Origin of the sequence: Methylobacterium variabile, from assembly GCF_001043975.1 — a bacterium.
Lineage (GTDB): Bacteria > Pseudomonadota > Alphaproteobacteria > Rhizobiales > Beijerinckiaceae > Methylobacterium > Methylobacterium variabile.
On record NZ_LABY01000024.1, the window covers coordinates 1 to 49,072 of the forward strand.

The following is a 49,072-nucleotide window of genomic DNA, read 5'->3' on the forward strand; positions in this document are numbered from 1 at the left end:
GCACAAGGCGGCCGTCACCGAGCGCTTACCGACCAGAAGCGCATCCTGCTCGATCGGAGCCTCCCCCCTCTGAAGCATCGGTGGAACGAGGCACACGAAATCGGGCACGACCTAATCCCATGGCACGCAGGCATGATGCTCGGGGATACCGAGCAGACACTGACCCCAGCCTGCCACGAGATCATGGAGGCCGAGGCGAACTACGCTGCGGGCCGAATACTCTTCCTAGGCGATCGCTTTCGCGCCGAGGCCGAGGCGTCCACTCCGAGCCTTGAACTCGTTCGGACGCTGAGCAAAGGGTTCGGCAACACAATGACCTCGACCCTTTGGCGCTTCGCCGAGCAGGGTCATGGCGGTCGGCCTATGGTCGCGCTGGTGACAGGTCACCCTCACCCCACCAAGCGAAAAGTAGACTTCGATCCAGCTCGCCCATGCCGCTACTGCATCGAGTCTCCGCCATTCCGCGAGCGCTTCGCTAACTTGACTGAGTTGGACTTATTTCAGGTTATCGTTGGCTATTGTGGTGCTCAAACTGGAGGAAGCCTCGGTCAGGCTGAAGTTGCTTTGCGAGATTGCAACGGTGAACCGCATGTATTCGCGTTCGAAACCTTCTTTAATCGATACGAAGCCCTAACGTTGGGCTTTTGGCTTCGACCTCAGCCGACTGTCGCTCCGCGCCGAGCATGATCTGTCGGTAATGCCGCCACTCTGACCGAGCTGCGCTATCACGCGATTGCGGCCCCGTCGCTTGGCCTCGTAAAGCGCGGCATCTGCCGCCGCGAAACACTCCGTCTGCGTCACGCCCGAACCCAGCGTGAGGCAGGCCACGCCGATGCTCACGGTTATGAACCCGCCTTCCTGACCGCTGTGCGGGATCTGAGTGCGGGCAACCGCTTGGCGGATGTGTTCGGCCCGGAACGCCACCTCGCGACCGGCCGGCCCCAGCAACAGGACACCGAACTCCTCGCCGCCGATCCGGCAAGCCACCTCGTCAGGTCCGCTCACCTGCCGCTTGAGACAGCGCGCGATGGTCCGCAGCACCTCGTCGCCGGCAAGATGGCCGTAGGTGTCATTGTAGCGCTTGAACTGATCTGCATCGATCAGCAGCAGCGACAGGTTCTCGCCGGTACGCTCTGCCTGGCGCTGCAACCCGTCGAACACGGCATCGAAGTGGCGCCGGTTCGGCAGGCCGGTGAGGCCGTCGGTCGCCGCGAGTTCGGCAAGCGCCTTGTTCGCATCGAGCGCAGCGCGCTCGGCCTGGGCCCGCCGTTCGAGCTCACGCTGCAGCAGCAGGGTGAGGCTGGTAAGGCCTAGGCACAGGATCAGCACAACGGCCTGATGCCAATCGCCTTCGGTCGCCAGATCGCTCGGATTGCCGCCACGGAGACGTTCACGTTGATGATGAGCGGCCGCAAGCCGACGTGGCTGAAGGTGTAGAACCGCTCGATGTTGTCCAACTTCGCCGTGGCGACGAACTGCCCAGCATCGTGCTCCAGGTAGTGGTGGAAATGCGCTGATCCAGCGATGTTGCGTCCTATAGTTTTCTGGTCGGAGGGGTTGCGGGCAAGCATCACACCATCGGTACGGAACAGCGCGACGCTGCTGCCCTGATCGATGCTGAGACGCCGCAGCAGCCCGTCGAGGTAGGAGACGTCCATCGCGCCGACGACCACACCCGCGAACGTCCCATCCGCGTAGGCCAAACGGCGGCTGAACGGGATAACCAGCCGGCCACCCTTCTGGGTACGGGTGGGCTCGCCGATGTAGAGGCCGACATCCGGCCGCTCTTTGTGCACCCGAAAGAAGTCGCGGTCCTCGAGTTGCAGGCGTCGCGGCACCTGCGAGCCCGAGTCCATGAACACGCTGCCCTGGGCATCTACCGCGAGGATCGAGCCGAGGCCGTTCGCAGTCGAGGAGCGGTCGAACAGGATGAGGTGACGCAGATCGGGCGCGACCCCCTCGATCTTCGGGTTCTGCAGGCCCTCGACCACCGCCTGCAGGGAGAGGTCGTAGAGCTCGATGTTGCGGTCGATCGCGCTCTCGGTGATCTCGAGCAGGTTCTGCGAGGTCCGGGAGACCTGGTCCCAGGCGCTTTGGCGCATCTGCAGCACCATCACGGTCGTGATGGTGCCGAGGGCGAGCGTGGCGACGACGCTCAGAGCTGCGAGCTTTCGCCGGGTGAGATGCTGCAAGGAATAGAAATGGCCGCGCATCGGTGCTCCGCGCACGAGTGGATGCGCCCCTGCTCTAGCGCTATCTAGCATCGCCAATGCTTAAGATGCGGTTGTCTTTATCTCTACTATTTACAGCGCTTTGCAGGCATGGACACGGGGTGCTTCAGGCGCTCTGCATCCCGAACAGGTCGAGCTGCTGAGTGCTCGGCAAGCGCCGCGGCCGCCCGCGCGGCTTTGGGAGAGGTCTGAGCTGAGGCAGCTCCTGGCGCGGCTTTCCGTGCAGCACGGCTCCGACGATCCGACAGCCGTCACCATAATGGAGGAGGTACAGGCTGTGGGTGCCGGCCCGCAGGATCTCCTGGCACAGCGGCTCGCTGGTCGGCAGGCGTGCCAAGGCCGCGAGGAGGCAGGACAACCCTGCCGCAGCAATATCCATGGCGCGGAACTCGATCTCGCGCATCCCCCAGCGTTGGCGAGCAGCGCCGGCGGTTGTCGACGGGAACGGGTTGGCGGCGAACGCCGTCATCTCGTCACCGATGAATGCCGCCAGCCGGTCGCGCTCGGCGATGTGACTGGCCGTTAAAAGGGCACCGGCAAGCTGGCGCTTGTTCACGGGCATTGTCTCGTTGGCTCTCACTGCGTCCCGATCATGCGACCAGGATGTCGCTGAGATCGGCATCTCGGGTTCGGCTCGGCCATGCGAGATCCCGCTCCTCGGCCATTATCGACGGGTGCACTGACGAGGTCAGCTCGATGGTCGTGGTCCAGAGCCGCCAGGGAGCAGGCACCGGCAGGAGCTCCGCCTCGTCCAACAGAAGTTGAGCTTGCCCGCCCCGCTCTGCCATCAGCCGGAACGGGTGCTCCGCGGCAAGTCCAATCAGCACGACGGTCACGACATTGCGGCCGGGCTGCAGCCAGGGTGTTACATCGTAGCTGAAGCCGTCCTCAGAGGGGTCGAGGCCCTCGACCGCCGCTTGCGTGACCGCGTAAGTGTTCAGACTGACCACAGCGCGGCACCCTGCGCCCGACAACGTCAGGCGCAGCCGCTCTCCCGCTCGTACTTGCATGGTTGGCCTCGCTCCAAGCGTAGCAGTGGCTGCTTCGCGGGTTTTCCACAATGGGAACGGGCCGTGAACGACAATGAAGCGTTAACCATGTGGCGGCGACGCCTGCAGCGACCGGATCACGGGCCCACTGGCTCGCAGCAGCGGACCGCGATGAGGTGGGGCAGGCCCCATCAATGGGAGATCCTGATGCCCTATACGCTCGTGCGTCTCGCCTCCGGGAGCTATGACGTCGACCTGGATGGCAGCATCGTCGCCAGCCTGGTGCTCGAGCCCAGGCGAGGCCGCTCACCCTTGAGGTGGCACGTCGAGTTGCTTGAAGCGACCCCGCGTGCGAAGCGGCCGGCCCCGTTCACGGATCAGACCCATACGTTTCTGAGCTTTGAGGAGGCCGTGAGCTGGCTCGGCGTGAAGGAAGTTACGTTGAGTGAATAAGGATGCTCAACCGCAACGGCGCCGTAATCGAGGCGCACCGAACCCGCAGATCGGCACGAAGCCTGCAAAATTTGCCGACTGACAGTGCCGCGAGCGTGCTGATCGACATTCGATTTAATCGCAAGTGCATCGCTTACGATATTGACGCTGTTCAAGATCTCTGATCCCAATCGGGCTTCTCGAGCGGGAGAAGGCAAATGAGCGAAACCGACATCCCCGCGGTGGATCCAGTCGAGCGCACCAGTGACATCATCTCGGCCTACGTGGCTCACAACGTGGTTCAGCCCTCAGCCCTGCCCGAGTTGATTGCGTCGGTGCATGCTGCCCTGCAGAGCCTCAACAACCCGACTCCTGCCGAGCCCGAAAAGCCGACGCCGCCAATTCCCATTCGCAGGACAGTGACGCCGGACCACATCATCTCGCTGGAGGACGGCAAGCCGTACAAGACGCTCAAGCGTCACCTCTCCGGGCGAGGCCTCACCCCAGAGCAGTACCGCGAGAAATGGGGCTTGCCTCGCGACTACCCGATGGTAGCGGCTAACTACGCCAGCCAGCGATCCGTGCTCGCGAAGAACTCTGGGCTCGGCCAGCACAGGGCGGGTCGTTCCGCTCTCAGCAAGGCTGCCGCGCCTGACGCGAAGGTCACTGACAAGGCGGCGAGCCGTGGGCGGTCACGCAGGACGAAGGCGCCGGTCGAGGCTTAATCGTCTGCATCGCGACGGGCTGAATGCCTGAAGGGGTACGATCAGAAGTCTGGATCGGGAGTGGATCCCGCTGCGCTGAGCGCTTCGGCCCACCTCTCGTCAAGCCAAGCGTGGATGGCGCTGATCCCGCGATGATCGAGCTGGTAGATCCGGCGTGTTCCCTCTGCGGTCTCGATCACCAGACCAGCCTCTTTGAGGATGCGCAGGTGCTGGGAGACGGCGGGCCGAGTGACCGCCATAGTGTTGGCGAGCTCGCCGACAGGGCTGGGACCGCGTGCGAGACGCTCGAAGATCTGCCGCCGAGTCGGATCGCCGAGCGCTGCGATCGCGAGAGAGGCCTGTGTGTTAGCCATGGCTTACTGTAAGCCGTGGCTAACCCAATGGCTATAACCTGATCATCGCGGTGCCGGGCGCTCGTTGTTCCTTGCAGCTTCATGAACGGGCCATAAGCGAGCCTGGGAGAATAGGATGGCAGATCGGGTGCTGGACGGCATGAGCGCGCCGGAGATCGTGTTGGTCTCCCCGAGCATCTGCGCCGTCGAATGGGCAGAGGTGGCCTTCGCCGCCATCCCGCAGTTCCAGCGCGAGGCTCGCGCGCGTGTCAATGCGGCGCTCGCGGCTCAGGGCGTCGTGAAGGTTGGCCCTGAGGTGACGTTCTCCCTCTCGCCCTCCGGCGGCCACATTCGCATCGCTGCGGGTTCGACCATTGCCGGAGGCTTCAAGGCCGTCGGCGGCGTGACCGTGCAGGAGATCCCCGCTGGTCGTGCGGCGCACCTGCGCCTGGAAGGGTCCTATGCGCTGCTCCCCGACGCCTGGCGAGCGCTGGCAGCCTGGGTCGTGGAAGACGACCATGAACCCGCTGGCCTGAGCTGGGAGACATACGGCGACCCGTCTGTGCCGGTCACCAATCTCTACACGTTGCTCACGGCGCGCTGACGATGGCGGGTAACTGAGGCTGCCGAGAGATCACGCCTGCTTGGGGGTTGCGATCGCGAGCAGCGAGGGTCGGAAGCACCTCCCGCTACGACCTTCCTTCTCCCGAACAACCAGCTTTCAGCATGATATAACCTGCATCTAGCGTGCGGCAGAACCATCTTGCTTGACGCACATAGCCGTCCGGGCAAATGCTTCGCGCAAAGAAAAGGGCCGCCCTAGCGAGCGGCCCGAAGTCTAGGGAGGAAACGCCCAAAGAGGGCTGCACGACCGCGACCTCGTCGCGGCCGTGCATCTGCGTTCTACGCTGCACTGCAGCATCTGCCAAGCGCAAATCTGCGACACAGTCCGGTGCCGGATGCACGTTTTGTGTGCTTGCAGGCGTTCCTGCGATCCAGCCTGCTGGGTAGAGCGCGAGCGCGGCAGTTCACGAATTTTCCCTCTGCTCACGCTCCGCCAACTGTCGGCAGCGCAGTTGCGCCTGTCGCCTCAGTGCGTCTGCGAAGGTGAAATCGGCCACAAGGCCGCGAGCACCACCCTGATCGAGCCGCGCCAGAACGCGCAGTGTCCAGCCCTGGATAGGATGGCGTTGCCTCTCTGAAGGATCTTTTTGGAAATTGAAAGATGTCTTCTACCATCCGGAAAAGTATTTTTATCTTTCCAGACCCATGAGGAAATCAAATCGGCGCACTACGTAGCGAGGCGTCGTTATGTTACACACGAAGAAAATCGTCTCAGCTTTATAAAATTGTGCGAGTATTTTCGATGGTGCTGCAGGAGGGACATTTGTGCGCCGCTGTCCCTCTCTGATGCGATCGTCGAAAGCTCGACGACCTTCAGGCCCAGTCACGTGAGCTAATCAGGTATCGGGGGCTTGGAGGCGACCGCCGAACGGGCCTCTTGGAAATGAAGCAGAAAGGTTTTCGAGCGTGTCTCCCTTGATCCAGGCCCCGTAAGCTTGGCAGTATGCCTCGGGGATCGGCCGAGATCTCGTGATGCGGAGGATTGCTTTGAGCACGCCGACGAGCCGCCCGCCGAGCCAGGTACGAACTGTCCTCAGCATCTCCCGCCATTTTGGACGGATGCTTGCCTGCGCAGCCTACCTCGCGGTTGGGGCAAGCTCCGCGGTCTATGCCCAGACCAGTAGTGGTACGCGCCAGGCGACGAGCGTCCGCTCGTCACCCGGAACCCTCCTCGATTGGCAGCCGATCCCAGGAGCGCCAGACGGAGCGGCAGCCTACCGCGTGCTCTACCGCTCCACCGGCATGCGCGGTGAGCCAATCGCGGTCTCAGGAGCCGTCATTGTGCCCGCTGGTCCTGTCCCGCTCGGCGGGCGGCCGATCGTTGCTTGGGCACACCCAACCACGGGTGTAGTCGACAAGTGTGCTCCTTCGCTCGCCCGCGGCCTGTTCCGCTCCATCCAGGGCCTGCGCGAGATGCTGGAGGGCGGGTACGTCGTCGCCGCCACGGATTACCCCGGGCTAGGCACGCCCGGTGCTCACCCCTACCTCGTAGGCGACAGTGAAGGACGGGCGGTCCTTGACTCGGTGCGCGCGGCGCGCCAACTCGCGGGTCCAGGTGGAACCACGCGCGCCTTCGCGGTGTGGGGCCACTCGCAGGGCGGCCAGGCGGCGCTGTTCACTGGCCTTCTGGCCCGGCGCTACGCGCCCGACCTGACGCTGGTCGGCGTCGCAGCGGCTGCCCCAGCGACGGAACTCGCCACGCTGATGATGGCCGACCTCGACACTTCGGGCGGCAAGAACCTCACGGCCATGACCCTGTGGTCGTGGTCACGTGTCTACGGTGCTTCGATCACCAAGGTGGTCACACCCGCCGCGCTGCCGGTGATCAACGAGCTCGCCAACGACTGCATCGAGACCATCTTCGACGTGCTGGAGCGCCGTAGACCTTCACGGGAGCTCGACCGCAGCTTCCTGGCCGTCAACAACCTCGCCGACCGGCAGCCGTGGCGCGGTCTCCTGGCCCGCAACACGCCCGGCACACTCCCGCGCGACATCCCGATCTTCCTGGCCCAGGGCAGCACCGACACCCTCGTGCTGCCGCGTGTGACTCAGGACTACCGGGCGCGTCTCTGCCAGGCAGGTAGCCGGGTCGAGTTCGACCTCGTGCCGGGTGTTGGACACCTGTTCGTGGCGCGTGACGCCGCCCCTGCCGCGATCGAGTGGATCGGTGAGCGCTTCGCGGGTGCGCCTGCCCCGAGCAATTGCGGGCAGGAGTGACCCACTTGGTGAGTGGTGACTTCCTGCTGAGGCGCGTGATCGAACGGCCGAAGGAGAAGTTTCATGTCGCATCACAGGTCGTTGGCCCCTCTTCGGCCATTGGTGTTCTGCTCGCCGCCCTCCTCAGCTCCGGCTCCGCCGAGGCGGGCGAGAGGACGCAGGTTGCACAGGCACAAGCGGCGCGACGACGGGTCGTGTTCGCCTGCCCTGGTGGTGTGCAGCTTCGTGTCGAGTTCGCGGTCACGGATCCCGGTCAGCCGGTGATCGTCCACCCTGCTCAAGGCCCAGCCATCACCCTCCCCGCCCAACTGAGCGGATCCGGCTTCCGGTATGGGGATGACCAGCACGAGCTGCAGGGCAAAGGGCGCGAGGTTACTTGGACGGATCGTAACCAGCCTCCACCCACCTGCACCGAGCAGGGTTCCAAATCTGGCAAGTAATTATCGAACACAGTGGCTCTGACATGGTCAGAACATGAGCCGAGCATTGCAGAAATGTAACGCAGCCAAGATTGGAGTTGCGGCGTTCTATAACTGTTCTCGAAGCTGATGAAGTGCTTCGACACAGGGGGACGCTTCCATGACACGGTTCACCTCCATGCTCGCGGCCAGCGTCGCGCTCGCCGTCCTGCCCCTCGCCAGCGCGCAAGCCATGCCGATTGCGCAAGATCTTGCGGTTTCGCCGCAGATCACGCTCGTTGCCGACGGATGCGGTCCGGGTGCGTGGCGCGGTCCCTGGGGACACTGCCGCACGACGCCGTATGTTGGCCCACTGCCGGTGAACCCGGGCAACGGCTGCCCTGCAGGCTCCTGGCGCGGTCCCTGGGGTCATTGTCGTGACACGCCCTACCATGGCCGCCTACCGGACGGTCTGTGGCAGTAAGCGGGATCACCGGCTCGGGTCGGTGAAGGCAGCACTCACCCGAGCATTTTCTCGCTTAGCAATTCGTGGCAAGCTTGGCTTAACTATTTGTTCGGCTACTCTCCGGCTCGACTGCAGCGCTCTGGCCGAGGAGCAGGGATGCCGATCCGGCGGGAGCACCGCTTCTTCTATCCTATCGACTGGCCCCAGCTCTCGGCGGTCATCCGCTTCCGCCGAGCGTAGGGCCGGTGTGATGAGTGCGGCCGGCCACATCTTCAGCGGGTCTTTCACCTCGGTGACGGTCGCTGGTGGGATCCTGAGATTGCGAGTTGGCGTGACGGCCAGGGTCGCAAGCTCCGGCAGCGGCTGCGCAACGAGGACCTGCTCGGCCACGTTCGCATTACCAAGGTGGTGCTGGCCGCTGCCCATCGCGACCACGACACCACGAACAACGAGGACGCCAACCTCGCGGCCTTCTGCCAGCGCTGTCACATGCTCCACGATCGCGACGAGCATCAACGGCGGCGCTGGCGCACTCTGTTTCGGCGTAAGGCGATGGGAGATCTCTTTCACGGGCCGTATCCCGCGAACTGAGGTGCGTCGTGGCACACCTGTCCCGAGTTAAGAGGCTGCCCTACGCTCGTGGTAGGCGATCTAGGACGCGTCCCCGTTCAAGGCTGCCAATGCCGAAGGACGGCGGATTCGTGGCGATTTGACAGGGCGGCCGCATCGTTTGGCAGGGCAACAAGAAAGACACGCCGACCCACCCCCTCCAGAGGGGCGTCCCCTCCGGACACCATCCGGTATTATGGTCCATACTTTCCATGATATATGGATTTCAGGGATCAGGAGGCAATCACATGCGTTCGTTCACGACCGCGGATCTCAATAAGCAGGTGGGCGAAGTCACTGACGCCGCTCAGCGCGCACCCGTAGTCATCACTCGGCGCAGCAAGCCCCGGTTCGTGCTGATGAGCCTGGAGCATTACGAGGCCCTGCGTGGCCCGAGCGACCCGCGCCGCGCCTTCACCCTCGCTACCATGCCCGATGACCTTCGCGACGGCCTCTTGCAAGCTGCGGAGGCCTACGAGCGGGAGCACGGCGGCGACGACTGAACCTCCGGAAACCGGACTCGTCGTCCGCTACAGCTTCCTCTGACCCCGCGAGCACGACCGCGGCGAGCGGGAGGGGCGCAAGGACCGGCCCGTCTGCCTCGTTGTGCCGGTCAATGTCGGCCCCGGGGCCGCGGTGGTCTTCCCGACTACCACCCAGAAGCCCACGCCTGTCGGACCGCGGTCGCGGTGCCGGAGATCGAGCGACGCCGGCTTAAGCTTACGGGCGATCGTCCCTGCTGGATCATGCTCGACGAGGCCAACAGCGACGTCATGCCGGGCTCGTTCCACCTCGTGCCGCTGGAGACATATCCCCTGCGCTATGCCTACGGCCGGTTCAGCCCAGCCTTCATGCGGGTGGTGCTGCAGACCATGGCCGAGCTGATCCGTGCCCGCCAAGTGCGAATGGTTCAGCGCGAGCGCTGAAGCCTCAGGCTCTGCCAGGATCGAAGCTCTGTCCTGCGATCTGCCCGCCGTCAGTGGCAGTGCAGGACCGAAGCGGCCGGACCATGCGACCGCAGATCGCTCTGAAATTGATATTCTACCGATATGTGCCCGGCCGGTGGTGGACGACCCGCTCTCCCGCAGCAACCCCGATAGTGGTCAGCCTCAGCTCTCGCTACCAGATCCGGGTCGGTCGGACGAACACGCCAGGCGCGGCGGTGAGCGCGTGGAGGAGGTAGGCCGGGATCGCGAGCTCGACCCGCTGGCGATCGGGCAGAGTTGGCATCCCGGGAGCACCACGCTGAGGGGACCCATGGCATGCGCTACCGATAGACGGCCCTTGTGTAGCTCTAAGATGCGACTGCATCGAAACTTCTCGGGACGAAGCGGGCTACACTGCCGAAGACGTTGCGTCGTCGGGCTCATAGAGTTTTGAGTTCCAGAAGGGCGTCCCCTACGGGCCGCGCCCTACTCGCCGCCTGCGGCAGCTCCCCGAACCCGCTGCGCGGTTTCGTCCCTTTGGGTAACGGTCGCTGACGCGATGCACGGTCGCCTGCAGTCAAGATGACTTGGTGGCCCGCCGTAAAAACCGGACTCAAGGCAGCAAGGCCTTAGCTTCAACCCGATCGTCTGGCGCTGGGCTGCCGGTGGCCTCAACGCTTCAAAGGGCGTTTGCGCCGCCAGTTTGGATTGAGTTCACCAAGCTTGGACCATAGAATTAGATACACGAGATCTGATCATCTTCCACTAAAGTGGATCATTGTCGAGGTTAGTGGATCCAATAGGGTGAGGGCGAGCATCTGCTCGATGCCTGTGCAGATCCGTTGATCAGAGTGCGACACGGTTTCGATTTCTGATATTAATAATATGACTTTGTAACATTATTAAATATTCCGACGACCTAAAATTCCCCTCACCTGTTCTGAACGTGAGCGATTTGGCGGTTGTGTCTCCAACACTCTGCCTCAGCATATCCGAGCGGGGATCGAGAGGCAGAAAAGGCCGGCAGGGATTGAGCCGGCGCGAGCGCGAGAGAGAGCCTTGCGGTCCGGCGTGAGCCCGACAGGCCGTCCCGTGGACGTCTCGATCATCACCAAGCACTTCATCGCCCTCGATCCTATCCCGGGCCCGGCCGCGATCCTCCAGGCCGGGATGCATCTCGCCGAGCTTCTCGCGGAAGGCCGTGCGATTGAGGCGACTGCCTTGCGCCAGGCCATGACGGCGGCCTGCGGCGGCAGCGACGCCGACGGCCTCTGGCTGTGAAGGACGCCTACGAGGCCTGCGAGATCGCCCAGATACTGTTTCTACGCCGGTTCTGGCCAGCGGTCCGCGCCAAGGCCGTGATCCCGGCCGCCCGCCCTGCCATACTCGGCCGGATCGCCGGCCTGTGCCGACCCACACTCCAGAGGGCTAGACCCCCTGGGCCGCTTAACTGGCGGCCTTCAACTCGTCGGTCGAGGCTAAGCATCACCCTGGTTCGTGCCGCGCGTGAAAAAGCCTTCGTCAGCCCCCATGCGAGCGGCCGCCGAACCGTCCGCGCGGACGGGTTTCACCGCAGCTCGCGCTGCTGCGAGCGGCCATCAGGCTGCTTCCCTTTCCTCCAGCCCAATCTCGCTTTCGGCATCAGTTTCGTCCTGCGCGTCGCGAGTATGGAAGCGGTTCGCACCAACCAGCTTCCTCATGTCGGCGCGCCGGAAGTAAATCGCTCGCCCGCACCGGATCGGCTCAACGCCACCGACGAGCAGGATCTGCTCGTCGCGCCGCATCGTGATGATCTCGTCGGGCATGATGAGCGCCCGCTTCTGGAGCGACGTCGATGCCGACAGGCTCATCCCACCCGAGCCCTTGCCGCCGGTGCGCGCCTGCTGGCTGTAGGAGATGAGCTCCTGGGTGTAATACCCGCAGCGCTCGGATAGCCATTTGGCGGTGTCGATGTCGGTGATCGCGGAGAAGCTCTGCCACGCGGTCGACTCGAACCAGGCGGACACGGCGTCCTTGTCGCCCCCCCATTGCTGCCGCAGCTGGCCGAGCGATTGGTACACCATCACGAGCGTGATGCCGTACTTGCGGCCAGCGTCGCGGGCGACCTCGATCAGGCTCATGTTCCCGAGCCGTGCCGCCTCGTCGAGGAGGAAGGCGACCCGGTCCTTGATCTCGCCATTGGCGTGATAGAGCGCGTTCATCAGCCCGCCGATGATGACCCGCGCCAAGCCCGCAAAATTCTGCAGCGTCTGGAGGTCGATCGCGATGAAAACGTCGATATCGTCGTCGACGAGATCGAGGCTGGAGAACTCCCCGTCCGATACGATCGCGGCATATTCCTTGAAGCTAAGCCAGTTCGTCAGGTCGGCTGCCGTGGCATAGACACCCGAGAACGTCTGCGGCGTCATGCTCTTGAAAGGCCCGAGCGCCAGCTTGGCGAACGAGCCGTCGTCCTCGGCCCGCAAGATCTTGCTCAACCGCTCCAGGAAGTCCGGTTCGGGCTCGGAGATCAGCTCGCGCAGGGTGCGCAGCGTGCGTGGCTTTTCGTTGAACGATCGGTTGAGGCAGATGTAGGCGAGGACTCCGCGTAGGAGCTGCAAGGCCGAGTTGCGGAAGAAGTCCTTCGGATCGTCCCGTTTGACCGGTCCGGTGGCGATCCAGCCGACCACGGCTGAGATGTCGTTCTCGGCCGAGGTCTCGCCCCGGCCGATCCAGTCGAGCACGTTAAAGCCGCTCATCGGGTTCTTGGGCGTGATGCAATGAACGCGGCGTTCGACGCCCGCACCACGGAAATTTCCCCGGTATTCCGCGAGCATCGGGTGCAGCTCGGTCGAGGGGTCGAGCACCACCGCATTTCCCGGCCACGACAGCAGCATCGGAATGACCGTGCCGGTGGTTTTGAACCCGCCCGATCCGGAGAACACGAGACCGTGGGTCGAGCCGATATCGCAGTTGAAGCCCATCATCGGCATCCTGCCCCCCGAGCCCCAGGTCTTAGGGTCGTTCGGCTTGAACACCCGAGACGTGCTCTTCTGGTCAAGATCGGGGCGATAGCGCTCGCCGAGCACCAGGTCGCCGTCCTCGGGAAACAGCTCGCCGGCGAGCTTCATCGTCGCCCATTCCGCGTCGCCGTAGGCAGCGGATTTCGAGCGGATCGGCTTGTTGTAGCCGCGCGTGGTTTTCTTGACCCGGACCAGGGACACGAGCGGCGTGATGAAGGCGACAAAGCCCGCGAACATGACAGCGCAGAACAACGGAACGTCGGCTCGACGCATCAAGGCGCGGGCATCTGCGCCGGGGTTGAGAGCGGTCAGCCGGGCGATCTCCTCGCGTACCGTCCAGGCGCACAAGCCGATCAGGAACAGGGACACGCACGCGGCAACGACGCGCCCACTATCGCCCGGTCGGGTAAGGCCGGCGGCGGCGAACAGGACGAGTGCGGGCAACGCCACCGCGGCCACGCGCATGGCATGGAGCATCATCGAGTGCCCCGGCTCCACCACGTAGATCGCCCCTACGAGCGGCGCGAGGAACAGGCTGATCCCGATATGCAGCGCGAGCCCGATCGCGACGATGAGGGTGGCGTAAACCCACTTCATTTCTTGAACTCCTTGTCCCCTCGCTGAGCGAATTGCTCGACGACGTCGGGGTCGCGCGTGCGCTCACGACCCTCGATCAGGAGGCCGAGCAGGACGTTGCTCGGCAGGTCAGCGAGACCGGCTTTGATGACGAGGCCGCCGAGCAGGATCTTGCGGTAGGCGTCAGCCTTCCGCTCGTCATGCCGCTTGGTCATCAGCTCCCTCTTCAGTGTGTCCAGAGCCTCGACGTCCCTTTGCCTTTGGCTGCGCCACCTCCGGGTTTGCCGCACGAAATCGGGTGACGATGGTTTGGAACTCCTGTGTCAGGGCCTCGTCCGAGATGTCGATCGAGCCGATGCCGGCCTTGATCGCCAGCTGTCCGATCCGCTCGCACTCGGCCTTGTCGTGAGCTTTGAGTTTGGCTTGAAGCGCCGCAATCTCGTTGACGATCGTCTCGCGCGACTTGGATCGAGCCATGGATACACTCTTCCCTCTCGGTTGAAGAGGTGACGGTTAACACCGGCACGCAGATCAGCAACCGCAACGTGAAAGGATGCGATACCATCCGAGGTTGTGAGACACTACCCGTGGTTCTGGTATCACACCAACGAGCGCGCTCCTCGTGGCAAAGGCTGGGCTCTCAGTCGACCATCAAGCCCCTGCCTTCCGGCGCCGGCCCGCTGATATCCGTCGCCTCGCCCGTGGTCGGAGGAGCACTTGGGCCAGCTGCAGAGCCCGGCGTTCTGATGGAAATCGATCCTTTCGCACCCTCACCGCCGCACATCCCATCTCCCCGAGGCAGGTCCGGTAAGACAGCCGCACTGCTCGGCTTCGCCGGTCGGATGGACTGGCCCCAAAGGGGCCTCTTTGAGCCGGAGCTGCGGCGCGCAGCGCCTCCGCAAAGTCGCCTGAGTTTTACGAAGGGGCGCACTTATGGGGAAATTTGCATTTCCCCTCGCAAGCTGCTAATGGCCAAGCTCAGGAAATCCGCACTTGGCCATCTATCACCTCTCGGCTCAGGTCATCAGCAGTGGCGCCGGCAAGAGCGCCGTCGCCTCAGCCGCCTACCGGCGCGCCGCGACCATGACCCGCGAGAGCGACGGCAAGGTCATCTCCTACGAGGGCAAGCAGCACGTCACCCACACCGAATTGAGCTTGCCGGCCCGGGTTCCGGCTTGGTTTCAAACAGCCATTGACGGGCGCAGCGAGAACGGTGCCTCGGCCTTTCTGTGGAACGCCGTCGAGCGGAAGGAGGGGCAGAAGGGCACCGGCTTCGCGATGGAGATGAACATCGCGCTGCCACTCGAGCTGACGGTCGAGCAGAACGTGGCACTCGCCCGCGACTGGATCGAGAACGCGATCACCCAGAACGGCATGGTCGCCGATTGGGCCCTGCACGATGCACCGGACAACCCGCACATCCACGTCATGGTCCCGCTCAGGAAGCTGACCGATGACGGCTTCGCGGCTAAGTTTGACTTCGCCCGTGACCGCGACGGCAACGTCCTCTACCGCGAGGACGGCAAGCCCCGCTACGAACGGCTGGCCGGGCCGATGAAGCACCTCGTCGACTGGCGCCGATCGTGGGCGGAGACGACGAACCTGCACCTTGCGGCCGCCGGGCTTGATCGGCGCATCGACCACCGCTCGCACGTCGAGGCCGGGATCCGCATCGAGCCGACCGAGCACATCGGCGTCCACGCGGTGAACATGGCCGCGCTCGGCAAGGTCTCCGACCGTGTCGAGGCGGAGAAGCAGAAGCGCCGCCGCAATGCGCAGGCCATCATCGAGGATCCCTCGACCCTGCTGCCGATCCTGACTCGCGAGAAGAGTGTGTTCGATGAACGCGATCTCGCGCGGGCAGTGTTCCGCTACATCGACGATCCGGTGGCGTTCGATGCGGTCCGCCTCAGGCTCGGTCAATCGTCTGAACTCGTTGCGGTGGCAGAGGAGGTGTTCGATCCCGAGAGCGGCCGGGTGGTGTCGCCGGCCCGCTGGACCACGCGGGCGCTCCTGCGTGCCGAGGTCCTGATGCAGGCCGCGACCGGCCGGCTCTACGCCGACCAGGGCCATCACGTGGCCCAGCCCGCACTGGCGCGTGCCTTCGCCACCCGCCCGGAGCTGTCCGAGGAGCAGCGCGAGGCGGTCCGCCACGTCACGACGCCGGACCGGATCGCGGCGGTGGTGGGTTTTGCCGGCGCGGGCAAGTCGACCATGCTCGGCGTCGCACGCGCCGCCTGGATCGGTGCCGGCTACCGCGTCATCGGTGGGGCTCTTGCCGGCAAGGCAGCGGAGGGTTTGGAGCGCAGCGCCGGTATCGCGAGCCGCACGCTCGCCTCGTGGGAGCTCGCCTGGAAGAACGACCGTGACCTGCTGAGACCCGGTGACGTCTTCGTGCTCGACGAGGCCGGCATGGTCGCCTCCGAGCAGCTCTCGCGGATCGTCCAGGAGGTCGAGCGGCGCGGGGCCAAACTGGTGCTGGTGGGCGACGCCATGCAGCTCCAGCCGATCGAGGCCGGCGCCGGGTTTAGGGCGATCACGGAGACGATCGGCTACGCCGAGCTGTCCGAGATCTGGCGCCAGGTGTCTCCGGCCATGCGGCGCGCAAGCGTGGCCTTCGCCCGCGGCGAGGCGGCAGCAGCGCTCGGCGTCTATCGCGAGGCTGGGATGATCCGGTTCTCGCCCAATCGCGAGGGTGCGCGCGAGGCCCTGATCGCGGCCTGGAAACCGGACTACCTCGGCCGGAAGCCGGACGGAGGAACGAGCGAAACGCTGATCCTGGCCCAGACCAACGCCGACGTCCTCGCCCTCAACACCATGGCCCGATCGGCCCTCAAAGCCGACGGGATGCTGGCCGACGAGGCCCGGTTCGTCACGGCGCGCGGCGAGCGGATGTTCGCTCCCGGCGACCGGGTGCTGTTCTTGGAGAACGACCGCTCGCTCGGCGTGAAGAACGGCATGCTGGCCACCGTCGAGACGGCGTCGAGCGGCCGGCTGGTGGTCAAGCTCGATCGGAATGGGACTGGCGACGGTGAGCGGATCGAGGTGCGGGCTGAGGCCTATCGCAACCTCGACCACGGCTACGCTGCGACCGTGCATAAATCCCAGGGCGCGACGCTCGACCGGGTGCATGTGCTCGTCACCCCCGGCATGGATCGGCACCTCGGCTACGTCGCGATGACGCGCCACCGCCACAGCGTGGTCCTGCACGGCGCGCACGCCGACTTCGTGCCGGACTGGCGTCGTGCCAAGTTCGGCGTCGCACCGTCAACGGACGTTCTCGACGCGGCTGCCCTCGACGGCTTGGCGCGACGGCTGTCGCGGGACGGCTCGAAAGCCTCGACACTGGATCACGCCAGCGAGGCCGCGTTCCGCGAGGCTGCGGTGTCGTTGACCCAGCCGCCGGAAGCGATGGACGGCGAGACCGTCCGAGATCGCGAGCGGGCAGCGCCGGTGCTCGATGCCGGCCGGATGGCGGCTGGGATCGCGGCGCTGGCAAACCGGCTCGAAGCCGAGGCGCTGACCAGAGAGAGTTCGGGATCTGCGGTCGTCGAGGTCGGAGCTGCTCCGCACGCGGCCGAGCGCGACGCGTCGGCAAAACAGCCCACCATCGACGTGTCCGTGTCCCCGGCACTGGCAGCGATCGAGGTCGCCCTGAGGCGACTGGAGCGGTCTGAGACCGAGACCGCCGATCGGGTCCGTCCGCAGGATCTGCGGGCTCTGGCATCGGCTTTCGCCGAGCGGCGCGGCCTCAATGGTCACGCCGCCCTCACGCCTGCTCTGGTGAAGCGTGCCCGAGAGATGGTGCGCAAGGCCGAGACACAGTGGCGCCGGCTCTACGGCCTCGCGACACGCCTTACTGCGGCCTGGAATACCTTGGCCGCCGCTCGTCCGTCCGCCGCCGTCAAGGCCGCATCGGAGGCTGTCGCTGCTGCGGTGAATGCTGCACCGGAAGCCCCCTCAAGAACGGGCCTACCGGCATCACTCAAGCCGTTCCTCGCCGCCGTTTCCTTCGACGAGAAGACCATCCGGCAGGCCCTCTACGACCGTGTCGATCCAAACACGCATCTGAAGCTGACGCTGGATGCGCTGCAACGCCGCCTGAAGATGGCGGTCGTGAACCCTGGTCCGCTCTACAAGGCGATCGTCGCCGAGCTGCGCCAGCCCTGGGAGGTCTATTCCGCACGGGTCGAGGCCCTGCTGTCCGACCCCGAACCGCATGGGGGCTTACGCGGGCGAAAGGGCTGGTTCATTCCGAAGGCGGACAAGGAGGAACGGGCGAAAGCCGAGGCCGCCTTCGCGCAAGCCCTGACGGCAGCCAACAACCTCAAGGGGCAGTTCGAGACTTCGGCCGAGAAGGGCCGTGCGGCGGAGATGCAGTACCGCAAACGCCTGCTGATCGAGGTGCCGGGCGTGTCTCCGATCGCGGCCGCCGCGCTGGCCAAGGTCAGTCGCATGCCGGCGACGAAAGCGCTCGACGATGCGGTCGTGGAAGCGGTCGCGACCCCCGAGCTGCGGGCCGAGGTGCTCGCCTTCGCCGAGGCAGTCGGGCGCCGCTTCGGCGCGAATGGCGCGATCGGCCATTCGCCGGCGGAGGGACTTGGCCCGGATCAGTGGCTCACGCCCGAGGAGCGCGAGATCCTCAGCGGCGGCGGATACGTCGCCAGCTACGTCAAGGACGGCACCCTGGATGAACTCGTGCTTCGAGCGCAGCTCCAGCAGCAGACCCAGGACCTGCAGCAGGCCGAGAGCCAGCGTCAGGATCTTGACAGGGGACAGGACCTCGGCCTGTCGCTGTGATGCGGACGCCACGGTGGTCGTATTGGCGCCGGAGCAACGATGGGTAAGGGTAGGCAGGAGGACATCCGAGTTTTGGGCCGTCGGAAGCTGGATCGAGAGGCCTTGCCCGAAGCCGGATGCGGCCGGGCTGTTTTTGAAGGAACGACACCATGCGCTTATCCGACCTGCCGGCGCTCGTGACCCAGCGCGAGGACGCCGTGACCCTGCTTCAGGCCATCGCCGCGGGCGTCGACGAGCGTGAGCTTAGCCCCTTCGTCACCGCTCTCACCACCGCCGAGGACGAGCAGGCTGTCGCGATCATGCGTGGCTCGGGCAACGAGATGCCCTTGCGCGTGCAGCTCGGAGCCCTGCTGGCGGAGGCTGGGCTGGTGACTGGGGACGAGGCGTTCCAAGCCCTCGACGCGCGTCGCACTCGCGGAGCGGCCGCATGAGCGCCGATCCCTACGTCTACGACGGCACCAACGTCCTGCGTAACCGGGCCGAGATCCGGGATCCGGAGGCCCTGGCCGAGCGCGAGCAGTTCGTCTCGTTCCGGGCGCTGCGCCAGATGCAGAAGGAGCCCGCCCTGGGCAACTTCGACCAGGCGCACTTCGCGGCCGTTCACAAGCGGCTATTTGGCGAGATCTATCCTTGGGCGGGCGAGACTCGCATGGTCGAGCTGCGAGAGCCGGAGGCCGCTCTCAACGGCCGCAGCGTCGCCTACAGTCCGCCGGCCGCGATCGAGCAGCATATGACGGTTGCCCTGGCCAGCCTGAAGCGGGAGGAGCCGGGGAACCTCAAGGAGAGCCGGCCGGCGATCCGCTTCGCCCAGACCATGGCGGCGCTCTGGCAAGCTCACCCCTTCCGTAAGGGCAATACTCGCACCCTGCTGGCGTTCATGGAGCAGTACGCCCGGCACCACAATCAGCCTCTCGACCAAGCCCTCATCAATCGGGTGCCGCGCGAGACCCGCGACGCCCTGGTGCTCGCCACCCGCGGCCAGATCCGGACCTTCTCCGAGATGGTCCGCAATGCGAGGTATTCGGAGGAGCAGCGCGCCCACCCGGTGCTCGGGCGCCTCTCCGCCGAGGCGTTCGAGGCAACGCGCCTGATGGGCGCTCCGCGCATCGTCCTGCCCGAGCCCGGTACCCAGGTCCGCGGACAGGTGGTTGGGACGAGCTACCGCCACGCCCTCGTGCGCGAGGCACGCCAGATCTCGGCGGTGCCGCTGCACTCCTTCCACACGATGCCGGAGAACAACCAGCGCGTCGACGTACGCGTACTCGCCGAAGGCGAGCGCCTTGATCGCACCCAGTCGCGCGAGGAGGCAGTGCGAATTCAGGTCACCAGCCGCGTCCTGATACCGGCGACCTACCTGCTGCTCGCCGGTCAGGGACCGGAGGATGCGGCACGCAACCGGATCGAGATCCCCGGTCCGAGCGACACCCTGGCGGAGGCCTTGCAGACCCGTGCGCCCAGGGAGATCGCCGCCGAGCCACAGCTGGTCGCCGAGGTGCGCCGGATCGACCAGAGCCTGATCGAGCGGTTCGGCCACCAGGGCTCGGCCCTGCTGGTCGAGGGCAGTGTTGGCGAAGCCAGGAGCCTGCTGCCTCCCAACCAGGACCTGGCGGAAATCCGCGCCGTGCTCCAACCGCTGTTCAAGGCCGTGGTCGCGGACGACCGGCTGCAGATGGCGCTCGCCCAGCAGGAGACGCTCGGCCGCGACGAGCCGCAGCTCGGACGCTCGGTATGACCGCGCTGCATCGCAAGCCAGCGGCGACTGGAAGCGCCGGCAGGATCGTCGGTGCCGGCGTGCTCGGCATGGCCACACTGGCCATGCTCGGCCTCGTCTGGTGGAGCCTCTCGCCGATCCTCGGGCGCGTCTACGCCGGCATTCGCCTTGCCGAGACGGCCACCCTGTGGCGGTTCACGGAATGGGGTCGGTACTTCACCACCATGCCGGCCGGCCAGCCCTTCGCATTCGTGTCGATCTACAAATCGAGCGTCAGCTTCGGCTTGGTGGCGTCCCTGCTCACGGCGCTCATCGGCTATCTCGCCTGGCGCAAGCGCAGCCGGGAGCACATCGAGGTCATCATCATGGCGCCCCGCGACGGCTTCGCGCACGACGCGATCAGCCAGCGGTTCGTTCCGGCCGATCGCCTGGTGAGGCCACCCGTCGCGGAACGGGAGCCGGTCAACTCGGTCCTCGCGCCGGCGGCCAATCCATTCACGGCGCTGCGCGACCTACGCGACGCCCGAGCGGTGGAAACGATCGTTGATGACGTCCCCTGGCATCTGGCTGCCGTGCTCTTCCTGACGATCGACGCGGCGGCGCCACTCAGGGACCGCGAGGTCCGTAACGCCGTCCTCAAAGCCGCCAGGATCGCAGCTAACGGCTATGCTGGAGATCCGAAAGCCGAGGTGCCGGCAAGCATCGTGTCGGTTCTGCACGGCCATATGCTGGTCGCGCTCACCGATCAGGCCGGACGGGACATGCGAGCGCTCAACCAGGTCCATGGGATGCTCGGCAGCACCGAAGACCTGGCGGATGCCATTGCGGCACTGGCCGCCATGGCGCTTGCGGTAAACCGCTTGTTCTTCCCGGATTATGCTTGGCTTCGTCACGTCGACCCGAGCCTGCAGTCACGGATTACCGACTACGGGTGAAGCTCACGACGGCCGGATTGGCATAAATACAGCGCCATAATCGTGTGGATTGCCGAGCAGAGGGTTCGTCACGCAGCCTCTGCTTGGCGTCGGTTCTCCGTGTCAGGTATTACCGGTCATGTAAGTCGTCACGACCCCGATGATCACGCCCAGGATGGTGATGCCTGAGCCGACGATAAGCCCCATCAGCGACCGGCCGACGTCCTCGCGAGCGTTGTCGTCCTGCGAACTCTTGTAAAGCTTCACGCCGGAAATGCCGGCAAGCCCGATGCCGACCACCGCAAACAGGATCGTGAAGACGATGCCGGCGTTGTTGCCGCCCTGCGCGATGCTGGACGCGTTGAGCTGAGACGATTGTGCCTTCTGCCGCGCCGTCTTGAGAATATCCAGCGGTGCCGATGGATCGCCGGTGGTGCCCTGACCCAAAGCCGACATCGCGCTCATGGTCAGCATGGTAGCGCTCGCGAGCACCCGATACTGGACATGCTTGTAATTCACAAAAAGCCTCCATTGTCATGAAGCGGTTCTGGATCTGTCGATCGGGGTCTGAGCCTCGCTCATGATCTCCCCCAGCACTTGATCGACGATCGTCTTGGCGATCCGGTCCTCACCGAACCGCGCCAACGCGGCCACCCGGCCCCATGTCTCGATGGCGGTACCATCAGGAAAACGGACAGCCAGGATGCGCAGCGCCTCGTTGACCGCCATCCGACGGTACAGTTCGTCTCGCACCAAGCGATCCTCTGCCTTGGTGGTCAGGGCCCACAGCATTCGGGGCCCGAGCGAATTGTTGAGTACAATCCAGCGCTCCTCCTCGCGGAGCTTGAACCGAGCGAGCAGATTGGCGCCGCGCCGGCCCTGCGGGCCGTGCACCTGACGCTCAAGCGCGGATTTCACCGCCACATCGAAGCCGAAGGTCTTGCGAGCCTGCTCGCGGATCTCGTTCGAGTCGGCGTTAAGCACCAAGACCGTTGAGGCCATGTCTGCGAGCGTGTCGAAATCCGCCAGGAGTTGGCTGACCAAGATCAGTTCCAGACCCCATTTGCGGCCCTCGCGGGCGTCGGACTTCACCTGCTTGGCGATCGTCTCGACCCCACCAGTCAGGTGGTACTCGTCCATGCACAGGCGCTTAGGCGTCTCGGCCACCTGATGGTAGCGCGCTTCCCAGTACCGTACGTATTCCGCGCGGATCGCATCATCCGCGGGAAAATCCATCTTCGGGATCTCGTCGGCAAATCCGGAAATCTTCGACAGATAGACGTGCCGCGCGATCATGAACATCAGCGCGTTGTTGCGCTCGGCCTCGAGCGATTTGTGGCGCAGGGCAACGTCCTGAAGGTCGATCGATACCACCCTGGCTTCGCCGAGGTCGAGCCGGGTCGGGCGGGCGAAGATCGGGAACTTCTCGATTGCCGCCTCGAGAGAGCGCTGCACCGAGCGGATCAGCTCGGGCGTGAAGTCCTGCGCCATGATCGGCTCGCCGAGCACCCGAGCGAGATCCTCCAGCACCGGCATCGCATGACGCTGCGCGCGCTGGGCTGCCGCGTAGAGTCGGCGCTCCATCAGGGCGTCGACGACGCGCCACCAGCGCGTCCGTCCGCTCACCTCGATCCGGTCGTGCGCGATGATGCGGTCGAGCTCCGGATCGACGTTCGGCTGGTAGACCGAAGGGGAGGACGAGAATTCGAGGTCGCTCTTGAGCTGGTAGAGGCGCGAAATGAGGCGCGGGATCAGGAGTGCAACTTCCGCGCTCGACACATTGAGGAGCGTCGCCAGGAAGTTCTCGATGAAGGTCCGCTCGCGCTCGAGCGGCGTGCGCCGGCCGAGACCGAGGTCGAACGGGTTGACGGCGTAGTCCGCGGTGTTGAGGAGGCGCACGTAGTACGCCTCGTGTCGCCGCTCGGGCGGCAGCGCGTTGCGCACCAGCTCGATGAAACCGCTGGAGCTGACGCCAACGTCGATCACGGCGAGGTACGGCAGCGCGGCGCCGGCGCTGAAGGCCGTGAACTCGACGTTGAGCCGGTTCATCAACACCGACTTGCCCGAACCCGGCGTGGCGTAGATGAGGGTGAGCCAGAACAGCTGCTCGGCCGAGAGCGCCTCGTAGGGCACCGGCTTGCCGTCGGGCGTCAGCAGCATGCTCTGGCCCTGCTTGAACACCCCCGCGGTGCGGTGGAACGGCAGCATGGCGGCAAGATCACCCAGCGGCGCGATCGAGCCCGGCGGCACCTCGGCCTTCACCGTCATGCCCGGGACAGTCTCGCAGAGCGCGCGTAATGGATTGTGGGGGGCGTCGGAGATCACGGCCTCGCCCCAAGTCATCATCCCGCTCATCAAGTAGGAGCGCCGCCGTTCCAGGAGCCCCGGATCCTCGCCCGGCTCGGTCCAGGTCGTAGCGATGACGCGGCCCTTAACGATGGCCTCGCCATCCTTGTCGACGACGTCTTCGAGTTCGCGCAGCGCTCGGAACAGGTTCTTGTTGGTGGGAGATGCGAAAGCGAGGAGCCCCGCCACCACCTTCTTGAGCCGGAAACCGATATCGGCGTCGCGCAGCGCCTCGAGGTGGAAGCACACCCTGAACGGCATGTCGGCTGTTTTCGATGCGCTCTCCAGCAGCGTCTCGAGCAGCCGGTTGAACGGCAGGATGGTCGAGGGGAACATCCGCATGACCGCGAGCGCATAGCGGCGTCCGCCCATGTCGAGGGCGCGCATGTTGTTGGTGGCCTCGGCGTTCGACGTCATGATCTGCCGGGCGACCGTCGGGGTGAAGAACTCCGAGACGTCGTCGTCGTGCTGCTCCTTTGCTCCTGGATAACGTCGTGTCCCCGGTCCGTAGGGGGTCCAGCCGTCCGGGGTCTCGTGGTAGAGCACCGCCGCCCGGATCTGCTCCAGATCGCGCCGGCGCCGCTGGCCATCGGGCGAGAGGATGCGTCCTTGCAGGCGCGCCTCGCCCAGCGCCTCCATGATCCGGCGCACGAAGGCGCCATGCGGCCCCGCGATCGAGCCGAGATGCAGGTAGGGGTTCTGGGCGTCCCGGGCCGGGGGCAGTGCCTGCCAGGCCCGGCGGTTCTCGCGCTGCTCCTTTCGGACCTCGTCGGGCGTCCCGGCGGTCGGCCGGGTCCAGGCGGCGAGCAGGATCGTCTCGGCCCGCGCCCGGCCCTCGAGCACCGTGCGGCCCTCCTCGATTAGGGCCTCGACCGACAGGCCCTTCTGGCGGGCGCGCCGGCCCTGCTGCGCGACGAAGGGGTCGAGGATCCGGGCGGTGTTGAGCGAGGACTCGTAGGAGATCGTGATCTGGTGGCCCGGTCGCTTCAGGATCTGGGCGACCCCGCCGGCGAAGCGCTCGACCACGTTGATGAGGTAGTCCTCGCCCGAGATGATCGAGCGGGTGCCGTCGATCTCGATCAGGGTGAGCTGCGAGCCGTCATGGGCGTAGACGACCGCTTCCTCGCGCTCCGGATCGAAGCCTGCGAGATCGCAGAACTTGTCGGCCGTCCTCATCGATTAAGTCCCAGGATAACGGCAAACTGGTAAACCGGCACCGACAGGGCGAAGAGCCAGGCGCCGAGCAGACCTGGAATGGCGGCGCGCAGCAGAGGAGTCGGACGGACGTGCAGCGCACAGAAGAGCTGGAACCCGGCAAACACCATCGCGCCGCACGACAGCATCATGCAGGCCGGATAGTAGACGTACATCAGCGGACGAGACGTGATCGCACCGCCGAGCCCTCTAAGAAGACTGTCGTAAAACAGGCCGGTCAGGATGAGGCATCCGCCCGCACTTAACCCGCTGACATGCAGCACCCGGCGCAAGCTCGGATCGGTGCAGACGAGGCGGGCCCAACCCGGCGCCGCAAAGACGACGAAGCAGCCGATGGCGAGCGTGAGAGCGATTGCCGCCTGGCTCACCACGGGGTGATCGACAAGATAGAGGGCGGCGTTGGCCGTGAGCCTGTCGAGCAGGTGCCGAATTCCGTCTTTCATCGCGCTGAGTTCCGAGGTCAAGGCTGCGCAATCAGTCGGTGAAGTAAAAGGAAAGCTGGGCGATCACGACTGTGACGCAGGTCATCGCGCTGCCGATGATCGCCGCAACGATCCAGTTTCCTGCCGTGCCGTCGGCCGACGTGTTCGCTTGGTAGACCCGCACCAGGGCGTATCCGGAGAGGAAGATGCCGGTGATGGCAGCCAGGACGATCAGGAGCCAGGCCAGGACCGGCATGAGCTCGATCAGCCCGCGCAGCACGTCGGCGATACCCTTGGATCCGCCCATCACGGCCTCCTAACGTTGGAGACCGACAGGCTCTCCGGCCGATAGCCTGCGCTGAGGGCGGGTTCGGACCCGAACCCGCTGCCGGCCGCGACCCGGGCAGCATCGAGCGGCACCACAACCGGCTGCAAGAACACGATGCCTACGGGGAAGTTGATTGGTGAGGACAGGGTTGGGGGACGGCTGAACGACCGCGCTGCGGCGGAGGTCATGGCTTGTCCCACCGGCAAGGCCGCGCCCATGCCGGCGGTCAGCCAGTCGATGTTGCGGCCCGACTGAACGGCAAAGCCGTTGCCCACCACCGTCTGGGTGTTGAGCTGGGTGAGCTGCTGGCCGACCTGGCCCACGCCCTGAAGCAGACCAGCGATGACGAGGCCGCCGTAGCGCTCAAGAACGTGAGTGTCGACGTCCTCTGCCACGCCGGTGCGCGCCTGGTCGACGGTGATCGCGATCGCCTGCATCGGCCCCTGGCGGCCGTCCTGCAGGATCATGGTGGTGAAGCGGATCGCGGCCTGCGTCTGCGAGTAGACGATCTGACCCATCAGCCTGATGCCGTTGAGGGGCCCAGGCTGCTGACGCTCGTCGAGATCGACGATGGTGGCAAAGATCGGCGCGCCCGGATCGTCGCTGTTGAAGCCTCTATCGAGCACCGCGTAGGCGACGTCGCCGGCGCGCGCCACGGTCGCATGCCGGATGCCAGACCCGAACGGGCCGGTCACCACCGGCGCCGCGGCAGCCCGCGGCTCAGGGGGCTTGGGCCGCTCGCCCTTGGCGAAGCTCCGCACCAGGAACCCACCCGGGCTCGGCTTTAAGAGCGCCTGGATTTGCTCGTTGATCGCCGCGACCTGCGCAGGGTCGGCTGTCGCCTGAACCGGCGCATCCTTGTAGACGGTGTGAACCACGTCGCGGTCGACGTAGACGATCTGGGGCTGTGGTGGGGGCGGGGACGGCTCGGCGGGTTTCGGTTCCGGGTTCGCGTCCGGCATCTCGCCGAGCTGCGCGCCCCGGCTCTCGGCGACCACGGCCGGGGCCACGTAGTGCTTGCCGGCGCTGGCCTTGTCGTCGGCCGCCTGCCGGTTGACGCCGGCGCGGCGGTCGGCTTCGGCCTTGCCGACAGGCTTCATCATGTCGTTCTGAGGGGTTGGGGTCTGGCCCCGGATTTCGGAGGCGCCGCCGGCACCCCGGTCGATCCCCGGCGCGTCGGAGAGGATGAACGCCGCCGACCCGAGTGCCACCACCAGGACGACGCCACCGAGCGCAGCTGACGTCTTCATATCGAGCAAGGCCACCTCCTAGAACTCGATGCTGATGGCGGTCTCGGCGCCGTCGCCCCGCTCGGCGACGAGGCGCGAGGCCGGACGCAGGAACTCGTAGACGCGGAACCCCGCTGCAGCCTCGGCCGAGGCGACCGGCTGCGGGCTCACCAGCGTGCCCTGGACGCGCACGTACATCCGCTCGCGGTAGAGCCAGGCCTGGGCCCCGTTGGCCACGAGAGCCTGCGCCCCGGCCGGGGGCGTGCCGGCGCCGAACAGGTGCAGCAACGCCGTCGTGTCGGGTGGTCCGGCGGCCGGACCCGCAGGCCGCCCTCCGCCCTTGCGGGCCTGGCCGGGGCTGGCAGACGCCACCTTGACCAGCACAAGCGGTGAGGTGCCGGCGACCCGCACGGTGACGGGGATGTCCACCGTCTCGCTCGACCCGGAGAGGATCATCAGGGGGATCGGATATGAGATGTTCTCCAGCCGGATCAGGATGTTGCCCCAGGTGTCGAACCGGCACGGCATCAGGTTGATCGAGGTGGGCCGGTCCGCGCCCGCCGCGGGCGCGACCTGCGTCGCGCCCATCGCGGTATCCTGGCCGCACCCGGTCCCGTCCTGCGCGAACAGGCGTGGATCGTAGGCGACCGACGCGATCGGCCAGGGCGCGCCCTTGGTGTCGACGAAGGTGATCGGCGAGACTACCCCGTAGGCGAGGTGCAGCGTCTCCGGCGCCGCCCGGCTGACCTCCTGCGTCACGTTCAGCAGCCGGGGCTCGGGCCGCGGCATCCGCCCGTCGCGGCCCGGGAAGGTCCCGGCTCCCTGCGCGTCCTGCACCGCGCGGCGGATCTCCGAGATTTCGCCGGGTTTCAGGATCACGCCCTTCGTGCTGCCCAGCATGCGCTGGCGCAACTCTTCGAGTTCGGCTGGCGTCAATGGCCGAGGGGCAGGAGGGGGCGCCTGCGCCGTCGCCGCTCCCACGGGCGGAGCGCTGGCTGGCGAAAGACCTGCCGGAGGCACGCCGGCCGGGCGCCGCACACCGGGTCCTCCGGCCGACCCCGCCGGCGGTCCGACTTCCTGCGCGTGTGCGGCGGGAACCGCCCAGACGGCAGCCGCGACCAGGCAGCCCGAGGCCCACACTCGCATCATGGCCCTACCTGGTTGGTCAGTTGCTGTGTCGAGATCACCGAGTCGACCGCGATGCCGTTCGGGTTGATTGGCGAGGGATCGATCCGCACGATCGTCATCTCGAGCACACGCCGCTCGACCTTGGTCTCGACGTTGGTACGATAGAATATTTGCAGTGGAACCTCGACGCGCCAGTAGTAACGACCGGATGTTTTGCCTTCTTCGGCGATGTTGGCCGGATCCGTGGTGACGGCCGACACGGTTTGGTAGCCGAGAACGACCTTCTGAATGATCCCGCTCTCTTGGAGGGCGGCGCGGTAGCGGTCGCGTCCTTTGGGGGTGAACGATTGGCTGAGAGCGTTGTTGATGAGCGCGCGCCAGTTGGCATAGTCGTAGGAGTTCAGCTCGACGGCCGAGGAGACCGCGAATTCCTTCAGCCGTGCCTGGCTGATGTTGGGCTCGGAGAGCGGGATCGCTTCGCAGACGGCTTGGGCGTCAGACGTCCAAATGAACTGCTTGATCGGGTAGCGGTAGAACGCGTTGTAGAACAGCAGCAGATTAACGACGAGGGACAGGCACAGGAACATGGAGAGCAGCAGGATCCAGTACCACTGATTCCGCAGCATCATCCGGCCGGCATCGACCTCGCGGGAGATACGCTCGGCCGACTTCATGGCTCGGACTGTCCAGTTTGCTCCAGCAAAAGAGGTCGAGGAGCGACCACGGTCCTCACCTCGCAGCCGAAAACCCCGCCGTCGGCGACGTAGGGGATCACGTCGGCCCGTTTGAGACACACGTAGGTCAGCCACATCATCGCCATCAGCGAGGCGAACACGGCACCCGCGAGGAACGCCGAGGCACGCGCGTAGCTGGTCAGACGGTCGGCCAACGCCGAGGGCGACAAGCATCCTTGGGCCGAGGGCAAGCTGAATGCCCCGATCGATGCGCGGCGGGCCATCGGCTCAGCTTCCGGTCAGGACCGAGCGCAGCTTGGCATCGTCGCCCGCCTCGTACCCCACCATGATCGCGAGCCGCCCGTCCGGCCGTGGCACGAACATGGTTGGAACTCCGGGTCGCAACTGCGGCGCCGCGGCAAAGATCGCCGCGAAGGCCTCCTTGTTCTCGGCGAGCTTAGCGGTGGTCTCGGGGCTGGCTGCCTCGGCCGGCGCGATCTTGGTGGCAAAGGCGTTCTTGAGCGCCGCCACCCGATCAGGGCTGGAGAGGATCGCAGCCGCCATGCGGTTGCCGGCCTCGGGCTCGCCCAAGACGACGATCGGCACCCACCGCGCCGCGATCCGCCCGTGCAGGGCGGTGAACGCGGCATGGCAGTACGGGCAGCGGGGATCGAAGAAGATCGTCGCGACCTGTCCCACCGGCGTCCCGGCCGGGATGTCCGTGACGGCGTCGAGCTTGCCCAGTGACTCCATCACCTGCCGGGCGACCTTCGCGTCCTCAATCGTGGCGTAGGCCGCGTTCACGGCAGACTGATTGGAGGGCTGCACAGCCTGCGGGGAGGCAGAGCCCACCGCCGGCGAGGCAAGAACTAACTGACCAGTCGGCAAGGTTGCAGGGAGCGCCGCAGGGACTGCGGGTGCAGGTCCTGCCACAGGTTGATTAGGCGCATTTGCAGAGATCTGGATCTGGACCGGAACCCAGTTATGGCTTGTGGCAAGATAGACACATGCAACCAACGATCCGGCCCATGCCAAGTGTTTTGCAGCGGTCTCCATGCTGTGGATGCCTTATGAGAGTCGATGAACTCGTACGCAAGGCACTTATTGCGAAAATGCGCGCGGCATGTCAATGAGTGCTGGAATCATCGACTTTAAGCGGCGAAAATCGGAGTCATTATGACGTCAAATACGCGTCACACTATGGAATATATATTTAATCAAGTCGGCAAATACGCGCTTATATGTCGTGTATTAGACGATATACGATCAAACATGTTAGAGAAAATGTCATGAAATGTGGGCAGCAGTGTGAGCGGGAGATAGTAGAAACGAATCAGAAAAGAGAATTCAATCGTTGGTTGGCAAGCACAACCGTTGCGCTGCTGCTTGAGTTGGGGCTTCTTTTTGCGCCGCAACAAGCTGCCTCTCAGCCGGCAGCGCCTGAACATCAGAAGAAGAGCAGATCGAAATTCGAGTATCATGATGGGAGAGCTGATGAGAGACGTCCTTATCGACATCCGGATCTCGATATCGATCCTACAAATCTGAAAATGGAGGAGTTGAGGGAGCGTTTGAACGCCTTGGAAGAACGGTTGGAGCGGTTGGAATATCTATCGAACGGTTCTAAAAAGGTGCATTAATGAACATTCCAGATCTCGGCAGTTTGCTTGTTTCGTTGAGCGAGGTGTTCCCCCTCGTTGTCAACCTAATATTCCTGAGCATCTCCCTGCTCGGTATCTGGTATGGCACGTCCGGTCTCTACGCCCTCTACAATGTGGCAGCCGGCGAATACAAATTCTCCAACCGGCCGGTGACGGTTGACGCGGCCGTTGGCAAGCTCGCGCTGGGAAGCGCGATGATCGTCGCGCCGGTTCTGCTCTGGAAGTTCGCTAATAGCTTCGTTCTGGGCGGCGATGTCACTTTCAGCATGTTCAATTACGGCGCGTCGCCGCGCGGCCCGATCTGCGAGCAGATCAAGCTCGCCATTACCTACTTCTTCATGTGCCTCGGCGCGCTCGCCTGGCTCATCGCCGGCTTAAAGCTCTACCACGCTACGAGTGGCCAGCACGGCGGCCCGGACTCGGCGTTCCTCTATCTCGTCGGAGGCACGCTGGCATTTTTCGTGAACGACGTAGCGCAGCTCGTGAGCAACACGATCAAGATGGACGTGTCGTTCTCGAACGTCTGCACGATGATCAGGGGCTGAGGATGCCCCTGCTCCCTGCTCTGCTGATGCTGGTACCAGACCACTTGGTCCGGGTCTCAACGGCTGCGGCGAAAACGGCCGCCGAGTTCGGCGGCCAGAAAGGCGCCAAGCGGGGCCCGCGCTTCGAACATCCTTCCCTGCTCGAGCTGCCAGGCCCGGTAGCGCGATACCATCGCTGCGGCGCAGATCACGATACACAGGAGCAGCGCACCAAGCAGCGTAAGCCAGGAATGCGCGTAGACCGCCCAGGCGGCTGCCGCCACGCCGATAACTTCGGCTCCCACGAACAGCGTGAAGGCCTGCTGGCGCTCATGAGCCGCCAACTCGCGCATGTCGGCGCCCTCCAGGGCGAAGGTACGGCCGAGCTCGGCCAGCGAGTATTCGGCGCCGCATTTCGGGTTGTCGCATCTGCGCAGGTCGAGCCCGTCGGGAACGCCCACGAGCTGGCCGCGCCGGCAGTCCGGGCAGATGGCGCGGGTGCCGCCGAGGACCATTCCGGTGATGCTCGCGAAGCTTCGGTGCTCCGGCCCGACCCTGCGCGCGAGCCGTTCACTCATAAACGACCTGATCCCCATGGCTCCCACTCGTCCAGGATGTTTCTGCGTCCTGTCTTGCGGGACAATACGGGCCGCTGCGGCAGAATCAACATAAATAAAAACATTATGGGTGCTATTATGGATCGTTATCGCATCATATCTCTTGTTCGATTGATTATAATGCTGGTAGGAATGTCAGCTACACTTCAAGCGTGCGTCAGTGCGGGCAACAGTACCTCGGACCATGTCGATGCCAAGCTACGCGAGCACGAGATCTAACGCCATGCGCCTGAAGGGATGGTTCCTCTCCACCGCCCTGTGCCTCGCAGCTCAACCGGCCGCGGCCCAAATCGCCAACACGTTCTGTGCCCAGAACCCGGCCGCCTGCGCTCCGGTCGTGACCGGCTACGGTGCGGGGTACGGGGGTGCCTATGGCGGCTACGCGGCCCCGGTCTACGGCGGCTACGGGCCCGGCTACTCTGCTCCTGGATATGGCGGTTACGGGGGCTATGGAGCTTCTGGCTATGGCGGCTACGCTGCTCCCGGCTACGGTGGGTATCCGCCCCTGGGCTACTACGGCCCCGCCGGCATCGCCCAGGCCAACGCCCTCAGCGCCATTGCCAATGGTCCGCGGTACCTGCCCGGGGGGGACAGCCAGCCCTTCCCGTCCAACGTCGGCGACAACCAGCCGGCGCCCGCGCCGCCACACCCGGCCAATTCCGACTTCAGCCGCTACTCGGCCGGAGTCTTCGGCGACGCCAACCGCCCGACCAAGGTGGTCCAGCGCACGGCACGCACGGCCGGGATCCAGGACGGCTACCGCGACGAGTCAAGGCGCATCGCCGCCTACCTCGACACGCCCGAGATCTCCGCCCGCCTCGACGCCCGCTACCCCTTCCCGACGGTGATGGTCGGGCCCGACATCGTCGCTCCGGTGATGTCGGAGTTGCGCGAGGCGCGCCAGACCCTGACCCGCTCCCTCCTCGTCACCACGCTCGGGAGCTTCGAGATCCTGCGCGACGCGCGGGTCACGGTGCAGCCGCCGAACTGGCGCGACTACCTCACCGTGACACCGCCTCCGGAGGCCAAGACTACCTGGACGCCACCCAGAGGGGATGTGGAGCAGGCTAATTGGGACGTCGGCTACAAGGGCGGGCTAGAGGTCGGCGTAGCGCAGGCCCGGGCCGCCTTCGACGACGGCTTGGCGCGGCTCGAGCGGGATTTCTCCGGCATGCGCCGCTACCACGATCTCGCCGCGCAGGGCGCGGTCAGCCTGCCGATCCTCAAAGCCCGCGCCACCTCCCTCAAGGTCGGCCGAGACGGCCGGTCGGCCGCAGTCGAGCCGCGGCTCCTAAAGATTGTCGTCGCCCCAAAATTCCAGCGCACCGCGGCCGCCGCGGCCGCTTCTGCTGCTGAGTGAGCCATGCTCTGGACTGGCGCCACCCGCTACCCTGAGGACAACATCATCGTGCACGGCCGAGATGATGTGTGCCGCCTCCTCGTCCATGCCGTCGCGATCGACGCCAGCGACGTGATTTTCCAGTCCGGCCGGCCAGCGCTGGCGTCCGTCCACGGCCACCTCTGCGCGTTGACCCGGGTCTGGCTCCAGCCGTCGACGCTGGCGCGGATCGCGACCGAGCTGACCTCGACCGACTCGATCATGTCGAAGCTTTACTCGGGCCAGGACTTCGATCGCGCCATCACCATTGAGGACCGGGCTGGCGCCGGCCGAGACGGCGAGCCGATCCGGCACCGGTTCCGCATCAACGTGACTGCCGGCTACTACGAAGGCGACGTCGGCGTGCAGATCGTGTGCCGCCACATCCCGGCCGAGCCGCCGACCGTTGCCGGTCTCGAGATCGACGGCGACGTCGTCGCCGAGTCGACGCCTGCCCAAGGCGCCGTGATCGTCGCCGGCGAGACCGGCTCGGGGAAGACCACGACCCTTGCCGCCCTGTTGCGACGGATCCTCGAGGAGGAGACGCCGATCCACGGCAACGTGCTGACTTATGAAGCCCCGGTCGAGTTCGTGTTCGAAAACGTGCCGTCGGCGACCTGCACCGTCATGCAGCACGAGATCGGCCTGCACCTGCCCTCGTTCGCCGCCGGCGTGCGCAACTCGCTGCGCCGCAAGCCCGCCCTCATCATGGTGGGCGAGCTGCGCGACATGGACACGATCCTGGCCAGCGTCGAGGCGGCCCAGACCGGCCACCCGATCTATACCACCACCCATGCCAACGATGTCGCCCACATCCTGAGGCGCTTGACGTTGAAGTTCCCAGCCGACCTCCAGGTCCAGGCTTTCCACGACGTCCTGGCCAGCACCCACCTCCTCGTTTCGCAACTCCTGGTCCCGCGGGTCGGCGGCGGCCGTGTCTGCCTGCGCGAATGGCAGGTTCTCACCGACCGGGTCCGCCGCGAGGTGGCGCGCGGCGGTATGGCCGACGCCGTCGATACCTTGCGCACGATCATCGGGCGCGGCGAGGACGGCCGCTCGATGCGGGTCACCGTCATGGCAGCCGTCGAGCAGGGCGCGATCGATGTCAAGACCGCCCGCCGCGTTCTCGACCGCTACGGATACCGCGATGCCCGTCTCGCGGCGTAGCCTCCTTACCGGCCTCGCGGCACTCGCTGCCCTGCCCGCCTGCGGGCTCGACCGGGCCTACGCCTCAGCGCTTGTCGGTTCGGCCGCATTCCCGCTGCCCGTGCGGCTGTGGCTGCGGCGCGAGGGAACCGGCGAGGAAGTGAGCGCAATCGTCCGGACGCCAGATGGCTACAACGCGCGCGACCTCCTGCTGCTGTCCTGGCTCCTGCGCGATGTCCGGGACGCCAGCGCGGCGGTCTGGATCGACCCGCGCCTGTTCGACCTCCTCGCTGCGGTCCAGGGCGCGATGAGCGCGGTCCACGGCGCCGTGGTGCCGCTGATCGTCACCTCGGGCTATCGCACGCCCCAGCACAACGCCGGCCTCGAGGGCGCCGCCCGAGGCTCGCTGCATCTGGCCGGCCGTGCGGTCGACCTGAAAGCGCCTGGCTACGGCCCGGACGCGGTCGCCCTCGCCGGCGCGCTGTGCGGTCGCGGCGGCGTCGGGATCTACCCCTCGTTCTGCCACCTCGACATCGGCCAGGCGCGCGCTTGGGCCGGCGGACGCAAGGCGCCGCCAGCCGCGCAGGCGGTGCCAGGCACGCCGATCACCAAGCCTGAGGAGCCCGCATGAGTGATCGCCATCTCCCGTGGCGGTGGTCAGCCGTGCCGCTGCGGTTCTTTGGAATGCACGGCAGCATCGCGGCTTTCTTCCCCCTGCTGATCGTAACGGGCTTGAGCCGCTACACGTTCATCGCCATGGCTTTGTACGCCGCGTTCCTTGCGTATTGCAATCATCGCAAGATGGGGCCGATGCGGTTCCTCAAGTATATCTGGTCGAAATTTATCGAGGGTGGCAAATGGCCCGCTTTCTAGAACCGACCCCGCTCCGGATCCGGATGCGGACCTCGCTGCGCCTCGCCGTCCTCCTCGGCGGGCTCGCGCTCGCCGGTGCTGCCCCGGCCGCAGCTCAGTCAACCGGCAATAATTGCCTGGTGCGGCAGGCGGCCGACGCCGCCGTACAGCGCCAGATCGCCCTGATCGACGCCGCCAAGGTCAATCCGTCGAGCTTCTTCAACGGCCCGAACAGCTGTATCGCCGGGGACCTGCTCAAGCGGTTCGACCTGTCGAACCTGATCCCCGACCTGTCGGGGTTCCTCACCTCGGCGGCGACGAGCCTGATCTCGTCCGTGATCGACGCGGCCAAGCGGCAGGTGTGCCAGATCCTCGACGATCAACTCCGGGACACGATCCGCAGCATTAACCAACAGATGACGAGCTTCCAGAGCTCGATCACCGGCGACTTGTTCCGGCAGCTCAACGGCTCGATCTCGCCGATCGCCATTCCGAACATCAGCGGCATCGGGTCGTACAATCTCATTCAGAACTCGGCGTTCGGCTCGGCGCTCAACTTGAGCCAGACACCGCAGAGTGCGTCTCCCGTCGTAGTGCAGCAAGGCGCTTCAGTTCCGGCTGCCGCTCCGGTCATCTCGGCCCCGGCGCCGTCTAGGGACAATTTCGGAGGCATGTTCCAATGATCCGTGCGGCTTTCCTCTCCGCAACCCTGTTCCTGACTGCCGTTGGCTCTGCGCGGGCCGAGAAACTCTCTCTTCCAGTCGGCGACTGGGCATACTCACCTGTCTCTCCAACGGGCTGCAAGAGGCCGTCGCTTACAATCGAGAAAGATCGGCTGATCCAACGCATCGACCAAGAGGCTATTCGCGGCGAAGCCAGATGCAAAATTCTCAAAATCAGACGACAGGGCAGGGGTATAGTTTTTATCGACACCAAATGCGACTGGGATGCTCACATTCCTCAAGGAATGCGCGAGAGTCCAGATAACGAAAATGATGATTCATTTTCTCTCAAATTCATCAGCCCGAAGAAGATACTGTTCAACAACAGCGAACACGAGCTTTGCGCGCGTAAGTCGGAGGGTGGTCGATGATCCGCGCTGCCGCACTAGCTTTCGCGTTGATCGCGCTTGGCCTCTCGCAGGGTACGGCATGGGCCGGCACCTGCCTCTCGGCCGACATCATGAAGCCGTCAGGTCAGCGGGTTTCTTCGCCTTACGGGGTCAATAGATCCGGCCGGCCAGGTGCTTCGGCCGGTTATCACCAAGGTATGGACATCGTAAACAGTGAAGGTGCGGGGACCCCAATTCATTCCGGATCGGCCGGAAGTATTTTGTACCATCATTTCGGAGGCGGCGGCATCATCGCTGATGTTGTTTCTGGAGATACGCGGTTTCTTTATTTACATATGAACACGACAACGCTTAAAGAAGGACAATCTGGTCAGGTTGCCGCCGGCGATCAGGTCGGCACGATGGGGTGCAAGGGCATGAAGCAATGTGCCCCCCATCTCCATCTCGGCACGCTCCTCAAGGGTAGCGCCATCTCAACAACCAGTACCAACGGTCGCGTCTGGAAGATGTATTCTGGCAAGGGCGCCAGTCCTCTCACCGCCGATGCGATAAAATCTGCTGTCCCGGATGCTTGGTACTACGTCAATCCTGAGCCATTCCTGCCCCGCCAGCTCCCAATCTCCAACAAATACCCAGACATGGCGGGCGGGCCACGCGACACGACTCTGCCCAAGACCTGCTCGCCCGGCGCCAACGAGGGCGCCGTCAGCGAGACCGTGTCGCGGTCCGACACCCAATCTCAGCAGAAAGCTATCGCCAGCGCGGCCGAGAAGGCCAGTGGATCCGAGGACCACGCGGTCAAAGTCGCCAACCAGCCGAACCGCAGCCTCTACATCGAACTCGCCCGGATCAACGCGGTCGAGCTGACCGCCAATACCCTCGACTACGATGCGCAGATGGATGCCGCGCTCGCCCAGCTCGTCGCTCTCTACGCCCTGGATGCCCGGTCCATGGAGAGCAAACCGTGACGCGGCTGCACCTCCTCCTTCCGGCGAGCGCCGTCCTCGCCGCTGCCCTCGCGTCCCCGGTCCAGGCACAGGGGATTCTCCCGCAATGGGAGATCTCCCTGCAGCGCCTTTTGTCCGGCATGAAGGTGTCCGGCGTGCAATCGAGCGCCACTGCGCTCCAGACCACCAACGGCCACAAGGCGGCAGCCGAGGCCACTGCCTCGACCCTGGTGAGCCAGGACAACGCCCTGCGCCTTGCCCGGGCCCAGCACCAGTACGGCTACGATACCGGCACGGGCTATGCCGCCTGCACGCTCGCTCTCGGTCTCTCGCAGGAGCGTGATAGCGCTGCTTCCGCGACGAAGGTCCGCCAAGCCTTCCGCTCGGCCGACCAGCGCTGGATGACCAACGGCGGTGACGCCGCCGAGCGCACGGGCGCCACCCTCGAGCAGCGCCGCACCTTCTACTGTTCGCCCTCCGAGCAGGACACCGGCTGGTGCACCGGCGCCAAGCCAGGAGGCTTTGGCGCCGGCGACTCGGACGCCGCGCCCTGGCTGTTCAATCGCGACTACGGCGGCGAGGAGGTGATGACCGCGGCCGACTACCTCGATGTCGTCGCCCCCCTGCCCACGGTAAAGCCCAACCCTGCCACCGCTGAGGAGGATGCCGCCCTCGTCCGTGCTCTTCGCCATGGCGCGATCATGAGTAGCGCCCGGGCCAGCCTCGTTGGCGTGATCGTAGGCGGCATGGGCGGTGACAGCCGCCAGGGAGGCACGCCATGACCCGGTTTCGCCTGCCTGCGGTCGGGGGCTTAAACGCCGTCATTGTGGCGATCAGTGTCGTCGCCCCGGCCAAGGCTCAGACCTGCTTCGGGGTCGAAGCGCGCGTCAACGTTGCCACCTCGGCCCTCACCACAGCCATCACCGGCGCGATCACCACTACCGAGGCCGCCCTGGTCGCCCAAGAGATCGCTGAGCGGGCTCGCCTTCTGTCCGCCGTCAAGGTCCTGACTGCGCAGTCGGCGGCCGGATCCGACCAGGTCTCGAATGGCTTCCGGGCATCCAGCGAGGCGCTCGCCACTACCGTTGTCACTCAGGAGCAGCGCCAGGCCGTAGCGTTCGCCGCCCACCGCTACGGCTCCATCGGCTACGATCCGTGCGGGTCGAATATTAAGGCCCAGGCCCTCTTTACAGCGATGATGGGTTCCACGGCCATCCGCCAGCAGATCGTCGCGCCGGTCCGGTCCCAGCCCGGCCGTTACGCCGATCCGAAGGACTGGGTCGCCGACGTGAAGAGCGGCGACGCCCCCGACGGTGCCTCCCTCTACAGTGGCGACACCGCGGCAGCCTCGCGGTTCATCAACGCGATCGTCGGCCCGCCCGACCCGCAGCCGCGCAACTCCGGCGCGAGCGCCACCAACGACCTTGCCCGGCTGGAGAAGACCGGCCGCGATACCTATCGCTCGATGACGGCCAGCGTGCTCGCCGACATTGCCGCCGATTACCGGACCGACGGCCCGATCGCGCAGGCCCGGACCCTCTCGAGCCACTGGCAGGGCAACGACGGCGGTGCGGCGTGGGCGGCGGGTGTGGCCGGCCAGCACGACCGCGGCATCATCCAGGACGCGGTGCGGATGGAGGCGGCCAACCTCGCCCTCGTCGCCCACCAGATCAAGCGTGGGATGCGCACCGAGGCCACCGCCGCAGCGCTGCTGCTCGCCATGGTCAACGCCCGCATCTCGAACAGCGTCGCCGCGCCTGGCCGCGGGTCCGCCAGCCCAGCGAGCTTCCAGACGCCATGAAGCAGCTTCTCATCGCCGCGTCCGTCGCCGCCCTCACTTGCGCCCTCGCCGCGTCGGCAACGGCGCAGACCTGCTTTGTGGCCGACCCGATCTGGATCGCGGGCCACAACAGCGCCACCGCCACCCTGACCACCCGAGTGGCCACGATGGGCACCAACATCGCCACGCAACGCAGCCTCACCCTCGAAATGCTTCTCTCGGCCATGAAGGTCCAGACGGCGCAGACCTCAACCAACGGCGAGCGCGAGGTGAACCTCGTCAGCAACACCCAGCAGGCCGTCGCCGCCAGCCTGTCCCAGGTCGCCCAACGCCGCGCCCTGGTGGATGCCCGCGAGCAATACTCGATCGATACCGGTCAGGGCGTGAACGCCTGCGGCTCGATCGACCTGATGAACTCGACCAACCGCGCCATGGGCAACGTCATCATGATTGGCCGAGAGACCTACCGCGGCCTCGACGTGGCGCCGGGCAAGAACGTTCCGGTCCAGCAGGCGACCCGCGACCGCTTACAGGATCCGACCAAGACCGACGCCACCGTGCTCCTCGATCCCTCCGCCAGCGACGACGACCGCAAGAGCGTCATCCAGGCGATGGCCGGCCTGCCGATGCCCAAGCCCACCGCCGCGATGCCGGGCTCCGAGGCCGACCTGATGATGCTGCGCGCGCGCCGGGTCGAGGCCCTGCGCTCGCCCGCCCTCGTCTCGCTCAGTGCCGTGCGGGCGATGTCGATCGCCGAGGGTCACGAAGTCGGCAGTGCCACCCCCTCCCCCCTCGCGCAGCTCGACATGCTCATTAGCCAGTACGGCGGCGGGCCTCAGTACGAGGCGTGGTCGGCCGGGCTCGCCGGCCAGTCCGAACATGGGCTCCTGATCGAGCTCACGCGCATGCGTTCGATGTCGCTGGCGCTGCGCCAGCAGCTCATCGAGCAGCAGGCCCGCACCTCGGCGGTGTTTGGCACCATCCTGGCCACTCAAGCAGGCGGCAACCTGTAGGGAACTCCCATGCTTCGCAGGACCGCCACCGCCACCAGCGCTGGCAGCTTCGGCCTTCTTGCGGCCGCGACGGCCGCCCAGAGCCAGACAACGGGCAAGGAGATGTTCACGCCGGTCCAGAACGACCTGGCGCTCATCAACCTGCGCAAGCTCCTTGGCTGCGTGGTCGATGGCGTGTGGACCGCCGCCACCTGCACCGACGACCGGCCGCTCACCGTCGCCTTGGGGTACTTCAACGTTGGCTGCCTGATCCTCTCGACGATCCTTGGCTGCTACCTGCTCTACTCGATGGTCGCCGACACGGCAAACGACGGCCAGGCATTCGGGCGGCAATCGAGCACCAAGTACACCCTCCTGCGGGTTATGACCGGCGCGATCCTCAGCCTGCCGATCAAGTCCGGATTGTCACTCGTACAGATCTTGGTAGTGCAGATCGCGGTCTGGGGCTCGGGCTTTGGCGACACCCTCTGGACCCGAGTCGCTGGGACCCAGCTCACCGGCATGTACGGCACGCTCACCCAGCCGGCCCAGGCGCTCGGCGACTTCGCTCTGCGCGGCAACCTCGCCAAGGTGCTGGAAGGACGCCTCTATGGCCACGTCTGTGCCCAATCGTTGCAGCAATATGCCAACAACGTCTCAGGTCGGAACAATGCCGCGTCGATCGTCTCCCGAACCATCGTCGATAGAGGAAGTTTCGGATCGTGGAGCCCGCAAACGACAACCTACTATTTTGCTGATTCTAACGGGTATTTCCGCAGATCAAACAACCTCTGTGGGTCTGTGATCTACGAGCACCAGAAGATCAGTGTGAACTTCGACGACGCTAATGACGCCAGCACGACAGCAACCCTGATCGCTCTGGCTGAGCAACAGAGTCAGCGCGCGTTTCAGGCGGCGATCGGCGGCCTCGACAGGGCCGCGAGCGGGATCGCCACGACCATCATGTCCGGCAGCCGCGACGACGAGTCAATCAAAAACCGTATCAAGGAGGCGGTCGACTCAGCATATAGCAGCGTCAACCAAATCTTGACTCAGAGTAGCAACAATCAACTAAACCAAGCGCTTCGCAACTACCTTTCGAACTCCACAGAGAACGGCTGGCTCTCTGCCGCAATGTGGCAGCGCTCGATGAGCCTCGTTCAAGCCAAGCTCTTGGCCGCCTCCGCCGGTCCGAGCGCCTCCGTAAGGGCAGTGCCCCCGGCCAGTATCACCACCTACATGCCCTCTCTCGGCCACAGCGCCTACTGGCCGCTCGTCGAGGAGGCGCAGCGCAACGTCACTTACGTCGGGACGTTCAGCGGTTACATCGCCGCGCAGGGCTCAGGCAGCGTCGCGCGCATCACCAGCGATGATCCGGCCGCGCAAGCAGACCCGCCCAGCCAGTTCGCGAGGGCACTCTCGGCCATCTACTCGGGCGTGCTCAGCGTCATCAGCAGGCCCGAGAGCGGGTCGTGGAAAGATCCAATCCTCGAGGTGCAGGAGATCGGCCAGAGCATTGCGAATTGGGGTCTCGCAGCGACGGGGGCAGGTGCCGGATCCGACTTTGTCGGGTGGGGTTTGGGGTTACTGAAACACCCGGTTGCACACGTAACGCAACAAGGACTCGAGAGGGCTTCTGGCTTCTTATATTTTCTAGCTACTATCCTGTTCGCGGCCGCTTTCATGCTGGTCGGCCTCGTACCATTCGTCGTCATCGTCCATTTTCTAATGGCGACCTTCAACTGGTTTCTCGTTGTTGCTGAGGCGATGATCGCCGTACCGATCTGGCTCCTCACCAAGTTCATGCCGGCCCGCTCCGATAGCTTCGTCGGCAACAGCGGTCAGGGCTACATATTCTTCCTCGGCATCCTGCTCCGTCCACCCCTCATTGTGATCGGTCTGCTCGTTTCACTCCTGCTGATGCGGGTAGGCATCGACATCACCAACATCTTCTTCCGAGGGGCGCTCGCGATGATCTCGCCCGACGGCACTATCGCCTACGCGATGGTCGGGACCGCTGGGCTGTTCGTCTACGCCGTCATCCTGTTCTCAATTGTAATGCTGTCCGCCGGCCAGATCAGCGCGTTGCCTGAGACCGTGTTGTCATGGGTCGGTGCGCAGATCGAACGCCGCACAGGGAACACGACTGCGATGGCCGCGGCCGGCATCTTCATGCCGACCTCGCCCAACCAGATCCTAAGCAGAAACGCGAGCAGAACAGCTGGCGCCTTGGTCTCTGGCACAATGTTAGGCTCGCGCCAGTCCGGCAAGACCATGCTTTCGCTGATACGCGGCCAGGACAAGGGTAAGGGATTGTAATCGATGAACGATGCTACACCTAAAGAAGTCGCGACGCATTTCGGGATTGCGACTGCCCTCTCCCTGTCGGCGATCGCCGCCCCGTTCGTGCCCGAAGTGATCCTGGCCTACGCCGGATACCGCTTCTTGCACCACTTCACCTATGGCTGGCGCACTTGGCGGGCGCCGGCACGCGTGCCTCTCCATCTTGGACGACGTGGCTACCGCGACGACACCACGCGTCTGCGCGGCGACGCCACCTGGCCGATTGGCCTTGCTGCCACGGGCCAGGTTTGGCTTCGACGCCAAGACCTCGTTCAGGGCCTGTCCTTAGAAGGCAATACCCCGACTTGGCACAAGATGGCGATCAGCAGCCTCGTCTTCGGCGCCTGTGCCAATTGCATTGGCGCCATCATCATTCAGCATGACACCGAGGACGAGGAGATGCTATCTGGCCAACTTGCCGACGTGGCAAGACCCTTCGGGCGGGACAACGAGATCTACTCCATCGACTTCAAGGTCGTGCCAACCCCACCGCTGCGGATCGCGCCCTCGACCCTGGCTGCAGCCGTCGCGGATCTGCGCCTGGTGCCCGAGGCCAGCGCTCTGCACGCGGCGCTCATGCCGATCCTCATAATGCTCGGCGCCCGCCACAAGAAGAACCCGTTTGAGCTCTACCCAGCCTTCGTCGACGAAGCCGCACTCGATCGTCTAGTTAGAGGTGAGTACGAAATCGGCCGAGGGGAGGCCAGCGCTGCGCAGCTCTCGTCCGCCGACGGTGCCGCCCTCAAGGCGGCGATCAAACCGCTCCGTGACATCGTGAAGGAGAAGCGTGAGGTCGGGCGCAAAGCCCTCGCAGCTCACGCGGTGGAGATTGCCAGCCTCAAAAGCGTTTCGCTCTCTGATGGCTTCGAGCTGCGCTCGGCTATCTCGGCCGGCGGGTTGGTCTGCATCCGCCCTTCCTCCCCCCTCACCACTGCGCTCGTGATCGCGCGCTGCATTGAAGCTCTTGCGGAGGACCGACCAGGCCACGGCGCGAACAGCCTCATTCACGTGGTCTATCCTGAGACCTTGTCGGGTGGTTCAGCAAGGCGCTTTCGGGCCGCTGCCATGAAGGCGGGCGCGATCAGCAGCCTCTCCCTCCCAGCGAGACCGGTCAGTCACATTGACAAGGCGACCCGGAAAATCGGTGCTCTGCGCATCCAGGAGAGACCGACTGCGCTCGCTACCAAGCCCAGCACCGGTAAGATCATCTCTACAATTAAGGATTGTCCATTTGTGTTGGACATCACGCTTCCAGCAGGAACCAATCTCTAATTTGCCAATTTATAAAAAACGATGATCTATGCACAGTGTACGAATATATTTAAAAATTTGATAAAATCAAAATAATGAAATGTTAGATATATACAGTTAAATCTAAGATATTGTCATCTCAAATTGATCAAAGATGCGTGAACATGTTAATTTTCGAGCAAGGCATGTTTGTAGCGGCCGAATATGTACCGTTTCATCGGCTTTGAATGGGTAATCTGGCCTTCAGTCTACCTATTCGATACTGCTTCGGCAGCGTCGCGACAACCGCAGCCCTGTACAGCCGCATGCAAGCCTAACTGAGGTAGGAACTACCCGCGGAGCAACCAAACCGAGTCCGGCTCATGGTCGGAAGTACGACACCTCGAAGGGCGGGGCGCTCTTAGGCCGCGCTGGCGGGCGCCCACTTACAAAAATCAGCGCGGTTGAGCCAGCGATGAAAATATTCAGCGGAGCGCCGGCCGCGTCCGGAGGCCTACCGTCGCGGCGATCTTGCGGGGGCTTACAAAAATCAGCGTGCAGGAGCGATTGTCCTGTGATCGGGCGGGATCCGGAGCCCATTTGAGGAGCGATATGGCGCGGATCCCGCTGAGTTTTGCCAAATGGGCTCCCCGAGGCGCTGATTTTTTACACCTTCGGCACGAAGGACGGATGCCGGCGAGGCCTGACAGGCTCCGGGAATGGCGCTCCTGCGCTGAGTTTTGTAAAAATTCCCGTTCGCCACATCAAAATTCGGAAAACCGAAGATTGCGTATGGGCGGCGACTCCCGCCTGATAAGCTCCAGGTTGCCGTTCGATTGGCACGAGGAGATCGAGGCCGGCCATGAATGCCGCAGAAGCCCGCCAGTTGAGCCTGTGGGAGCAGAGCCTGCTACACCCTGAGAGTGTGACGACTGGGTCGCGGCAGAGCGTCGGCCCAGCCGTCGAAGGCCGCATGGATGTGTCTTTCCTCCACAAGGGCTTCTGCATCGCCGGGCTTCCGCTCCGCCGCCCAAAGAACACGATGGAACCGTGGAGCCGGCGTGACGGCCGGTTCTCACTGACCGTCGAGCCAGCCCGCTTCGTTCTGCCCAACGGGTGTCAGATCGAGGTTGGGGTGCCTTTCGGGCCCAAAGCCCGCCTCCTCTCGATGTGGTTGGCCACCGAGGCGCGTGATCCGCGGCGCAGCGCCGGCGATCGCTGGATGGAGATGGGCCGGATCACAGAGTGGCTGCAAGCGGTTGGACTGCCTGTCACAGGCGGAGAGCGGGGATCGATTGGTCCGACTAAGGACCAGCTGGTCCGTCTCAGCTTTCCTATCTTCACGATGATCCTAAATGGAGATGAGGGTGGACACGTCTTCAAGCGCGAGAGCTTGATCGAAGGGGGCGCCTTTAAGGACGATGATCTTGAGGTCTGGGCGTCGGGCGGTCACAGCGCTATGCGCTGGCCGGAAGCCTTGATGCTCAGCCAGAACGCCTACGATCGCTTCACGCGGCATTCGATCCCTGTGCCGACAGCGCGTTTAAAGCAAGTCGCACACAACGCTATGGCAATCGATATTCTGGTCTATCTTTGTTACCGCTTGCCTCTTCTATCCCACGGTGAGAGCGAACTGCTGACCTGGCGCGATCTGATGGCCCAGTTCGGCTCCTCTGAGTTCGCCTCACGCTTCAAGCAAGCCTTCTCGGAGTCGATCAAGAGAACGCTCGACGCTTATCCTGAGGCGAATGTCGCGATGACGGGAGAAGGACTTGTGCTGCGACACTCGGAGCCCGCCGAGCTGCGTCGTGCCTTCGTCGCGATGGCCAAAAGCGCAGCCCGTCGCACCTCTACGAAGTCGCGATCTCGCAAAGCCGCACGTGTCGTGGATCAGACCGGCGGCTGCGAGAGCGAAGTGGGTCTGCTAGTTCCGGTAGAGGCTGCGCTGACGCGCCAGTCTCCCACCAACGATTCCGTTGCCAACCGCGCTCACCGCGTCGCGTTGGCAGTCGATTAGCCTTCAACCCCGAACGGAGCAATCTGGCAAAAGAAAAGGCCCCCGAGACAATCGCCCCGGAAGCCCTCTCTGTCGTCTGGACAACCTCAGAGAATCATTCCCGGACATCGCTGTCAAGCATGTACGACGTGGCTTCGCCTCGGCGGACGCTGTTCTCTTGCCTCAACCCAGGCGAGGACGATGCATCCTGGATCTCAACCCACGACGCCCTTCGGACGGCGGCCACTCTCGCTCGCCATGATGGCTGCGCAGTCAACGGCTAAGGCCTGCCCTGAAGACGCCGTCGCGCACAAATGGCGCATTTTCCGCGACATCACCGAGGCGAAGAACCGTCTCGCTGTATCGGACCGTGCTCTCGCGGTTCTCAGCGCACTGCTCACATTCCATCCAGAAACGGCGCTAGCACCGGGCACGGAACTCGTGGTCTTTCCCTCGAACCGCGAGCTATTAATGCGGTCGCATGGCCCCTCCCCAGCGACGCTGCGGCGGGCCTTGTCCCAGCTCGTCGACGCTGGTCTGGTAATTCGGCGCGATAGCCCGAACGGTAAGCGGTACGCACGCCGTGATACCGATGGGGCAATCACACAAGCCTTTGGATTCGATCTGACGCCGCTGCTTGCACGGGCTTCGGAGTTCGCAGATCTCGCACAGGAGGTTCGGATGGCAGCACGAGCGTGTGTGCTCCTGCGCGAGCAGATCGCCCTACATCGCCGCGATATCATCAAGACCCTCGCCATGGCCGCGGAAGTACGTTGGCCAGGTCCGTGGTCGACGCTGACGGATCGGTTCATGGAACTCGGCGGCATGCCCAGGCGTAGCGCTGCCAAGCCCCTTCTTCAAGCAGCAGCCGAGGCGCTGCGGGCGCTGCGTGAAGAGGTGGATAAGTGGCTGTCTGAGGCACTGGAAACTACGAAAATGAGCACCAATGAGTCTCAGAGTGAGCGCCACTATCAGAGTTCAAAAACAGATCCTGCTAAAGAATCTGAACAGCGCTTCCGAGGAAGCCTGGCCGGTACCGCACAGCTCGATCCGGAAGCGACGCGGACCGCGCCTCGTTCATTCCCGTTGCCAATGGTGCTCCAAGCCTGTCCTGAAGTGGTTCTGTACGCACGCAGTGGTATCAGGGATTGGTCTGATTTATTGACTGCTGTCCAAGTCGTTCGTCCATCACTTGGAATCAGTCCGAGTGCCTGGAGCGAGGCTGTCGCTGCTATGGGACAGGAACAGGCCCTAGTCGTGTTGTCCGTAATCCTTCAACGCGCTGCGGTGATTCACGCGCCGGGAGGTTACCTGCGGGCTTTAACGCGTAAAGCACGATCTGAGGGATTCTCGGCTTGGCCGATGCTTCTCGCCCTGTGGCGGCTGCAGAACGCGTCCGTCGGAGCCAAAGCCAATGGCGATCTCCCTCGGCAGACCGGTTGACCGCGGTCAACTCGGCCGCGGTCGTGACGCGCATATGCCGTGGAAGGTGTGGTGTAATGAAAGGCATGGCCGTTAACATTTTGTTAACCTTTCCTATGCAGGTCTCACGGCAGGGCGGCGATAGCCGCCGCAAAAACCGTGACAGGAGTTCGGAACCGTGACCAACTCCGCGGCGCTCGCCGCCTCACCTTCCTCACTCTCAGCCGCGCTGGCGATGCATGATTTGATCGCCAGCGACGCGCAGGCATTGTCGGCGAAACTTCAGTCGCATCGGCAGCGCCTGTTCCCGCCCAAGGCCCGAAAACAGCTGAGACGCTTCTCATCCGGGGAAGCGGCTCGCCTCATTGGCGTTGATGATGGTTACCTGCGGCGCCTGTCTCTCGACGGAAAGGGGCCTGCTCCCGAGATAGGACCGTCCGGTAGGCGTTCATACTCAAGCGAAGATATTCAGGCGTTGCGTGGGGTGCTCGATGAGAGTGCAAAAACCGGGCGGCGTTACCGGAAGGATCGCCGAGCCAATGAACATCTGCAAGTCATTGCTGTCGTAAACTTCAAAGGGGGGTCAGGTAAAACAACGACCGCGGCACATCTTGCTCAACATATGGCCCTTCAAGGATATCGGGTCCTTGCAGTCGATCTTGATCCCCAGGCAAGTTTATCTGCCTTGCATGGGATACAACCTGAGTTTGATGTGCGAGATAACGAAACTCTCTACGCGGCAATTCGATACGATGACGCACGTCTTCCTTTGACAGATGTCATTCAAGAGACCTATTTTCCCGGTCTTGATCTAGTACCAGGTAACCTCGAGTTGATGGAGTTCGAGCACGAGACTCCGCGCGCGCTCCTCACTCGGCAAAGCGATGAGGACTCCTTGTTCTTCACACGCTTTGCACAGGCACTCGCACCAGTAGGCTCGCGCTACGATGTCGTCGTAGTCGACTGCCCACCTCAGCTTGGCTACCTAACACTCTCGGCGTTGTGTGCGGCCACTAGCGTACTTGTCACTGTGCATCCGCAGATGCTCGATGTTATGTCGATGTGCCAGTTCTTGTTGATGACTTCCGAGATGCTCGGGGTGGTCGCTAAAGCGGGCGGTGACATGAACTACGATTGGATGCGTTATCTCATCACGCGTTACGAACCAACTGATAGTCCTCAGACGCAGATGGTTGCTTTCATGCGAACATTGTTCGGGGAACGCGTGCTCACGAACGCGATGCTGAAAAGCACGGCCGTGTCCGATGCTGGCATTACCAAACAAACCCTGTTTGAAGTCAGCCGTGACCAGTTCACCCGTGCGACCTATGACCGAGCCGTGGAGAGCCTGAACGCGGTCAATGGTGAGATCGAATCGCTGATTCGCACGGCGTGGGGACGCTGACCGGATGTCCCGCAAGCATCTTCTCGCCGGTCTTTTCGACTCTACCGAGGCGGCCGAGTTGACCGCGGTCAACTCACCTGCGGCTGCTTCGGAGCCTGAGCACTCGAAAGGGGGAACCTCTCCGCTCCTTCCCAGCTTCGCGGGCCGAGGCGCCGTCGGTGCAATGAGTCGTTCGCTCGAACGTTTGACTGCTCAGGCCGGGTCTGCGCGCCTCGTAGAGGACCAGCTCAAGTCTGGGAGTGTCGCCGTCGATCTCGATCCCAAGCTCGTTGATCCTTCACCAGCCCCAGATCGACTGCCGGTGGTCGATAGCACAGTCGAGACCGCCTTTATCGAGGTTATCCGCGCGCAAGGGCAGCAAACACCCATTTTGGTGAGGCCACATCCCTCGATTAACGGACGCTACCAGGTTGCGTTCGGTCATCGTCGGCTCCGCGCCGCTGCTGCTCTGGGCCGACCCGTCCGCGCGTTGGTCAAAACGCTCACAGACGCCGAACTCGTCGTCACCCAGGGACAAGAGAACAACGCTCGGGAGGACCTCAGCTTCATCGAGCGGGCCGCGTTCGCCCTGACGCTGGAACGACTCGGGCACGGACGGGACGTGATCATGGCTGCCCTACTCGTCGACAAGACCGAGTTGTCGCGCCTGATCGCGGTGCGGCGTGCAGTGCCGGACTTTGTGGTTGCGGCGGTGGGCCCCGCACCGAAAACAGGTCGACGTCGGTGGATGCGTCTGGCGGATCTGCTCGCCAGTCCGGACATGCAGGCGCGCACGCACGAGATCATCGCTGAAGAGACCTTCACGATCCTCTCCTCCGATATGCGCTTTCAGCGGATATTCGAAGCTGTAAAACCTGCACCACCTCCAGAATCATCCTTTGCGACGATTAAGGGGCTGACGGGGGAGGGGAGCCACTTAGCCCGGATTGAGCGAACGCCCACGACCGTGGGTCTGATCATCGATGAGACGCTTCATCCAGAGTTCGGCGATTTCTTGATCCAACGCCTACCTGAGTTCTTCGCGGCTTTCCAACGCGAACGTTCTCAAAAGCCCTGTAGTCCTGCGTGAACCCCGGCGCGATCTTCCTCAAGCATCGAACGAACTCCCCCTTATGCTAGGATCAATTGGATGCTTCCACCGTCCGCTGGAAGCTTGCCTCGACGGCATTAGCGGCCTTCGACGGGTACAAACCGTGAGCGGGCCCGGGAACTTGCCCCGATGCGGCCACCTCACCGCCTGGGACGGTGTGGACTACCAGGCGATCGTCGACAGCGCTCTCGACTTCGCAATCATCACCATCGTCCATGAGGGACAAATTACTGCCTGAATCTGGGCGCCGAGCGCATCCTGTAATGGTCGGTCGAGGTGATGGTCGGAGTAAGCGCTCGGTGACGCTTCCTTTTACCCACATC

50 protein-coding genes and 1 pseudogene are annotated in these 49,072 nt (G+C 64.4%); 33 read left to right on the forward strand and 18 right to left on the reverse strand.

Annotated elements, in window-relative coordinates; genetic code table 11:
* A partial coding sequence (locus VQ02_RS35310; RefSeq protein ID WP_157080481.1) for an ImmA/IrrE family metallo-endopeptidase occupies window positions 1-687 on the forward strand: 687 nt, incomplete at its 5' end.
* Here VQ02_RS35310 and VQ02_RS34570 read toward each other — a convergent pair.
* The 4 genes from VQ02_RS34570 to VQ02_RS03960 all read right to left on the reverse strand — a co-directional run bounded on the left by VQ02_RS34570 (window position 631) and on the right by VQ02_RS03960 (window position 3,241).
* Window positions 631-1,329, reverse strand: a complete 699-nt coding sequence (locus VQ02_RS34570; protein ID WP_053080205.1) for a GGDEF domain-containing protein — start codon at window positions 1,327-1,329, stop codon at window positions 631-633. The two genes, VQ02_RS35310 and VQ02_RS34570, sit on opposite strands and share 57 nt — an antisense overlap.
* Window positions 1,323-2,213, reverse strand: a complete 891-nt coding sequence (locus VQ02_RS34575) for a PDC sensor domain-containing protein (RefSeq protein ID WP_053080208.1) — start codon at window positions 2,211-2,213, stop codon at window positions 1,323-1,325. Before VQ02_RS34575 ends, VQ02_RS34570 begins: the two co-directional genes overlap by 7 nt.
* Before the next feature lie 124 nt (window positions 2,214-2,337).
* Window positions 2,338-2,793: a hypothetical protein gene (locus VQ02_RS03955; protein WP_048442862.1), complete on the reverse strand. Its 456-nt coding sequence runs from the start codon at window positions 2,791-2,793 to the stop codon at window positions 2,338-2,340.
* Between the two features lie 28 nt (window positions 2,794-2,821).
* Complete coding sequence (locus VQ02_RS03960) at window positions 2,822-3,241, reverse strand: hypothetical protein (protein WP_063838464.1); 420 nt, start codon at window positions 3,239-3,241, stop codon at window positions 2,822-2,824.
* A gap of 186 nt (window positions 3,242-3,427) precedes the next feature.
* Here VQ02_RS03960 and VQ02_RS03965 point away from each other — a divergent pair, with 186 nt between their 5' ends.
* Window positions 3,428-3,673, forward strand: a complete 246-nt coding sequence (locus VQ02_RS03965) for a hypothetical protein (protein ID WP_048442898.1) — start codon at window positions 3,428-3,430, stop codon at window positions 3,671-3,673.
* Between the two features lie 197 nt (window positions 3,674-3,870).
* Window positions 3,871-4,377 (forward strand): Ros/MucR family transcriptional regulator, encoded by a 507-nt coding sequence (locus tag VQ02_RS03970; RefSeq protein ID WP_048442863.1) that lies wholly within the window; start codon window positions 3,871-3,873, stop codon window positions 4,375-4,377.
* Between the two features lie 41 nt (window positions 4,378-4,418).
* On the opposite strand, the gene VQ02_RS03975 is transcribed toward VQ02_RS03970, so the two are convergent.
* Window positions 4,419-4,730 (reverse strand): ArsR/SmtB family transcription factor, encoded by a 312-nt coding sequence (locus tag VQ02_RS03975; protein ID WP_048442864.1) that lies wholly within the window; start codon window positions 4,728-4,730, stop codon window positions 4,419-4,421.
* Between the two features lie 115 nt (window positions 4,731-4,845).
* Here VQ02_RS03975 and VQ02_RS34580 point away from each other — a divergent pair, with 115 nt between their 5' ends.
* From VQ02_RS34580 to VQ02_RS04005, 8 genes and pseudogenes are all read left to right on the forward strand, one after another.
* Window positions 4,846-5,313: a GyrI-like domain-containing protein gene (locus VQ02_RS34580; protein ID WP_053080210.1), complete on the forward strand. Its 468-nt coding sequence runs from the start codon at window positions 4,846-4,848 to the stop codon at window positions 5,311-5,313.
* 1,301 nt (window positions 5,314-6,614) lie between these two features.
* On the forward strand, window positions 6,615-7,550 hold the full coding sequence (locus VQ02_RS35075) for an alpha/beta fold hydrolase (protein ID WP_245239618.1): 936 nt from the start codon (window positions 6,615-6,617) through the stop codon (window positions 7,548-7,550).
* An 8-nt stretch (window positions 7,551-7,558) separates the two neighbouring features.
* Window positions 7,559-7,990: an MliC family protein gene (locus VQ02_RS35315; RefSeq protein WP_232389521.1), complete on the forward strand. Its 432-nt coding sequence runs from the start codon at window positions 7,559-7,561 to the stop codon at window positions 7,988-7,990.
* A gap of 139 nt (window positions 7,991-8,129) precedes the next feature.
* Complete coding sequence (locus VQ02_RS39980) at window positions 8,130-8,432, forward strand: GCG_CRPN prefix-to-repeats domain-containing protein (RefSeq protein WP_409513829.1); 303 nt, start codon at window positions 8,130-8,132, stop codon at window positions 8,430-8,432.
* A 138-nt stretch (window positions 8,433-8,570) separates the two neighbouring features.
* Window positions 8,571-9,005, forward strand: a pseudogene (locus tag VQ02_RS38960) (hypothetical protein).
* Window positions 9,006-9,271: 266 nt separating this feature from the next.
* Complete coding sequence (locus tag VQ02_RS03995) at window positions 9,272-9,526, forward strand: type II toxin-antitoxin system Phd/YefM family antitoxin (RefSeq protein ID WP_048442866.1); 255 nt, start codon at window positions 9,272-9,274, stop codon at window positions 9,524-9,526.
* 243 nt (window positions 9,527-9,769) lie between these two features.
* Window positions 9,770-9,949 carry a hypothetical protein gene (locus VQ02_RS04000; protein WP_048442867.1) on the forward strand — a complete coding sequence of 60 codons (180 nt, stop codon included), beginning with the start codon at window positions 9,770-9,772 and terminating at the stop codon, window positions 9,947-9,949.
* A gap of 1,092 nt (window positions 9,950-11,041) precedes the next feature.
* A complete protein-coding gene (locus VQ02_RS04005) occupies window positions 11,042-11,230 on the forward strand; it encodes a hypothetical protein (protein WP_048442868.1) in 189 nt (62 codons plus the stop codon).
* A gap of 317 nt (window positions 11,231-11,547) precedes the next feature.
* On the opposite strand, the gene VQ02_RS04010 is transcribed toward VQ02_RS04005, so the two are convergent.
* Genes VQ02_RS04010 through VQ02_RS35325 form a run of 3 tightly spaced genes read right to left on the reverse strand, consistent with a single transcriptional unit; the run spans window position 11,548 to window position 14,004 of the window.
* Window positions 11,548-13,548 carry a conjugal transfer protein TraG gene (locus VQ02_RS04010; RefSeq protein ID WP_048442869.1) on the reverse strand — a complete coding sequence of 667 codons (2,001 nt, stop codon included), beginning with the start codon at window positions 13,546-13,548 and terminating at the stop codon, window positions 11,548-11,550.
* Window positions 13,545-13,742 carry a conjugal transfer protein TraD gene (locus tag VQ02_RS04015; RefSeq protein WP_048442870.1) on the reverse strand — a complete coding sequence of 66 codons (198 nt, stop codon included), beginning with the start codon at window positions 13,740-13,742 and terminating at the stop codon, window positions 13,545-13,547. Before VQ02_RS04015 ends, VQ02_RS04010 begins: the two co-directional genes overlap by 4 nt.
* Window positions 13,726-14,004: a TraC family protein gene (locus VQ02_RS35325; protein WP_083469037.1), complete on the reverse strand. Its 279-nt coding sequence runs from the start codon at window positions 14,002-14,004 to the stop codon at window positions 13,726-13,728. Before VQ02_RS35325 ends, VQ02_RS04015 begins: the two co-directional genes overlap by 17 nt.
* A 516-nt stretch (window positions 14,005-14,520) precedes the next feature.
* Here VQ02_RS35325 and traA point away from each other — a divergent pair.
* The 4 genes from traA (at window position 14,521) to VQ02_RS04035 (ending at window position 20,973) form a co-directional block, all read left to right on the forward strand.
* Complete coding sequence (gene traA, locus VQ02_RS04020; RefSeq protein WP_048442871.1) at window positions 14,521-18,327, forward strand: Ti-type conjugative transfer relaxase TraA; 3,807 nt, start codon at window positions 14,521-14,523, stop codon at window positions 18,325-18,327.
* 149 nt (window positions 18,328-18,476) lie between these two features.
* A complete protein-coding gene (locus VQ02_RS04025) occupies window positions 18,477-18,758 on the forward strand; it encodes a hypothetical protein (protein WP_048442872.1) in 282 nt (93 codons plus the stop codon).
* Window positions 18,755-20,059, forward strand: a complete 1,305-nt coding sequence (locus VQ02_RS04030) for a Fic/DOC family protein (protein ID WP_048442873.1) — start codon at window positions 18,755-18,757, stop codon at window positions 20,057-20,059. Before VQ02_RS04025 ends, VQ02_RS04030 begins: the two co-directional genes overlap by 4 nt.
* Window positions 20,056-20,973 (forward strand): hypothetical protein, encoded by a 918-nt coding sequence (locus VQ02_RS04035; protein ID WP_048442874.1) that lies wholly within the window; start codon window positions 20,056-20,058, stop codon window positions 20,971-20,973. Before VQ02_RS04030 ends, VQ02_RS04035 begins: the two co-directional genes overlap by 4 nt.
* 102 nt (window positions 20,974-21,075) lie before the next feature.
* Here the strand turns inward: VQ02_RS04035 and VQ02_RS04040 are convergent, their stop codons facing one another.
* The 9 genes from VQ02_RS04040 to VQ02_RS04080 all read right to left on the reverse strand — a co-directional run bounded on the left by VQ02_RS04040 (window position 21,076) and on the right by VQ02_RS04080 (window position 29,098).
* Window positions 21,076-21,426 (reverse strand): hypothetical protein, encoded by a 351-nt coding sequence (locus tag VQ02_RS04040; RefSeq protein WP_048442900.1) that lies wholly within the window; start codon window positions 21,424-21,426, stop codon window positions 21,076-21,078.
* 60 nt (window positions 21,427-21,486) lie between these two features.
* Window positions 21,487-24,474 carry a hypothetical protein gene (locus tag VQ02_RS04045; RefSeq protein ID WP_048442875.1) on the reverse strand — a complete coding sequence of 996 codons (2,988 nt, stop codon included), beginning with the start codon at window positions 24,472-24,474 and terminating at the stop codon, window positions 21,487-21,489.
* Complete coding sequence (locus VQ02_RS04050; protein WP_232389519.1) at window positions 24,471-24,977, reverse strand: hypothetical protein; 507 nt, start codon at window positions 24,975-24,977, stop codon at window positions 24,471-24,473. The genes VQ02_RS04045 and VQ02_RS04050 overlap by 4 nt, the downstream gene beginning before the upstream one ends.
* 10 nt (window positions 24,978-24,987) lie before the next feature.
* Complete coding sequence (locus VQ02_RS04055; protein WP_048442877.1) at window positions 24,988-25,242, reverse strand: hypothetical protein; 255 nt, start codon at window positions 25,240-25,242, stop codon at window positions 24,988-24,990.
* Window positions 25,242-26,513, reverse strand: a complete 1,272-nt coding sequence (locus VQ02_RS04060; protein WP_232389523.1) for a DotG/IcmE/VirB10 family type IV secretion system protein — start codon at window positions 26,511-26,513, stop codon at window positions 25,242-25,244. Before VQ02_RS04060 ends, VQ02_RS04055 begins: the two co-directional genes overlap by 1 nt.
* 18 nt (window positions 26,514-26,531) lie before the next feature.
* Complete coding sequence (locus VQ02_RS04065; protein WP_232389518.1) at window positions 26,532-27,392, reverse strand: DotH/IcmK family type IV secretion protein; 861 nt, start codon at window positions 27,390-27,392, stop codon at window positions 26,532-26,534.
* Window positions 27,393-27,637: 245 nt separating this feature from the next.
* A complete protein-coding gene (locus tag VQ02_RS04070) occupies window positions 27,638-28,294 on the reverse strand; it encodes a DotI/IcmL family type IV secretion protein (protein WP_048442880.1) in 657 nt (218 codons plus the stop codon).
* Window positions 28,291-28,578: a hypothetical protein gene (locus VQ02_RS04075; RefSeq protein WP_048442881.1), complete on the reverse strand. Its 288-nt coding sequence runs from the start codon at window positions 28,576-28,578 to the stop codon at window positions 28,291-28,293. The genes VQ02_RS04070 and VQ02_RS04075 overlap by 4 nt, the downstream gene beginning before the upstream one ends.
* A gap of 4 nt (window positions 28,579-28,582) precedes the next feature.
* Window positions 28,583-29,098 carry a thioredoxin domain-containing protein gene (locus tag VQ02_RS04080; RefSeq protein ID WP_232389517.1) on the reverse strand — a complete coding sequence of 172 codons (516 nt, stop codon included), beginning with the start codon at window positions 29,096-29,098 and terminating at the stop codon, window positions 28,583-28,585.
* Window positions 29,099-29,583: 485 nt separating this feature from the next.
* Here VQ02_RS04080 and VQ02_RS36685 point away from each other — a divergent pair, with 485 nt between their 5' ends.
* Both VQ02_RS36685 and VQ02_RS04085 read left to right on the forward strand, forming a co-directional pair.
* Entirely contained in the window at window positions 29,584-29,934 is a 351-nt protein-coding gene (locus VQ02_RS36685; protein ID WP_157080483.1) for a hypothetical protein, read from the forward strand.
* The gene (locus VQ02_RS04085; RefSeq protein WP_245239619.1) at window positions 29,934-30,500 is read left to right on the forward strand and encodes a hypothetical protein; all 567 of its coding nucleotides are present in this window, start codon (window positions 29,934-29,936) and stop codon (window positions 30,498-30,500) included. The genes VQ02_RS36685 and VQ02_RS04085 overlap by 1 nt, the downstream gene beginning before the upstream one ends.
* Window positions 30,501-30,556: 56 nt before the next feature.
* Here VQ02_RS04085 and VQ02_RS04090 read toward each other — a convergent pair whose 3' ends face one another.
* Entirely contained in the window at window positions 30,557-31,057 is a 501-nt protein-coding gene (locus tag VQ02_RS04090; protein ID WP_232389515.1) for a hypothetical protein, read from the reverse strand.
* A gap of 262 nt (window positions 31,058-31,319) precedes the next feature.
* On the opposite strand from VQ02_RS04090, the gene VQ02_RS04095 reads away from it, so the two are divergent.
* The 16 genes from VQ02_RS04095 to repB all read left to right on the forward strand — a co-directional run bounded on the left by VQ02_RS04095 (window position 31,320) and on the right by repB (window position 48,728).
* On the forward strand, window positions 31,320-32,456 hold the full coding sequence (locus VQ02_RS04095; RefSeq protein WP_048442884.1) for a type IV secretory system conjugative DNA transfer family protein: 1,137 nt from the start codon (window positions 31,320-31,322) through the stop codon (window positions 32,454-32,456).
* 66 nt (window positions 32,457-32,522) lie between these two features.
* Window positions 32,523-33,641, forward strand: a complete 1,119-nt coding sequence (locus VQ02_RS04100; protein WP_245239620.1) for a type IV pilus twitching motility protein PilT — start codon at window positions 32,523-32,525, stop codon at window positions 33,639-33,641.
* The gene (locus VQ02_RS04105; RefSeq protein ID WP_048442886.1) at window positions 33,622-34,251 is read left to right on the forward strand and encodes a YcbK family protein; all 630 of its coding nucleotides are present in this window, start codon (window positions 33,622-33,624) and stop codon (window positions 34,249-34,251) included. Before VQ02_RS04100 ends, VQ02_RS04105 begins: the two co-directional genes overlap by 20 nt.
* Window positions 34,248-34,493, forward strand: coding sequence for a hypothetical protein (locus tag VQ02_RS04110; protein ID WP_048442887.1), 246 nt, complete (start codon window positions 34,248-34,250; stop codon window positions 34,491-34,493). The genes VQ02_RS04105 and VQ02_RS04110 overlap by 4 nt, the downstream gene beginning before the upstream one ends.
* Complete coding sequence (locus tag VQ02_RS04115) at window positions 34,478-35,155, forward strand: hypothetical protein (RefSeq protein WP_048442888.1); 678 nt, start codon at window positions 34,478-34,480, stop codon at window positions 35,153-35,155. The genes VQ02_RS04110 and VQ02_RS04115 overlap by 16 nt, the downstream gene beginning before the upstream one ends.
* Window positions 35,152-35,565 (forward strand): hypothetical protein, encoded by a 414-nt coding sequence (locus VQ02_RS36690; protein ID WP_157080484.1) that lies wholly within the window; start codon window positions 35,152-35,154, stop codon window positions 35,563-35,565. Before VQ02_RS04115 ends, VQ02_RS36690 begins: the two co-directional genes overlap by 4 nt.
* A complete protein-coding gene (locus VQ02_RS35330; RefSeq protein WP_083469038.1) occupies window positions 35,562-36,512 on the forward strand; it encodes a M23 family metallopeptidase in 951 nt (316 codons plus the stop codon). Before VQ02_RS36690 ends, VQ02_RS35330 begins: the two co-directional genes overlap by 4 nt.
* Window positions 36,509-37,273: a hypothetical protein gene (locus VQ02_RS04125; RefSeq protein ID WP_048442890.1), complete on the forward strand. Its 765-nt coding sequence runs from the start codon at window positions 36,509-36,511 to the stop codon at window positions 37,271-37,273. The genes VQ02_RS35330 and VQ02_RS04125 overlap by 4 nt, the downstream gene beginning before the upstream one ends.
* Window positions 37,270-38,292 carry a hypothetical protein gene (locus VQ02_RS04130; RefSeq protein WP_048442891.1) on the forward strand — a complete coding sequence of 341 codons (1,023 nt, stop codon included), beginning with the start codon at window positions 37,270-37,272 and terminating at the stop codon, window positions 38,290-38,292. The genes VQ02_RS04125 and VQ02_RS04130 overlap by 4 nt, the downstream gene beginning before the upstream one ends.
* Window positions 38,289-39,284: a hypothetical protein gene (locus tag VQ02_RS04135; RefSeq protein ID WP_048442892.1), complete on the forward strand. Its 996-nt coding sequence runs from the start codon at window positions 38,289-38,291 to the stop codon at window positions 39,282-39,284. The genes VQ02_RS04130 and VQ02_RS04135 overlap by 4 nt, the downstream gene beginning before the upstream one ends.
* 9 nt (window positions 39,285-39,293) lie before the next feature.
* Window positions 39,294-41,582 (forward strand): DotA/TraY family protein, encoded by a 2,289-nt coding sequence (locus tag VQ02_RS04140; RefSeq protein WP_048442893.1) that lies wholly within the window; start codon window positions 39,294-39,296, stop codon window positions 41,580-41,582.
* Between the two features lie 3 nt (window positions 41,583-41,585).
* A complete protein-coding gene (locus tag VQ02_RS04145; protein ID WP_048442894.1) occupies window positions 41,586-42,878 on the forward strand; it encodes a hypothetical protein in 1,293 nt (430 codons plus the stop codon).
* A gap of 931 nt (window positions 42,879-43,809) precedes the next feature.
* Window positions 43,810-44,853, forward strand: coding sequence for a replication protein RepA (locus VQ02_RS04150; protein WP_165088692.1), 1,044 nt, complete (start codon window positions 43,810-43,812; stop codon window positions 44,851-44,853).
* Window positions 44,854-45,033: 180 nt separating this feature from the next.
* Entirely contained in the window at window positions 45,034-46,275 is a 1,242-nt protein-coding gene (gene repC / locus VQ02_RS35335) for a plasmid replication protein RepC (protein ID WP_083469039.1), read from the forward strand.
* Between the two features lie 214 nt (window positions 46,276-46,489).
* Window positions 46,490-47,659, forward strand: a complete 1,170-nt coding sequence (gene repA / locus VQ02_RS04155) for a plasmid partitioning protein RepA (protein WP_048442902.1) — start codon at window positions 46,490-46,492, stop codon at window positions 47,657-47,659.
* Between the two features lie 4 nt (window positions 47,660-47,663).
* Window positions 47,664-48,728 (forward strand): plasmid partitioning protein RepB, encoded by a 1,065-nt coding sequence (repB, locus tag VQ02_RS35080; protein WP_048442896.1) that lies wholly within the window; start codon window positions 47,664-47,666, stop codon window positions 48,726-48,728.
* The last annotated feature ends 344 nt before the right edge of the window (window positions 48,729-49,072 follow it).

Coding starts and splice junctions, on each gene's coding strand:
- VQ02_RS34575 (WP_053080208.1), bottom strand. CDS start 2,213: ATGCGCGGCCATTTCTATTCCTTGCAGCATCTCACCCGGCGAAAGCTC.
- VQ02_RS03955 (WP_048442862.1), bottom strand. CDS start 2,793: ATGCCCGTGAACAAGCGCCAGCTTGCCGGTGCCCTTTTAACGGCCAGT.
- VQ02_RS03960 (WP_063838464.1), bottom strand. CDS start 3,241: ATGCAAGTACGAGCGGGAGAGCGGCTGCGCCTGACGTTGTCGGGCGCA.
- VQ02_RS03965 (WP_048442898.1), top strand. CDS start 3,428: ATGCCCTATACGCTCGTGCGTCTCGCCTCCGGGAGCTATGACGTCGAC.
- VQ02_RS03970 (WP_048442863.1), top strand. CDS start 3,871: ATGAGCGAAACCGACATCCCCGCGGTGGATCCAGTCGAGCGCACCAGT.
- VQ02_RS03975 (WP_048442864.1), bottom strand. CDS start 4,730: ATGGCTAACACACAGGCCTCTCTCGCGATCGCAGCGCTCGGCGATCCG.
- VQ02_RS34580 (WP_053080210.1), top strand. CDS start 4,846: ATGGCAGATCGGGTGCTGGACGGCATGAGCGCGCCGGAGATCGTGTTG.
- VQ02_RS39980 (WP_409513829.1), top strand. CDS start 8,130: ATGACACGGTTCACCTCCATGCTCGCGGCCAGCGTCGCGCTCGCCGTC.
- VQ02_RS03995 (WP_048442866.1), top strand. CDS start 9,272: ATGCGTTCGTTCACGACCGCGGATCTCAATAAGCAGGTGGGCGAAGTC.
- VQ02_RS04000 (WP_048442867.1), top strand. CDS start 9,770: ATGCTCGACGAGGCCAACAGCGACGTCATGCCGGGCTCGTTCCACCTC.
- VQ02_RS04010 (WP_048442869.1), bottom strand. CDS start 13,548: ATGAAGTGGGTTTACGCCACCCTCATCGTCGCGATCGGGCTCGCGCTG.
- VQ02_RS04015 (WP_048442870.1), bottom strand. CDS start 13,742: ATGACCAAGCGGCATGACGAGCGGAAGGCTGACGCCTACCGCAAGATC.
- VQ02_RS35325 (WP_083469037.1), bottom strand. CDS start 14,004: ATGGCTCGATCCAAGTCGCGCGAGACGATCGTCAACGAGATTGCGGCG.
- VQ02_RS04025 (WP_048442872.1), top strand. CDS start 18,477: ATGCGCTTATCCGACCTGCCGGCGCTCGTGACCCAGCGCGAGGACGCC.
- VQ02_RS04030 (WP_048442873.1), top strand. CDS start 18,755: ATGAGCGCCGATCCCTACGTCTACGACGGCACCAACGTCCTGCGTAAC.
- VQ02_RS04035 (WP_048442874.1), top strand. CDS start 20,056: ATGACCGCGCTGCATCGCAAGCCAGCGGCGACTGGAAGCGCCGGCAGG.
- VQ02_RS04040 (WP_048442900.1), bottom strand. CDS start 21,426: ATGCTGACCATGAGCGCGATGTCGGCTTTGGGTCAGGGCACCACCGGC.
- VQ02_RS04045 (WP_048442875.1), bottom strand. CDS start 24,474: ATGAGGACGGCCGACAAGTTCTGCGATCTCGCAGGCTTCGATCCGGAG.
- VQ02_RS04055 (WP_048442877.1), bottom strand. CDS start 25,242: ATGGGCGGATCCAAGGGTATCGCCGACGTGCTGCGCGGGCTGATCGAG.
- VQ02_RS04060 (WP_232389523.1), bottom strand. CDS start 26,513: ATGAAGACGTCAGCTGCGCTCGGTGGCGTCGTCCTGGTGGTGGCACTC.
- VQ02_RS04065 (WP_232389518.1), bottom strand. CDS start 27,392: ATGCTGGGCAGCACGAAGGGCGTGATCCTGAAACCCGGCGAAATCTCG.
- VQ02_RS04070 (WP_048442880.1), bottom strand. CDS start 28,294: ATGAAGTCGGCCGAGCGTATCTCCCGCGAGGTCGATGCCGGCCGGATG.
- VQ02_RS04075 (WP_048442881.1), bottom strand. CDS start 28,578: ATGGCCCGCCGCGCATCGATCGGGGCATTCAGCTTGCCCTCGGCCCAA.
- VQ02_RS36685 (WP_157080483.1), top strand. CDS start 29,584: ATGAAATGTGGGCAGCAGTGTGAGCGGGAGATAGTAGAAACGAATCAG.
- VQ02_RS04085 (WP_245239619.1), top strand. CDS start 29,934: ATGAACATTCCAGATCTCGGCAGTTTGCTTGTTTCGTTGAGCGAGGTG.
- VQ02_RS04090 (WP_232389515.1), bottom strand. CDS start 31,057: ATGAGTGAACGGCTCGCGCGCAGGGTCGGGCCGGAGCACCGAAGCTTC.
- VQ02_RS04095 (WP_048442884.1), top strand. CDS start 31,320: ATGCGCCTGAAGGGATGGTTCCTCTCCACCGCCCTGTGCCTCGCAGCT.
- VQ02_RS04105 (WP_048442886.1), top strand. CDS start 33,622: ATGCCCGTCTCGCGGCGTAGCCTCCTTACCGGCCTCGCGGCACTCGCT.
- VQ02_RS04110 (WP_048442887.1), top strand. CDS start 34,248: ATGAGTGATCGCCATCTCCCGTGGCGGTGGTCAGCCGTGCCGCTGCGG.
- VQ02_RS04115 (WP_048442888.1), top strand. CDS start 34,478: ATGGCCCGCTTTCTAGAACCGACCCCGCTCCGGATCCGGATGCGGACC.
- VQ02_RS36690 (WP_157080484.1), top strand. CDS start 35,152: ATGATCCGTGCGGCTTTCCTCTCCGCAACCCTGTTCCTGACTGCCGTT.
- VQ02_RS35330 (WP_083469038.1), top strand. CDS start 35,562: ATGATCCGCGCTGCCGCACTAGCTTTCGCGTTGATCGCGCTTGGCCTC.
- VQ02_RS04130 (WP_048442891.1), top strand. CDS start 37,270: ATGACCCGGTTTCGCCTGCCTGCGGTCGGGGGCTTAAACGCCGTCATT.
- VQ02_RS04135 (WP_048442892.1), top strand. CDS start 38,289: ATGAAGCAGCTTCTCATCGCCGCGTCCGTCGCCGCCCTCACTTGCGCC.
- VQ02_RS04140 (WP_048442893.1), top strand. CDS start 39,294: ATGCTTCGCAGGACCGCCACCGCCACCAGCGCTGGCAGCTTCGGCCTT.
- VQ02_RS04145 (WP_048442894.1), top strand. CDS start 41,586: ATGAACGATGCTACACCTAAAGAAGTCGCGACGCATTTCGGGATTGCG.
- VQ02_RS04150 (WP_165088692.1), top strand. CDS start 43,810: ATGGATGTGTCTTTCCTCCACAAGGGCTTCTGCATCGCCGGGCTTCCG.
- repC (WP_083469039.1), top strand. CDS start 45,034: ATGCATCCTGGATCTCAACCCACGACGCCCTTCGGACGGCGGCCACTC.
- repA (WP_048442902.1), top strand. CDS start 46,490: ATGCATGATTTGATCGCCAGCGACGCGCAGGCATTGTCGGCGAAACTT.
- repB (WP_048442896.1), top strand. CDS start 47,664: ATGTCCCGCAAGCATCTTCTCGCCGGTCTTTTCGACTCTACCGAGGCG.